The organism is Streptomyces sp. NPDC107765, from assembly GCF_055657085.1.
The window spans coordinates 1-56,438 of sequence record NZ_JBVKBL010000009.1; the positions used below are offsets into that span (position 1 = coordinate 1).

The 56,438-nt window shown below is 71.2% G+C and carries 47 protein-coding genes and 1 pseudogene; 17 read left to right on the top strand and 31 right to left on the bottom strand.

The genetic code is table 11. The annotated features are described in order from the left end of the window. Positions 1–91: 91 nt before the first annotated feature. The gene (eno, locus tag ACZ7MX_RS22125) at positions 92–1,369 is read right to left on the bottom strand and encodes a phosphopyruvate hydratase (RefSeq protein WP_472134566.1); all 1,278 of its coding nucleotides are present in this window, start codon (positions 1,367–1,369) and stop codon (positions 92–94) included. 182 nt (positions 1,370–1,551) lie between these two features. On the opposite strand from eno, the gene ACZ7MX_RS22130 reads away from it, so the two are divergent. Together ACZ7MX_RS22130 and ACZ7MX_RS22135 are read left to right on the top strand one after the other, a co-directional pair. Continuing rightward, the gene (locus tag ACZ7MX_RS22130; protein ID WP_030410160.1) at positions 1,552–1,974 is read left to right on the top strand and encodes a MarR family winged helix-turn-helix transcriptional regulator; all 423 of its coding nucleotides are present in this window, start codon (positions 1,552–1,554) and stop codon (positions 1,972–1,974) included. A gap of 82 nt (positions 1,975–2,056) precedes the next feature. Continuing rightward, positions 2,057–2,368, top strand: a complete 312-nt coding sequence (locus ACZ7MX_RS22135; protein ID WP_472134569.1) for a hypothetical protein — start codon at positions 2,057–2,059, stop codon at positions 2,366–2,368. A 462-nt stretch (positions 2,369–2,830) separates the two neighbouring features. Here the strand turns inward: ACZ7MX_RS22135 and ACZ7MX_RS22140 are convergent, their stop codons facing one another. Further along, complete coding sequence (locus tag ACZ7MX_RS22140) at positions 2,831–4,015, bottom strand: GlxA family transcriptional regulator (protein WP_472134571.1); 1,185 nt, start codon at positions 4,013–4,015, stop codon at positions 2,831–2,833. Positions 4,016–4,181: 166 nt separating this feature from the next. Here ACZ7MX_RS22140 and ACZ7MX_RS22145 point away from each other — a divergent pair, with 166 nt between their 5' ends. Continuing rightward, positions 4,182–4,490, top strand: coding sequence for a hypothetical protein (locus tag ACZ7MX_RS22145; RefSeq protein WP_472134573.1), 309 nt, complete (start codon positions 4,182–4,184; stop codon positions 4,488–4,490). Further along, the gene (locus ACZ7MX_RS22150) at positions 4,487–5,014 is read left to right on the top strand and encodes a hypothetical protein (RefSeq protein ID WP_472134575.1); all 528 of its coding nucleotides are present in this window, start codon (positions 4,487–4,489) and stop codon (positions 5,012–5,014) included. Before ACZ7MX_RS22145 ends, ACZ7MX_RS22150 begins: the two co-directional genes overlap by 4 nt. Positions 5,015–5,118: 104 nt before the next feature. Here the strand turns inward: ACZ7MX_RS22150 and ACZ7MX_RS22155 are convergent, their stop codons facing one another. After that, positions 5,119–5,625, bottom strand: a complete 507-nt coding sequence (locus ACZ7MX_RS22155) for a carboxymuconolactone decarboxylase family protein (RefSeq protein WP_472134577.1) — start codon at positions 5,623–5,625, stop codon at positions 5,119–5,121. A 161-nt stretch (positions 5,626–5,786) separates the two neighbouring features. Beyond that, positions 5,787–6,752 (bottom strand): LysR family transcriptional regulator, encoded by a 966-nt coding sequence (locus ACZ7MX_RS22160; RefSeq protein WP_472134579.1) that lies wholly within the window; start codon positions 6,750–6,752, stop codon positions 5,787–5,789. 83 nt (positions 6,753–6,835) lie between these two features. Between ACZ7MX_RS22160 and ACZ7MX_RS22165 the strand changes: the two genes are divergently transcribed. The 3 genes from ACZ7MX_RS22165 to ACZ7MX_RS22175 all read left to right on the top strand — a co-directional run bounded on the left by ACZ7MX_RS22165 (position 6,836) and on the right by ACZ7MX_RS22175 (position 9,497). Continuing rightward, positions 6,836–8,122, top strand: a complete 1,287-nt coding sequence (locus ACZ7MX_RS22165) for an MFS transporter (protein ID WP_472134581.1) — start codon at positions 6,836–6,838, stop codon at positions 8,120–8,122. 134 nt (positions 8,123–8,256) lie between these two features. Then, positions 8,257–8,964, top strand: coding sequence for a helix-turn-helix transcriptional regulator (locus ACZ7MX_RS22170; protein ID WP_472134583.1), 708 nt, complete (start codon positions 8,257–8,259; stop codon positions 8,962–8,964). Positions 8,965–8,996: 32 nt separating this feature from the next. Then, a complete protein-coding gene (locus ACZ7MX_RS22175; RefSeq protein WP_472134585.1) occupies positions 8,997–9,497 on the top strand; it encodes a DUF3291 domain-containing protein in 501 nt (166 codons plus the stop codon). A 133-nt stretch (positions 9,498–9,630) separates the two neighbouring features. On the opposite strand, the gene ACZ7MX_RS22180 is transcribed toward ACZ7MX_RS22175, so the two are convergent. The 5 genes from ACZ7MX_RS22180 to fxsT form a co-directional block, all read right to left on the bottom strand. Continuing rightward, positions 9,631–10,140, bottom strand: coding sequence for an allene oxide cyclase barrel-like domain-containing protein (locus tag ACZ7MX_RS22180; protein WP_472134587.1), 510 nt, complete (start codon positions 10,138–10,140; stop codon positions 9,631–9,633). Positions 10,141–10,348: 208 nt separating this feature from the next. Then, positions 10,349–11,938 carry an IPT/TIG domain-containing protein gene (locus ACZ7MX_RS22185; protein WP_472134589.1) on the bottom strand — a complete coding sequence of 530 codons (1,590 nt, stop codon included), beginning with the start codon at positions 11,936–11,938 and terminating at the stop codon, positions 10,349–10,351. Positions 11,939–12,441: 503 nt separating this feature from the next. Further along, complete coding sequence (locus ACZ7MX_RS22190; RefSeq protein WP_472134591.1) at positions 12,442–12,660, bottom strand: EF-hand domain-containing protein; 219 nt, start codon at positions 12,658–12,660, stop codon at positions 12,442–12,444. An 82-nt stretch (positions 12,661–12,742) separates the two neighbouring features. Further along, positions 12,743–13,024 carry a hypothetical protein gene (locus ACZ7MX_RS22195; RefSeq protein WP_472134593.1) on the bottom strand — a complete coding sequence of 94 codons (282 nt, stop codon included), beginning with the start codon at positions 13,022–13,024 and terminating at the stop codon, positions 12,743–12,745. 83 nt (positions 13,025–13,107) lie between these two features. After that, a complete protein-coding gene (gene fxsT, locus ACZ7MX_RS22200) occupies positions 13,108–16,029 on the bottom strand; it encodes an FxSxx-COOH system tetratricopeptide repeat protein (RefSeq protein ID WP_472134595.1) in 2,922 nt (973 codons plus the stop codon). A gap of 128 nt (positions 16,030–16,157) precedes the next feature. Between fxsT and ACZ7MX_RS22205 the strand changes: the two genes are divergently transcribed. Further along, positions 16,158–16,367, top strand: a complete 210-nt coding sequence (locus ACZ7MX_RS22205; protein WP_472134597.1) for a hypothetical protein — start codon at positions 16,158–16,160, stop codon at positions 16,365–16,367. A 170-nt stretch (positions 16,368–16,537) separates the two neighbouring features. Here ACZ7MX_RS22205 and infA read toward each other — a convergent pair whose 3' ends face one another. From infA to ACZ7MX_RS22220, 3 genes are all read right to left on the bottom strand, one after another. Continuing rightward, the gene (infA, locus tag ACZ7MX_RS22210) at positions 16,538–16,762 is read right to left on the bottom strand and encodes a translation initiation factor IF-1 (protein WP_472134599.1); all 225 of its coding nucleotides are present in this window, start codon (positions 16,760–16,762) and stop codon (positions 16,538–16,540) included. A gap of 125 nt (positions 16,763–16,887) precedes the next feature. Next, a complete protein-coding gene (locus ACZ7MX_RS22215; protein ID WP_472134601.1) occupies positions 16,888–17,685 on the bottom strand; it encodes a GNAT family N-acetyltransferase in 798 nt (265 codons plus the stop codon). Positions 17,686–17,970: 285 nt separating this feature from the next. After that, entirely contained in the window at positions 17,971–18,573 is a 603-nt protein-coding gene (locus ACZ7MX_RS22220) for a TetR/AcrR family transcriptional regulator (RefSeq protein WP_472134603.1), read from the bottom strand. Between the two features lie 85 nt (positions 18,574–18,658). On the opposite strand from ACZ7MX_RS22220, the gene ACZ7MX_RS22225 reads away from it, so the two are divergent. Together ACZ7MX_RS22225 and ACZ7MX_RS22230 are read left to right on the top strand one after the other, a co-directional pair. After that, the gene (locus ACZ7MX_RS22225) at positions 18,659–19,096 is read left to right on the top strand and encodes a nuclear transport factor 2 family protein (protein ID WP_472134605.1); all 438 of its coding nucleotides are present in this window, start codon (positions 18,659–18,661) and stop codon (positions 19,094–19,096) included. Then, entirely contained in the window at positions 19,093–19,959 is an 867-nt protein-coding gene (locus tag ACZ7MX_RS22230; protein ID WP_472134607.1) for an NmrA family NAD(P)-binding protein, read from the top strand. Before ACZ7MX_RS22225 ends, ACZ7MX_RS22230 begins: the two co-directional genes overlap by 4 nt. 126 nt (positions 19,960–20,085) lie before the next feature. Here the strand turns inward: ACZ7MX_RS22230 and ACZ7MX_RS22235 are convergent, their stop codons facing one another. The 4 genes from ACZ7MX_RS22235 to ACZ7MX_RS22250 form a co-directional block, all read right to left on the bottom strand. Then, the gene (locus tag ACZ7MX_RS22235) at positions 20,086–21,780 is read right to left on the bottom strand and encodes a DUF6895 family protein (protein ID WP_472134609.1); all 1,695 of its coding nucleotides are present in this window, start codon (positions 21,778–21,780) and stop codon (positions 20,086–20,088) included. A gap of 34 nt (positions 21,781–21,814) precedes the next feature. Continuing rightward, on the bottom strand, positions 21,815–22,027 hold the full coding sequence (locus ACZ7MX_RS22240) for a hypothetical protein (RefSeq protein ID WP_472134611.1): 213 nt from the start codon (positions 22,025–22,027) through the stop codon (positions 21,815–21,817). Positions 22,028–22,266: 239 nt separating this feature from the next. Beyond that, positions 22,267–23,802, bottom strand: a complete 1,536-nt coding sequence (locus ACZ7MX_RS22245) for a caspase family protein (RefSeq protein WP_472134613.1) — start codon at positions 23,800–23,802, stop codon at positions 22,267–22,269. Positions 23,803–23,852: 50 nt separating this feature from the next. Then, positions 23,853–24,269: an effector-associated constant component EACC1 gene (locus tag ACZ7MX_RS22250; RefSeq protein ID WP_472134615.1), complete on the bottom strand. Its 417-nt coding sequence runs from the start codon at positions 24,267–24,269 to the stop codon at positions 23,853–23,855. Between the two features lie 460 nt (positions 24,270–24,729). Between ACZ7MX_RS22250 and ACZ7MX_RS22255 the strand changes: the two genes are divergently transcribed. The 3 genes from ACZ7MX_RS22255 to ACZ7MX_RS22265 all read left to right on the top strand — a co-directional run bounded on the left by ACZ7MX_RS22255 (position 24,730) and on the right by ACZ7MX_RS22265 (position 26,944). Further along, the gene (locus ACZ7MX_RS22255; protein ID WP_472134617.1) at positions 24,730–25,326 is read left to right on the top strand and encodes a TetR/AcrR family transcriptional regulator; all 597 of its coding nucleotides are present in this window, start codon (positions 24,730–24,732) and stop codon (positions 25,324–25,326) included. A 75-nt stretch (positions 25,327–25,401) separates the two neighbouring features. Further along, the gene (locus ACZ7MX_RS22260; RefSeq protein ID WP_472134619.1) at positions 25,402–25,950 is read left to right on the top strand and encodes an SRPBCC family protein; all 549 of its coding nucleotides are present in this window, start codon (positions 25,402–25,404) and stop codon (positions 25,948–25,950) included. A gap of 655 nt (positions 25,951–26,605) precedes the next feature. After that, positions 26,606–26,944 (top strand): hypothetical protein, encoded by a 339-nt coding sequence (locus ACZ7MX_RS22265; RefSeq protein WP_472134621.1) that lies wholly within the window; start codon positions 26,606–26,608, stop codon positions 26,942–26,944. A 73-nt stretch (positions 26,945–27,017) separates the two neighbouring features. On the opposite strand, the pseudogene ACZ7MX_RS22270 reads toward ACZ7MX_RS22265, so the two are convergent. The 4 genes and pseudogenes from ACZ7MX_RS22270 to ACZ7MX_RS22285 form a co-directional block, all read right to left on the bottom strand. Beyond that, positions 27,018–27,260, bottom strand: a pseudogene (locus ACZ7MX_RS22270) (SpoIIE family protein phosphatase); the annotation flags it as partial. Positions 27,261–27,330: 70 nt separating this feature from the next. Beyond that, on the bottom strand, positions 27,331–28,464 hold the full coding sequence (locus ACZ7MX_RS22275; protein ID WP_472134623.1) for a S8 family peptidase: 1,134 nt from the start codon (positions 28,462–28,464) through the stop codon (positions 27,331–27,333). Between the two features lie 176 nt (positions 28,465–28,640). After that, positions 28,641–29,387 (bottom strand): hypothetical protein, encoded by a 747-nt coding sequence (locus ACZ7MX_RS22280; protein WP_472134625.1) that lies wholly within the window; start codon positions 29,385–29,387, stop codon positions 28,641–28,643. A 197-nt stretch (positions 29,388–29,584) separates the two neighbouring features. Further along, a complete protein-coding gene (locus ACZ7MX_RS22285) occupies positions 29,585–39,226 on the bottom strand; it encodes an Ig-like domain repeat protein (RefSeq protein WP_472134627.1) in 9,642 nt (3,213 codons plus the stop codon). Positions 39,227–40,126: 900 nt separating this feature from the next. Here ACZ7MX_RS22285 and ACZ7MX_RS22290 point away from each other — a divergent pair. Continuing rightward, positions 40,127–40,288: a hypothetical protein gene (locus tag ACZ7MX_RS22290; RefSeq protein WP_472134629.1), complete on the top strand. Its 162-nt coding sequence runs from the start codon at positions 40,127–40,129 to the stop codon at positions 40,286–40,288. A 149-nt stretch (positions 40,289–40,437) separates the two neighbouring features. Here ACZ7MX_RS22290 and ACZ7MX_RS22295 read toward each other — a convergent pair whose 3' ends face one another. From ACZ7MX_RS22295 to ACZ7MX_RS22315, 5 genes are all read right to left on the bottom strand, one after another. Continuing rightward, positions 40,438–40,746, bottom strand: a complete 309-nt coding sequence (locus ACZ7MX_RS22295) for a hypothetical protein (protein ID WP_472134631.1) — start codon at positions 40,744–40,746, stop codon at positions 40,438–40,440. A 146-nt stretch (positions 40,747–40,892) separates the two neighbouring features. Continuing rightward, entirely contained in the window at positions 40,893–41,021 is a 129-nt protein-coding gene (locus tag ACZ7MX_RS22300) for a hypothetical protein (RefSeq protein ID WP_472134633.1), read from the bottom strand. 138 nt (positions 41,022–41,159) lie between these two features. Beyond that, entirely contained in the window at positions 41,160–42,863 is a 1,704-nt protein-coding gene (locus ACZ7MX_RS22305; RefSeq protein ID WP_472134635.1) for a cholesterol oxidase substrate-binding domain-containing protein, read from the bottom strand. A gap of 227 nt (positions 42,864–43,090) precedes the next feature. Beyond that, complete coding sequence (locus tag ACZ7MX_RS22310) at positions 43,091–43,807, bottom strand: response regulator transcription factor (protein ID WP_472134637.1); 717 nt, start codon at positions 43,805–43,807, stop codon at positions 43,091–43,093. Continuing rightward, positions 43,804–44,730 carry a sensor histidine kinase gene (locus ACZ7MX_RS22315; protein WP_472134639.1) on the bottom strand — a complete coding sequence of 309 codons (927 nt, stop codon included), beginning with the start codon at positions 44,728–44,730 and terminating at the stop codon, positions 43,804–43,806. The genes ACZ7MX_RS22310 and ACZ7MX_RS22315 overlap by 4 nt, the downstream gene beginning before the upstream one ends. A 127-nt stretch (positions 44,731–44,857) precedes the next feature. On the opposite strand from ACZ7MX_RS22315, the gene ACZ7MX_RS22320 reads away from it, so the two are divergent. The 3 genes from ACZ7MX_RS22320 to ACZ7MX_RS22330 all read left to right on the top strand — a co-directional run bounded on the left by ACZ7MX_RS22320 (position 44,858) and on the right by ACZ7MX_RS22330 (position 46,836). After that, complete coding sequence (locus tag ACZ7MX_RS22320) at positions 44,858–44,989, top strand: hypothetical protein (RefSeq protein WP_472134641.1); 132 nt, start codon at positions 44,858–44,860, stop codon at positions 44,987–44,989. A gap of 292 nt (positions 44,990–45,281) precedes the next feature. After that, positions 45,282–45,923 carry a DUF998 domain-containing protein gene (locus tag ACZ7MX_RS22325; RefSeq protein ID WP_472134643.1) on the top strand — a complete coding sequence of 214 codons (642 nt, stop codon included), beginning with the start codon at positions 45,282–45,284 and terminating at the stop codon, positions 45,921–45,923. 268 nt (positions 45,924–46,191) lie between these two features. Next, positions 46,192–46,836 carry a dihydrofolate reductase family protein gene (locus ACZ7MX_RS22330; protein WP_472134645.1) on the top strand — a complete coding sequence of 215 codons (645 nt, stop codon included), beginning with the start codon at positions 46,192–46,194 and terminating at the stop codon, positions 46,834–46,836. 220 nt (positions 46,837–47,056) lie between these two features. Here ACZ7MX_RS22330 and ACZ7MX_RS22335 read toward each other — a convergent pair whose 3' ends face one another. The 6 genes from ACZ7MX_RS22335 to ACZ7MX_RS22360 are packed head-to-tail and all read right to left on the bottom strand — an operon-like array spanning position 47,057 to position 55,946. Beyond that, complete coding sequence (locus tag ACZ7MX_RS22335; RefSeq protein WP_472134647.1) at positions 47,057–48,415, bottom strand: MATE family efflux transporter; 1,359 nt, start codon at positions 48,413–48,415, stop codon at positions 47,057–47,059. Beyond that, positions 48,412–49,194, bottom strand: coding sequence for a thioesterase II family protein (locus ACZ7MX_RS22340; protein ID WP_472134649.1), 783 nt, complete (start codon positions 49,192–49,194; stop codon positions 48,412–48,414). The genes ACZ7MX_RS22335 and ACZ7MX_RS22340 overlap by 4 nt, the downstream gene beginning before the upstream one ends. A gap of 29 nt (positions 49,195–49,223) precedes the next feature. Further along, on the bottom strand, positions 49,224–50,747 hold the full coding sequence (locus tag ACZ7MX_RS22345; RefSeq protein ID WP_472134651.1) for a class I tRNA ligase family protein: 1,524 nt from the start codon (positions 50,745–50,747) through the stop codon (positions 49,224–49,226). Further along, complete coding sequence (locus ACZ7MX_RS22350; RefSeq protein WP_472134653.1) at positions 50,744–51,100, bottom strand: cupin domain-containing protein; 357 nt, start codon at positions 51,098–51,100, stop codon at positions 50,744–50,746. Before ACZ7MX_RS22350 ends, ACZ7MX_RS22345 begins: the two co-directional genes overlap by 4 nt. Next, positions 51,097–52,467, bottom strand: a complete 1,371-nt coding sequence (locus tag ACZ7MX_RS22355) for a lysine N(6)-hydroxylase/L-ornithine N(5)-oxygenase family protein (RefSeq protein ID WP_472134655.1) — start codon at positions 52,465–52,467, stop codon at positions 51,097–51,099. Before ACZ7MX_RS22355 ends, ACZ7MX_RS22350 begins: the two co-directional genes overlap by 4 nt. Then, positions 52,464–55,946 carry an amino acid adenylation domain-containing protein gene (locus tag ACZ7MX_RS22360; RefSeq protein WP_472134657.1) on the bottom strand — a complete coding sequence of 1,161 codons (3,483 nt, stop codon included), beginning with the start codon at positions 55,944–55,946 and terminating at the stop codon, positions 52,464–52,466. The genes ACZ7MX_RS22355 and ACZ7MX_RS22360 overlap by 4 nt, the downstream gene beginning before the upstream one ends. Positions 55,947–56,438: the final 492 nt, after the last annotated feature.

The following is a 56,438-nucleotide window of genomic DNA, read 5'->3' on the forward strand; positions in this document are numbered from 1 at the left end:
CAGCCCGCTGGGCATCGGTCACCGACAACGGCGGAATCTTCGGACCCGGACGACTCATACCCAACCAACGACGAATCTCCGACTCAGGTCACTAGCGGCGCAGCGCTTCCGCACCGGCGTACTGGGCGCTGCCGCCCAACTGCTCCTCGATGCGGATGAGTTGGTTGTACTTGGCGGTGCGGTCGGAACGGGACAGTGATCCGGTCTTGATCTGGCCGCAGCCGGTGGCCACCGCCAGGTCCGCGATCGTCGTGTCCTCCGTCTCTCCCGAGCGGTGCGACATGACGACGGTGTAGCCCGCCCGGTGGGCGGCGTTGACGGTGGCCAGGGCCTCCGTCAGCGTGCCGATCTGATTGACCTTCACCAGCACCGAGTTGGCGACGCCGGAGCCGATGCCTTCGCGCAGGAGGGTCTCGTTCGTGCAGAACACGTCGTCACCGGTGAGCTGGCAGCGCGCACCGACCCGCGAGGTCAGGTCCCGCCACCCCGTCAGGTCGTCCTCGGCCATCGGGTCCTCGATCGACACGATGGGGTAGGCGTCGATCAACTTGACCAGGTAGTCGGCGTGTTCGGCGGGGGTGCGCCGCACTCCTTCCCCGGTGTAGTCGTAGACGCCTTCGCGGAAGAACTCGGACGACGCCGGGTCCATGACCAGGCCGATGTCCGTGCCCGGGCGGTAGCCCGTGCGCTCGACGGCGGTCACCACGAAGTCGAGGGCCTCCTCGGCGGTGCGCAGGGCGGGGGCGAAGCCGCCTTCGTCGCCCACGCCCGTGGAGTGCCCGGCGGTGAGGAGGTCGCGGCGCAGGGTGTGGAAGATCTCGGACCCCATCCGCACGGCTTCGGCGAAGGTTTCCGCGCCGATCGGGGCGATCATGAACTCCTGGAAGTCCAGGGGATTGTCGGCGTGCGCGCCCCCGTTGACGATGTTCATCATCGGTACGGGCATCAGCCGGGCGTCGGAGCCGCCGAGGTAGCGGTAGAGCGGCAGGCGGTGGGCGGCGGCTGCGGCCTTGGCGGTGGCCAGGGAGACCCCGAGGATCGCGTTGGCGCCGAGCCTGGACTTGGTGGGGGTGCCGTCCGTGGCGATGAGGACGGCGTCGAGGCCGGCCTGGTCCTCGGCCTCGCGACCGGTGACGGCGGCTGCGAGCTCCGTGTTGACGTGGCGTACCGCGTGGTCGACGCCCTTGCCGTGCCAGCGGGCCGGGTCGCCGTCGCGGAGTTCGACGGCCTCGCGGGCGCCGGTCGAGGCGCCGGAGGGGACCGCGGCCCGGCCGATGGATCCGTCCGCCAGTTCCACGTCCACTTCGACGGTGGGGTTGCCCCTGCTGTCGAGGACGCGGCGGCCGGTGACGGAGGTGATGGCGGTCATGGGAGTCCTTCCCGTTGTCGCATGCGTGCCGGGTTCGGCTGCGGCGACGGTGGCGCTGGGCCCGGCACAGCAGACTCTACAGCAGTGCTGTGCAGTTGTGCTGTTTAGCTTTGCTGTTCAGTGCTGCTGTTCAGTCCCGCTGCGCAGTTCGGCTGTGCAGCTCTGCTGCGTTAAAATTCGGTATGCCGATTCCGGAATCCGCCGCCGTCGCCGCCGAACTGCGCACCGCGATGGGAAAGCTCACGCGGCGCGTGAAGCTCGAGGACCAGATGCCGCACGGCCAGGTGGCCGTCCTCGGTGCGCTGGACCGCAGCGGCGCGATGACGACCAGCGAACTGGCGGCCGATCAGCGGGTCCGCCCCCAGTCCATGGCCCGAGCCGTTGGACTGCTCATGGAGCAGGGGCTGATCACGCGCCGGGCGCATCCGACCGACGGCCGCAAGAGCCTGGTCGAGCTCTCCTCTGCGGGGCAGGCGCTGCTGGAGGAGGAGCGGGGGCGCAGGGCGGATTGGCTCGCGCGGGCGATCGAGGCGGAATTGACGGGGGAGGAGCGGGAGTTGCTGGCGCGGGGGATTGGGCTGGTGGAGCGGCTCGCGGCGCACTAGGTGTGCTGTCCCGGGGCGTCGGTGACAGGCAACCTGCCTTGAGTGGTCCTTCATTACGAGATGAGGGCCTTCTGACTTCGGTGTGGGTTCGGCTGTCCGCACCGCTCGCCGCCGCGCCCTGCGCATTGCCGCCGTGGCCCTGACCGCGGCCGCCGGCTTCACCCTGACTGCCTGCTCCGGCTCGGACGCCGGCGGCACGAAGGCCGCGAGCCACCCGGACACGGGCACGGCCGCCGCCGAGTCCAGCGGCGCGGGCTCCTCCGCCGGAGGGCAGGGTTCCGAGGCTCAGGCGGGCCCCAGGGCCAAGGCCGACGACAAGGCGGGCACCGCGGCGAGCCAGCAGTCGGGCAAGCAGTCGAGCAGCGCGCGCGCCTCGAACATGAAGGTCGCGTAGAGCGGCTACGTGCGTCGCCCCACGCAGTCACCCCGGAATGTCAGCCGGCGCGTTTTCTCGCTCGCTGAAGGGGCACACGCGATGTCAGTCCCCGGCTGGCCACCCCCGTCCAGCCGGGGACTTCGCTCCTTCGACAGCCCTGCTTGCGGCAACCGGGGAGGGGGTTGGGAACCGGCCGGCGAGCTGAACAGAAGCGTTCGCCGACGGTTCTCCGGGTCCCTCGACGCCTGCGGATCAGGCTGTGGCGATGCGCCGGCTTCCGCCTGGGCGGGGTCGATGAGGACGTGGGCCGGCATGCGTGGGGGGCGGCCAGGGCAAGGGCAAGGCCCCGCGGTGATGGGGAACAGGCTGGAGAAGCTTGCGCAGACCTTCGGAGCGTGGGGGACAGCGTCGAGCAGGCGGGTCATGAACCAATTGCCGGCCTTGACCGGCCCGACGGGCCGCGACTGTTCCCAGACACGGTCAGGGAGGGTTGTCATCAGCCATGACCAGGCGGTGAGGTGGGTCAGCCGCTGCTGGAAGTCCCGCCCGTCGAGGGGCATGCGGCTGCGCCGGCTGCGGAGCGTCTGTTCCAGGAGGCGGGCTTCGAGGGGCCGGGGCGGACGTCCGGGCCCTGCGGCGGAAGGCGGCCCGGTAGGCGCTCGGGCGGTGGCCGGTGTGGCGGGCGAAGAGGGCGGCGAAGGTGCCGGGGTCCTGGTAACCGACGGCCGCGGCGACGGCGGCGACGGTGCGGTCGGTGGTCTCCAGAAGGTGGCGGGCGCGGCGGACCCGGGAGGCCTGCAGATGGGCCAGCGGGCTGCGTCCGGTCTCTTCGGCGAAGCGGCGCAGCAGCGTACGGGTGCTGACCTGGAAGGCGTCCGCGAGCGCGGCGAGGTCGTACCGCTCGGCGAGGTTCTGGTCGAGCCGTCGCATGACCCGCTGGGAGAACTCCCGGCCGGGCTGGGGGAGGAGCCGCGGGTCGACGTACGGGGTCTGGGAGGTCCGCGCGTCGTCGACGAGCGCCAACCGTGCGGTGGTGCGAGCCACTTGGGCGCCGTTGTGCCGGCGGATCAGGTCCAGCGCGAAGTCGTACATGGCGCTGAAGGCGGCCGTGGTCGTCACCCCCGTGTCCGTGACGACCAGGTGCTCGGGCCGTACGTCGGCGTCCGGGCAGCGCCGGGCCAGTTCGTCGGCGTGCAGCCAGGAGGTGGTGGCCCGGCGCCGGTCGAGGAGTCCGGCCTCGGCGAGCAGGAACGCGCCGACGCAGAGGGAGACGACGGCGGTGCCGGCGGCGGCCTGCGCGCGGATCGCCGCGATCTCGGGGGCGAGCCGGGCGAGCCGCGCGTCGAGGTCCGTGTCCGGACGCAGTTCGAAACCGGGCACCACGAGGACGTCGACCGCACGCAAGGGACGGACCTCCAGGGTCGCGCCGCCGGAGGCGATGACCCGGCGGCGGGGCGAGACGACCGTCACCTGGTAGCGGGGCGCGTCCGGTCCGGCGACATGCCCGGCCATCGTCAACAGGTCGGGGACACCGAATACTTCGGACGCGAAGCAGTCCGGGTACGCCAGGACCCCGACCCGCAGCGCACCCGGCCCGACCCGCAAGGCACCCGGTCCGGCGTCCGGACCGCCACCGTCCTCCGCCTGCCGCGCCGCCTCCGCCATCGCTCCCGTACCCCCTTGGTGTCCCCGGCCCCGGGCCCGCCCGGTGTCCCCGTGCCCGGGTCGCCGGCCGCGTACCGCCGGCCTCCCACGCGGGTGGCGAGATTACCCCTGGCCTTGGCGATCCGGCCCCTCACCCGGCGGCCGGCGCCGGGACGAAGCTGGCTCCATGAGCGACGACGACGATCCGATCACCGACTTCGCCCGCCGGAGCGTGTCCGTGGAGGGGGTGGAGAAGACGGTGTACGTGGCCGGGGCCGGGCCCGCCGTCGTGGTGCTGCCCGAGATGCCGGGGATCAGTCCCGACGTCCTGCGGCTCGCGCGCTGGGTGCGGGACGCCGGCTTCACCGTCCATGTGCCCTCGCTGTTCGGGTCGGACGGCGCCTTCCCCACGGTCGAGGGCGGCCGGGAGGTCGTCCGCCGTGCCTGTGTCAGCGCGGAGTTCCGCGCCTTCGCCGGGGTGGCACCAGTCCGGTGACGCTGTGGCTGCGCGGCCTGGCGCGGCAGGCCCACACCGCGTGCGGTGGGCCGGGGGTGGGCGCGATCGGCCTGTGCTTCACCGGCAACTTCGCCCTCACCATGGCCCTGGAGCCGGCGGTGATCGCCCCGGTGGTCAACCACCCGTCGCTGCCGCTCGACGACCCCGGCGGACTCGAACTCGACGCGGCGGACGCGCACGCGGTGCGCGACCGGCTCCACCGTGACGGACTCACCGTCCTCGCCTACCGCTTCGAGGGCGACCGCTGGTGCACGGGGCAGCGCTTCGCCGCCTACCGCGCGCTGCTCGGCGACGCCTTCGACGGGCGCGTCCTCCCGGACAGCGCCGCCAACCCGGCCCCGCCGCCCTTCTTCGCCGACCTGGTCGGCACCCCGCACAGCGTTGTCACCGCCCACTTCGTCGACGAGGCCGGCCATCCCACGGTCCGGGCCCGCGACGAGATCCTCGCCTTCCTCACCGACCGCCTGCACCCGCACGGGCAGCGACCGCTGCCCGCCACCTGACCGGGCCCTGATCCGCCGGCCGCCGCTACCTCGCCGCGGTGTGCGGGTCGGCCCGTTCGGATCCCGCACGGGATCCGAACGGGCCGACCGTTACCCGGGCGGCCTCAATTCCACGGGTCGGTGAACGACCGGCCGGGCACCGGCTTGGCGATGACTGCGACGGCGATGAAGAAATTGACCTGGCCGATCGCGAACATCAGCGTGGCGAGCGCCTTGGCCTCATAGTGTTCCGCTGCCTGGGCATACAGCTCGTCGGAGACCCTCTCGCCGTGCGCGGACGGTTGAAGCACGGCTTCCACGAGTGCCAGCGCGGCACGCTCGGCACCGGTGAAGTACGGCGAGTCCTGCCAGGAAGCCACCGACGTGATGCGCTCCTCCGACTCCCCGGCCTTGCGCAGGAAGCCCGTGTGCAGAACCGTCAGGTAAGTGCTGCCGACGATCTGGCCGGCACGCAGCTGGACCAGACTGATCGTGGAGCGCGGTACCGAACCGTTCCCGGTGACCTTGAACAGCGCCGCCGACACCGCCGCCAGCTCGGGCACGAGCTCCGCAGGGTCCTCAGTCATCCGCGGAACCATCGGGACCTCCGCCGTGATCGAACGCGTTTCCATCGCCGTCTCCTTAGGGCTTTCGTGTTGCTGTCACTGCCCTGACGGATCGCGGCGGAGAAATGTGACCGATGGAAGACAGTCGTTTGTTCCGGCTGGAGATTGACCGTCGGACGGGCCCGGGGCCCCTGGTCCATCCTTCCCCGGAGACCTCCTTGCTTCAGTCAGTGGCGGGTGCGTGCGTCGTCGGCGCCGCGGCGTGGTGCCGTTGCCCAGGACGGACGCCAGGCCGGCTCGGGGACGGGCGTCAGGGTGGCGAAGTGGTTGATGATCGCCTGAAGCCCCGGGTGCGGATTCGTTCTGGGGAACATGAGGGAGAGCGGGTAGGCGAGCGTCGGGTTCACGATCGGGATGCGGCGTAGGTCGTAAGTCGTCGGCCAGATGTACCGGTCGCGCGCGCTGACGAGGGTGGCCACGTCGGCGGAGTCCGCGAGGGCGTCGAGGAGTACCTCGTTACCGAAGTTCGGGCCCGCCGCGTCGATGCGGAGGTCGAATCCGGTGGCGAGCTGGTCGTAGAACTCTCCCCATTCGCTTCGGGGCGCGATACCAGGCACCCAGATCCGGAGCTTGCGCAGTTGGGGTGGTGTCAGGGTGCGTGCGGAGGCGAGCGGATGTCTGGGGCCGACGAGGAGTTCCAGTGGGGAGTCGAAGGCGTGGATCATGCGCACGTCGCGCGGCAGCGTGGCCGGATCGGTGACGGTGCGGAACGAGGCGTCGAGTTCGCCTGCCTGGACGGCGGCGGCCACCTCGTGGGGGTCGTTGACCCTGAGGGTCACCACGTCGAGGTCGGTTTCGGGATGCGACCGCCAATAGTCGTGCAGAAGGACGGCCTGCGCGGTCCGGAAGCCGAGAACGTCGATCCGAAGGGCCCGCGAGCCCGGCGTGACCGCGGTGACGGCGCGATCGACCCCCGCGACGATACTCCGTGCGTGCGACAGGAACGCCTGGCCGTCGAGGGTCAGTTGAACCCCTCGGGCGGTACGGGTGAACAGGCGGACCTCCAGCTCGCGCTCCAGGGCGGCGATCCGCTTCGAGACCGCTTGTTGGGTCACGCCCAGCTCGTCGGCCGCGTGCTGCAACTGTCCGAGCTCGGCCGCCCGGACGAACGATCGCACTGCCTCGGTATCCATGGGTCCAGCCTAGGCCCACCCAACCGATCGTTGTGGCTCGACGGAAGGCGGTTGTTTGATCCTGCGCCCTTGTAGCCGATGTGATGCACGGACCCAAACATCGGTTGTTGCGGAGGAGTGTAGTGCGCGTGACATGGGGGTCCGGTTTCGGCTGGCTGTGGTCGGCGTACGCCGTCAGCACGTACGGCACGTGGATAGCCTTCGGAGCGTTTCCGCTCATCGCGGTCCGAGTGCTGCACTCGCCGGCGTTCGCGGTTTCGCTACTGGAGGCAGCCGGGCTTGCCGTCGCGGCGATCGTTGCGTTCCCGCTCGGGCCGTGGGTCGAGCACCGGGCCAAGCGGCCGGTGATGATCGCGATGGACCTGACTCGGTTCCTCGCGATGGCGAGTGTCCCGATCGCCTACTTCCTCGGCTTGCTGTCCTACGGCCACCTGCTGGTCGTCTCGGTCATCTCCGGCACCGCGGGCATCGCCTTCACCGCCGCATCCGGCGCGTACCTGAAATACCTCGTCCGCAGCGAGCACCTCCTTTCCGCGAACGGGAGATTCGAGGGCACGAGCTGGGTGGCGACCGCGGCCGGCCCGCCCCTCGGCGGCGCGCTCGTCGGGCTGCTCGGCCCGGTCATCACGGTCATGGCCGACGCCCTCAGCTACCTGCTGTCCGCGCTCGCGGTCCTGCGCATCCGCGGCGGCGACGTCGCGGCACCCCGCGACCCGGCCGCCAGGGCGCGCGGAGCCGACCTTCTTGGCGGCTGGCGGTTCATCCTCCACGACCGCGCACTTCGGCGCCTGTTCCTCAACTCCATCCTGGTCAGCGGCCTCATCATGGCCACCGTCCCGCTCCTTGCCGTCCTCCTGCTGGGCGCATACCACTTCCCGGCCTGGCAGTACGGTCTTGCCTTCGGCATCCCGGCACTCGGCGGCTTCGTGGGCGCCCGCCTCTCCGCACGCCTCGTGCAGCGTTACGGCCGGCACCGCGTCATGACCGCCTCCGGCTGGCTGCGGTCGCTCTTCCCGCTCGGTCTCGCGTTCATCCGTCCCGGCATCCCCGGACTCCTCACCGTGATCATCGTCGAGGGTCTGTTGATCACCTGTATGGGCATCTTCAACCCGATCTACGCCACGGAACGCCTGCAACGGACTCCCGCGGATCATGCCGCCCGAGTCCTCAGCACATGGAGTGTCAGCAGCAAACTCGTCCAGGCCGCTCTCATGGTGACCTGGGGCATCCTCGCCACACTCACCAGCCCCCTGGCCGCGATCACCCTCTCCGGCGTCCTCCTGCTCGCCACCCCGCTCCTGCTCCCCCAACGGACACACTTCTCCGCCCTCGAACCCACCGTGTCGGCCGCAGAGATCCCGGCCGCATGACGCACCACAACTCACGCAACCCACTGCAACTCACCTCAACGTCCCGCTCCCCCCCCGCGACGGTCGAGTGCGGCCCGGCGGAGGCTGCGTCCGGCCCTTCTATCTCTTACCTGCGTTGTTCCTAGAATGGTCGGGTGGAGGACATCGACGCGATCGCGGCGTTGCAGGATCCGGTCCGGCGCCGTCTGTACGAGTACGTGGTGGCACAGGGGCGTGAGGTCGGCCGCAACGAGGCCGCCGAGGCGGCCGGGGTGGCGCGCACGCTCGCCGCGCACCACCTGGACAGGCTGACCGAGGCCGGGCTGCTGGAGAGCGGCAGCCGCCGGCTGACGGGCCGCTCGGGGCCGGGAGCGGGCCGTCCCGCCAAGGTGTACACGCGGGCGCGGGCCGAACGGGCGGTGTCCTTGCCCGCCCGCGACTACCGCACGGCCGCCGAACTCCTCGCCGAGGCCGCCGAGCAGGCCGGGCTCGACGCCGGGCTCTGCGCGGCCGCGCGCCGCCGGGGCGAGGCCCTGCGCGGCTCGGCGGCGCCCTGCGGCGGCCTCGAAGAGGCCATGGCGATGCTGGCCGCCCGCGGCTACGAACCGCACCTGGAAAGCACCGCGGGCATCCCGGACGCCGAAGGCGCCAAAGAGGCGACCGGAGAAACCGCGGCGGTGGTGCGTATGCGCAACTGCCCCTTCCACGCCGTCGCGGAACGCTTCCCGCCGCTCGTCTGCGGCATGAATCTCGCGCTGCTGGAGGGGCTGTTCGGCACGGACGGTCCCGTCCGCGCCCGCATGGACGCCCGGCCGGGGGAGTGCTGCGTGGTGGTCGAGAGTTCTAAAAACAATTTTAGTTGACATAGAAAGTGGGCCAGTGCTGGGATGTGGCCATGACTGCATCCGTGCATGCCGCCCACCTCGCCCAGCTCAACGTCGCCACGCTGCTGCACCCCCTCGATGACCCGCGCATCGCGCCGTTCGTCGAGATGCTCGATCCGGTCAACACCGCCGCCGACGGCGCGCCCGGCTTCGTGTGGCGGCTCGTGGAGGAAGGCGCGGCCGACGCCACCGCCCTGCGTCCGGCGGGCGAGGACGTCATCGTCAACCTGACGGTGTGGGAGACCCCGGAGGCGCTGTGGGACTTCACCTACCGCAGCGGGCACCTGGAGGTGATGCGGCGGCGCCGCGAATGGTTCGAACGGCACGTCGAGGCACACCTGGTGCTCTGGTGGGTCCCCGCCGGTCACCTCCCGACCGTCGGCGAGGCTCTGGAACGGCTGGCGGACCTGCGGGCCAACGGGCCGTCCCCGCGCGCGTTCACCTTCGCCTCCTCCTACACCGCCGCCGAGGCCGCCCAGCACCTTCAGCCCGTGCCGCAGGGCCAGCCCTAGGCACTGTCCGGCAGGCCCCGCCGGAGCCATGGCCGGATCGCGGGGAGAGCCCCCGGTGCGCCCAGTGAAGTCCCCAACGCCCGTGGGCGGCCCCGGAGTTGTCCGGAGCCGCCCAGGGGTGCCTGCTGCCCGGTCAGCGGATCAGATGCACGGTGAGGTGCGTCTCCGTGTCACTGACGACGTCGCCGTGGACGGTGCCGTGCGCTGTGCGGTAGCGCCCCGTACCTCCGGTGATGGCGAGGTCGATGTCGCCGGGGCCGGCGGACGTGACGGTGAACCGGCCCTGAATGGTGAGCTGTCCCAAGGGGAGGGCGAGATCGCCCGCGCACTGCAGGTCGAACTCATCGGCGGGGGCGGTGCGGGTCAGCGTGCAGATCTCGCTGTAGGTGCCCACCGTGACGCTGCCGCGCAGGAGATTGCCGCTGATGACGAATTCGTCCCCCTGGCTGGGCCCGGACGACCCGTCCACGTCGATGAAACTGCCCTGCGTTTGCTGCGCGGTCAGCTGGAACACTTCCTCTCTCGGAGGGTAGTGGCCGCTGCTGGTACCGGCCGCGGCCGACGCCGGGTGCGGGCAGAGAAGAAGGGCCGCGAATCCGGTGGCCGCAACCAGGGTGATGCGCTTGAAGCTGAAGTGACGCACGATTTCTCCTGTGGGACTGGAAGGGAAATGCATGTGGCTAGGTGCGTGAAGGTGTCCTGAGGGTTTTTCATGCCGGGACCGGTATCGAGTGGTCGGCATGGCGACGCGGCTCAAGGGCCTGAGGTCGGGCGATCGAGCGCCCGGCCGACCGGGATCTCGCCGTGCCGGACCGGCTGCGGCGTCCGCCCGGACGGCGGGCGCGGGCGGGTCAGATGCCGGGTCCGGAAACGTAGGTGAACGCGCCGGCGGGAGTGCCGCCGGGGGTGGTGAGGGTGACGTCGAAGGTGCCCTCGGTGGCGCTGGGCGGGGACGTGGCGGTCACGGTGGTGTCGGAGATGACCGCGAAGGGCGCCGGATTGCCGTGGAAGGTGACCCGTTCGGTGTGGCTCAGACCGGTGCCCGTGATCGTCACCTCGGTGCCGCCGCTGGTCGGTCCCATGTTGGGGCTGATGCCCGTGACGGTGGACTGGTCGACGTAGCTGTAGGTCAGGCCGTCGGCGCTCCCGCCGCTGGTGCGTACGGTGACGGCGACGCCGCCCGGGGCCGGGGCGCGGGCGGCCCTGACGGTGACCTGGGTGTCGGAGACGCGTTGGATGACGGCTCGGGTGGTGCCGAAGTACACGTCGATCGCTCCGGCGAGGTTGCGGCCGGTGAGGACGATCTCCTGGTCGCTGCCCGAGACGGGACCGGCGTCGGGGCTGATGCCGGTGAGGGTGGGCACCGGCGCGTAGTAGAAGGATCCGAGGGTGCCGGTGCCGCCCGGGGTGGTGACCGTCACGGGGACGGCACCGGAGCCGGCGGGGGCGGTGACGGTCACCGATGTCGCCGTGTTGGCGGTGATGACGGCTCGGGCGGTGCCGAAGCGCACGGCGCTGGCGTTGGCCAGGTGATGACCGGTCAGCGTCACGGTGGTGCCGCCTGACGTGGGCCCCTGGTCGGGGATCACGGTCGTCATCATGACCCCGACGGTCCCGGCATTGGCGTTGCCCACATAGGCGCGTGTCCCGTCGGGGAAGACGGCGATGCCGGTGGGGCCGTCTCCCGCGCTCATGTTCTCGACGACGGTGCGGGTGGCGGTGTCGATCACACTCACCGTGTCGGGTTCGGCATTGCCCACGTACAGATGGGCGCCGTCGGGGCTCAGTGCCGGGAAACGCGGCTGGCCGCTGACGCCGATCGTGTCGGTGACGGTGTTCGTGGCGGTGTCGATCACGCTCACCGAGGAGCTGCCGGCGTTGGTGACGTAGACGCGGGCCCCGTCGGAGCTGACCGTCAGCAGGATGGGGACGTCGCCGGCGATGATCGTGTCGGTGACGGTGTTCGTGGCGGTGTCGATCACGCTGACGGAACCCGAGAAGCTCGCGACATAGGCGCGGCTCCCGTCCGGAGTGATCACGACACCGGTCGCCCCGGCCCCGACCGTGATGGTGCCGGTCACGGTGTTGGTGGCGGTGTCGATCACACTCACCGTGTCAGTGGTCTGCCGCGTCGCATAAACGCGCGTCCCGTCCGGGGTGACCGCCGCCATCGTCACTCCGGCGCCTACGGGGATGTCCGTGACGAGGGTGTCCGAGGCGAGGTCGAACACGCTGACCAGACCGTCGTCGTAGACGGTCACGTAGGCCCGGGTGCCGTCAGGGCTGATCGCCACGTCGGTGGGACCCGCTCCTGTGGCGATGGTGTCGGTGACGGTGTTCGTGGCGGTGTCGATCACACTCACGGTGTTCGAGCCCCGGTTGGCCACGTAGAGGTGGGCCCCGTCCGGGGCGAGGGTAATTCCCTCGGGGGTGTTTCCCACGGGAATAACAGCACCTGCAGCAAACGCGGCATTCAATGTCGAGCCGGGTGTCCGGGCAGGTTCCGGAGGTCGTAAAGCTAAGCCGAACATGACACTCCCCAAAACAGGCGGGACGATCTTTGTCCCGCACATGGAAATGTCTGCTCCGCCGCATGGGCAAACAGCGAGCAGTCAACCGGCCATGAATCTGGCCGGCTAATACACACGCAAACGGAGAGTACCCTTCCTGGGAAAGCGTTTAAAGGTCTCGGGGTAATTCCGATAATCGTTTTAAGGTGCGGGGGCGGGAAACTCGGCCGCGATCCGCGACCCACCGGCGGGCGGGGCCGCCGACCGGCGCCGCACGCCCTGGGGGTGACTTCCCGCTCCGCGTTTCGAAGAGAACTTGCCTGCCAGGCCGTTGCGTTCGGGACCGTCCCCTGTTGAGGATGGATTACCACGCACGGGACTCGGTGGGGTGACGGACCGGGTCCGGCAGGTTGTGTGTGCCGGACCCGGCGGTGTCAGCCATTCATGGCCGCCCAGAACTCCTCGAAGGACATCTGGCGATCGCCGTTGGTGTCGAGCGAGTCGATCAGTTCCTGCGCCTGCGACTCGGTGATCTCCGTGCCCTCCAACTCCGCGACGACCTTGCGGTATTCCTCGGCGGTGACCTGGCCGTCCCCGTCGACGTCATAGCGCTCGAAGACCTTGCGCGCCGCCGTCTCCACGATGTCTGCCATGTGCTCCGCCCTCCTGTGATCTTTACTGACGGGCCCAGACTATCCGCCCGCCCGGAGCCCGGGTCGGCGGGTTCTCGGCTTGTCAGGATTCAGGAACGCTGCTCAGCCGGAGACGGGTGATGTCGCCGGAGTGCTCCACCGTGACTGTCGCGACGAAGCCGTCTGCGGTACGAAGGGTGAAGACCGGATCGCTGTCCAACAGCAGTTGGAGAGCATCGCGTGCGTCATGCTCAAGCGGCGGCGAGACGACGGCGTTCCAGCCGTCGCCGTCGGATGCGGCAGCGACCCGGACAGGGATCTGTGCCAGGCAGGTGGAGCGATTGGCCCACCAAGCGAGCTGGGCCAAGCCCTCGTAACGGTCCATCCCATGAGGATATGCACCCCGGTTGTGCTCTGTGGCTCTGTGCGGGACACGGGGCCGCAACCTGGCCTGTGGTCAGTGCTGTCTCAGGGCGTTGGTTCGTCGTTGGTCGCGGCGTCGAGCCTGCGGCGGATGTGCTCAGTCGTGGGGTGCGTGGGGCCGAGGGCCGGCTCGGCGAGCTCCAGGGCCTGCCGCTGCAGGGCCAGCCCTTCTTGACGTTGGTGCAGGGAGAGCAGGGTCTGGGCGAGGTTGTGCAGACGTACTGCCAGCTCTGCGTGGTTTTCGCCCAGCGCCTTCGTGGTGAGGGCCACCGCTCGTCGAGCGTGCGGAAGCGCCTCTTCGAACCTGCCGAGTCGGTGCAGTGAGTACACGAGGTTGCTGGCGTAATTGGCGCAGGTGGGGTGATCCGGGTCGAGGGCTTTTTCGGCTGCTCTCAGTGCTTGCATCTTCAGGCGGTACGCGTCTTCGTGTCGGCCGAGTTCGTCGTAGGTCGTGGCCAGGTTGTTGGCGAAGACGGGGAAGTCGGGGTGCTCGGGTTTCAGGGTGGCCGTGGCGATGTCCATCGCCCGCTGTCCGTGTTCCAGAGCTTTCTGAAGCTGCCCGGTACGCCGGAGGCTCTGGGAGAGGTTGCTCAGCCGCAGCGCGGTGTCAGGGTGGTCCTCGCCCAGCACGTCACGGGTGATGTCCAGCGCTTGCCTGTCCAGGGCCAGCGCCTGTTCGTATTCGCCCTTGGCCGTGCGCAGGAGGGACAGATTGCCCAGACGGACGGCGGTGCTGAGGTGGTGGGGCCCGTATGCCTCCTGCGTGATGCGCAAGGCGTTCTCTGCGTGGCCCAGGGCGTCGTCGTAGCGTCCGATCGCCCTGAGGGTCGTGGCGAGGTTGCTCATCCGTAGTGCGGTGTCGGGGTGGTCGTCGCCGAAGGTGGTTTGGGTGATCTCCAGGGCCCGTCGTTCGAGTTCGAGGGCCTGTTGGTAGTGCGCGAGGGCGGTGTGGACGGTGGCGAGGTTGCCGAGGCGGATGGCGGTGTCGGGGTGGTCGTCGCCGAGGGCGGTCTGTGTGATCTCCAGGGCCCGTTGTCCGAGTTCGAGGGCTTGTGGGTAGTGCCCGAGAGCGGTGTGGACGGCGGCGAGATTGTCCAGGCGGGAGGCGGTCTCGAAGTGGTCCTCGCCCAACGCGTCGCGAACGATCTCCAAGGCCGTCTCGGAGGGGGCGAGAGCCTCTTGGTGGCGGCCCAGATGAGTCAGCGCGTGCCCCAGATTGCCGAGTGCGGCCGCCGTGCTCAGGTGCCGCTCTCCGTGGATCTCCTGGTGGATCCGCAACGTCGTCCGGAGCATGCGCTCGGCCTCGGCATACTTTCCGGCCTCGCTCAGAGTCACCGCGAGGTTGTTCATGTGGGTCAGGGTGTCGGGGTGCCTGGGGCCGTGGAGACGCTGGGAGAGTTCCAGGGCACGGTGGCGCAGATCCAGCGCGAGGGTGAGGCGGCTCCCGCGGGAGTGGAGGTACGTTCCCGTTCGTCCCATCAAGTTGGCGAGTTCGGGAAGCGGCTCGAGACCCTCCCGGTGGGCGACGACGGCTTCCACATGAGGCAGAATCCGCTCCCAGAGCGGCCAGCCGGTGACGTCGTCCGTGGCCGCCTCGGCGGGCGCCGCGTCGTCCAGCAGAGCGACCGCAAGCGCGCTGGCGTCACGTGTCCCCGCCAGGTCAGGAGAAGGCGGGCTGCCGCCCGCTTCGGCGCGCAGGACCGCCTGGAGCAGCCGGTGCACGGTCACCTCGTCGGCGGTCAGGGTGACCAGGCTGTAGGCGGCGAGCGTGCCCAGAGCCAGCGCCACACGCAGCCGTGAGGGCAGGGCACCGTCGAGCACCGTGCGGGGCAGCGGGTTGGGTGCGCAGTACGCGAGAACGCGGAGGAGCAGCACCGCGTCGGGGTGGCTGAGCCGGAGCGTGAGGAGTGTCACCGACCACAGACGGGCGATGGTCTTCTCCTGCTCGTCGTCCACGGGCAGCTGCTGGGCCAGCATTCCCACCAGGTCCTGGCGCAGCAGGGCGAGGTAGGCGCCGGGCTCCATCGCGGTCTGCGCCATGAAGGCACCGGCCTGCCTGAGTGCCAGCGGAAGGTAACCCAGGTCCGCGGCCAACTCGGTCAGCGCAGCGACCGCCTCCTTGTCGTTGCGGCCGGTGAGCTCCTTGAGCAGGGCCACCGCATGCTCGCCGTCAAAAGGACCGAGGTCCAGGAATTCGCTGCCCCGCTGCCAGGCCAGGGTGTGCCGGGTGGTGATCAGCACCTGACCGGTCGTCAGTCTGCCGAGCCACGGGCTGAGATGAGCGCTGTCCGCGACGTTGTCGAAGACCAGCACCCAGCCCGTCCGGGCCTCCAACCAGTGCGCCGCCCACGCGGCCGCCTCGGAGACCGGCAACGTCTTCACGAGCTCCCGGTCCAGCTCACCGGCCAGCCCGGCCAGGCCGGCCTCGATCGCGTCGGGGCCGATCGCGTCGATCCACCACACGGGGTTCTGGCCGGCCGCCCTCTTCGCCCAGGCGTGGTGGAGGGCCAGCGTGGTCTTGCCGGCCCCGCCCATGCCGCGCACGGTCACCGGCGGCAGTCCCGTGCCGGTACAGGGAAACGCTTTCAGGCGGTCCATCTCCGTCACGCGCCCGATGAACGGCTCCGATTTGCGCGCACGTAAGTTGCTGACGAGGACGGTGAGATCGGGTTTCCGTGGAGTGGCGGCTCTGGCGGAGGCCGCGCTCGAGCACAGCTCGTGCAGTTCTCCCTCGATGTACTCACCACTGAAGCCCAGCGCCTTCGCGATGGCCGCGACCGTGTGCCAGGACGGCGGCGGGTGGCCGTCGTTGAGCGCGTTGCTGACCGTCGTCCTGCCCAGCCCTGCGTTCCTGGCCAGGGTGCTGGTGGAGCCCTTGAAGCGGGCACCCATGCGTGCCTTCAGGATCTGTCGCAGGCGGCCCAGCGCCTGCGCACCGTCGTCGGCCGCCGCCTCGACATCCGTCATTCCCCGTCGCCCCCCCCGAGCCACCGTACGGATCTGTTCATCTTCGTACGGCTGCACCCTGCTGCACACGCGATTGGGCAAAGTCGCCGCATCGACCCCCGGTACAAGCAGTCGAAAAGGAGCCTGCCGTGCCCATTTCCGTCGTGGTGGCGGTCACTGTCCTCGCCGTCTCCGTTGCCGTGATCATCGCCGTGCTCGCAGCGGTGACCGCCGGCTTCCTCGCCCGCAGGGAGGGCGTATCCCCGGCAGCGGCCGTCAGCCGGGCGGGGATGGCCTTTGCGGCCACCCTGTCGCTGCTGGCGCTCTTGACGACCACCGTCAGCGACCTCCTCGGATGACCGCCGTGACGGGCCGCGCAGCGCCAGGTCCGTTCACCCCCGCGCCGCCGCGAGTCCCGCGCGTCCGATGGTCTCCTCCTTCGCGGACGCGCTTGCGGACGGCCCGGCCGGACGGTGTCGGCCGTCCAGCGCGGGCGCGTCGCTACGGGTTGATCCGGCCGGCCTTTTCGCTAGGCGCGGTAGCGGTAGCGGATCCGGCCGCGGGTGAGGTCATAGGGGCTGAGTTCCACGAGCACCCGGTCGTAGGGGAGTATCTTGATGTAGTTCTTGCGGATCTTTCCGCTGATGTGCGCGAGCACCGTGTGCCCGTTCTGGAGCTCCACCTTGAAGGTGGCATTGCGCAGACACTCGATGACGGTGCCTTCGACTTCTACGCCCCCTGCTGTTTTCGTCATGGTCTCTCACTTCTCTCGTTCTGTGGCGGTGTATTCAGCGGGAAACAAGTGCGGTGCGGTCGGGCGCGCTGCCATCGGGTCCGCTTCGGGCTCGGCTGGGCCGCTCGCCGCGATATGACGGAGCGTCAGCGGCGGACGAGCTCCAGGGTGCTGGCCGCGCGCCGGGAACCAGTGCTTTCGAACAGGGCGGTGGCCGCCGCGTTGGACTCATCCACCTCGGCCCATGCCGAAGCGGTCCCGGTGCGGTGCATCGCACCCAGCGTGTGGGCCAGCAACGCCCGGGCGATGCCGCGACGGTGGCTGTCGGCGCGGACGGCGATCAGGCCGATCCGTGGCTGCCGGGGCAGCGGCGCCACCCGGACCAGTCCCACGTACTGGTCACAGTGCCGCGCCACCGCGTACTTCGACGGGTCGACCACGGTCGTCCCCACCGGACGGGGCAGCACCTCGGCCGGCATCGTCTGCCAACCGACGGTGGCCTCGACCTCCTCGCGGATGATGCGGTCCAGGGCGCGCAGCGGGCCCTCCTCCGCCTGGCCGGCGGGCACGATCGTGACGTCTGAGGGGGGCTGTACCGAGCCGAGCCCGGTGACCTCCGGGGCGGTGGGCACGCGGTAGCCCCACTCGCGACGTGCGGCGACGAAGCCGGCCCGCTCCCAGGCGGACCGCGAGTCGTGATCGGCCTCGTCGACGACGGAGTACAGCGGTGTCGGCAGGTCCGCCAGCATTGCCTCGGCGATGCGGTCGAAGACCGCGCCGTGCCACGCGTCGATGCTGAGGAAGAGCCGGCCGTCGGGTCGGCGCGAAGCGTCGCCGCGGCCGACCTCCCGGTCGTCCTCCACGGCCAGCCACTGCAGGTCCGAAGCCCGCGTGACCACGACCGCGCGGTGGCCCGTGCCCGAAGTGGAATGCGCAAAGTTCATAGGTGTTGCCTCTCAGGAGTGCCTTGTCTGAGGCGCTCCCGGCGACACCTACGTCAATCGCCCACCGTGACGGCAAGGGGGAGCACCCACAGGGATACAGCCTTCATGGGTCTCACCTCCTCGCGATCTTTCACGGCTGCCCAGACGGTACCAGCGGGGCTCGGTGGGCCCAACCCATTTAGCGCGCACCCCATTTACCGGGGCACGGTCGGCCGCCCCGGACAAGGGTGCAACGCACTGCTCGCAGACCGACCGTGACTACGGCCACGAGGGGATCCCGGCTGATCAGTCGTCGCGGTCGGTGGCCGGGTGGGAGGCCACAACTCTGGCGGCGAAGCGTGCCAGTTGGTGCCGCAGCCGCTCGCGCGGCGTGCCCTCCTGGTCGGCCAGGCGCTCCACGAGGTCGGCACGGGTGGCGGCGAGCAGGGCGTGAGCGGTGAACGCGGCGTCGTTCAGGCCCGGGATCTGCTCCAGCGTGGAGCGGAGCAGGCCGTGCCACCGCTCGTAGTGCTCCGCCTGGTAGAGGCTGTTGCTCCCGCTTTCCTCCAGGGCCAGCGCGAGGCGCCGGTTGTCGAGCTTGAAGCACAGGATGGCGTCGAGCAGGGCGGGTACGCGTTCCTGCGGCGGGGTGGCGGGCCCGAGGGGTGGCGGGCCCGCATCCGCAGCCTCCCTGAGCGGTTCGAGTCGGGCCTCGTACAGCGCGCGGAGCAGGCCGGCGCGGTCGCCGAAGGCGCGGAAGAGCGTTCCCTTGCCGACCCCGGCCGCCGCCGCGATGTCGGCCATGGTGAGGTCCTCAGGGCGCTCGGCGCCGGCGAAGAGGACATCGGCGGCTTCGAGGACGGCTTTTCGGTTACGGGCGGCGTCCTTGCGGGGTTTGCGCTCGGCCACGTGGCTCCTCCATTGAAAAGCGGACCCGGAGTCCGTATCGTCGAACCGGACCCAGGGTCCGTATTCCATGAGACGGAGGATACCCGTGCCCCTACCCGCTTCGATTTCGCCCGCGGAGCTGTTCCGCCACAGCCTGCGACTCCTGCTCGACAAGGACATCCCCGGCTGGGTCGGCCTGTGGGCCGAGGACGGCGTGATGGAGTTTCCGTTCGCGCCCGCCGGCTGGCCCACGCGCCTGGAGGGGAGGGCGGCCATCGCCGGCTACATGGGCCCCTACCCCGACCGGATCGACCTGTACGACTTCCCCGAAGCCGACCTGCGGATCCACGAAACCGCTGATCCGCGGACCCTCGTGGTCGAGATGCGCGGTGTCGGCCGGCTGGTGGAGACCGACGGCCCCTTCGACATGACGTACATCGCCGTCGTCACCGTCGAGGGCGGACGCATCACCTCCTACCGCGACTACTGGAACCCCCTCGCCGTCCTCGAACCCGGCATCGACTTCGCCGGGAGCAGCCGATGAGCGCCACAGGCACCACTCAACTCACCGGTACCACGCTGGTCATCGGTGCCACCGGCACCACCGGCAGCCGCACCGCCGCCGCGCTGACGTCCGCCGGTCACGCGGTCAAGGCGGCCAGCCGCGGGGCCACACCGGTGCCCGGCGCCGAACCGGTCGTCTTCGATTGGTACGACGCCGACACCCATGACGCCGCCCTCGACGGCGTCGAGCGCGTCTATGTGATCCCGCCCGTGGGCGAGCCTGACCCCGCGGCCGTCGTCCTGCCCTTCCTGCGTCGGGCCCGCACCGCCGGCGTACAGCGCGCGGTGCTCCTGAGCGCCTCCTCCATCCCGAAAGGCGGGCCGGCCGTGGGCCTGGTGCACCAGGCACTGCCGGGCATCTTCGACGAGTGGGCGGTGCTGCGGCCGTCCTGGTTCATGCAGAACTTCACCGGCAGCCACCTGCACGCCCTCAGCATCCGGACCGACGGCACCCTCTGGACTGCCACCGGAAGCGGCCGGGTCGGCTTCGTCGACGCCGACGACATAGCCGCCGTCGCCGTCCGCGCCCTGACCGACGAGCACAGCCCCAACAACGATCTCGTCCTCACCGGGCCCGAGGCGCTGAGCTACGACGACATCGCCACGGTCGTCACCGAGGTCACCGGCCGGCCAGTCGTCCACCGTCCGCTGTCCTACGAGGAGATGCGCGACCGGCTCGCCGAGCTGATGCCCGAGGAGTTCGCCGTGCTGCTGGCCGGCATGGACCGGGCGATCGCCGAGGGCACGGAGGACCGGGTCACCGACTCCGTCCGGCGCATCACCGGGCGGCCCGCGCGCAGCTTTCGCGACGTCGCGGAGAGGGAGCTGCGATCAAGCAGTTGATGTGCCACGACGCCGGCGGTTCTGGTCCGAGACGCGGCGTGACCTCGACCGCCGCCGGGTGCTGCGGCCGCAGAAGTCCCCCGACGTCAGTGGCGTGCTCGCGGAGCGCCGCCCGGGTTTCCCCAGTCAGGGGCGGCGGCTCTGGGGTCCGGCGACGGCCGTACCGCAGGCTGTGTGCACGGTGGCCAGGGCGGTGACCACGCTCTGGGTCCACGACAGCATCGTGCGTTCGCGGAGCGCCGGATCGTCGCAGGCCGGCCGGCCGAAGGCACCGCATGAGCCCTGCTGGGCGAGAAGAAAGGCGAGCGCGTCGCGGGTGACGCGGTGCTGCGCCCGCCCGGCACGGGCCGAGTCCCGGACGATGCCGGCGATGTGCCCCAGGTGGTAGTTCTTGCAGGCAACGAGCAATTCAGCGGCGGACGTTTCCGGCACGGAAGGCGGCCCGTCGGCTCCGGCGTCGATCAGCGCGGCCGCACGCTGAGGAGCGATCAGCCCCAGTCCGGCGAGGCGTTGGACGTTGTGCGCCGCCTGTGGCGGAACCTTGTCGAGGAGTGCGACGGCGGCGGCGGTGGACTTGAAGAACCTGTCGAGTGACGGGCAGGTGAGGCCGTGCGCCCGCAGGCCGAACGCGAATTCACCCACGACCTCCATCCCGTGTCCCTGCCACACGTCCGTTTCCGCGTCCGCGAGACGTTCGGAGAAATCGAGGAGCAGGGGACGAGCGAGCTCGGGTTCGCCAAGAGCCTCGGCCGCATGCGCGACAGCCGCTGCGGCCGGCAGACATCCGGCCGGGTCGTTGCGCCGACCGGTGTCCGCCAGCCACACCACCGCCCGCCGCAGCGGCTGCTCCACGCTGAGGCGGGGCTGCGGTGCGGACGGTCGCTGCCGGCGGATCACCTTGGGGCTGCGGTCCAGGAGCGCGGCCAGGGCCGCGACGATGGTGGTGTGGTAGCCGGTGGCCCAGTGCCGGTACGCGTCGTCACCGTCGGCGAGTCCGGGGTGGACCACGCCGGGTGGTCCGTTGACCCGCCCGTCGGCCTCTTGTGCCGTCGCGAGGAACTCCCATGCCCGGCGGGCTTCCTCGGAGTCTCTCACCCCGAGGCACAACAGACAGCACAGAAGTTCTCCCACCAGGTCGGCATTCCCCTGGTCAAGGGTGAGAACGAGGAGTGCTTCGAGCAGTTCCACCGCCTCGCCCGGAACGAAGTCCCGGGGCCAACGCGGCTCGCGCAGACCGAAATCCGTGGCATAGAAGATCGTGTGGGTGATGGCGTAGATGTCGCGGTCGGCGAGTTTGACGACATTCGGCTTGTTGCAGAGCAAGGTGAACGGCAGAACCTCGTCCACGGCCGGCAGCGAGTGCCGGACACCGCACAACTCCAGGGTGTGCAGCAGATCGAGCTGCCGGTACGGGATACGCTCGAAGACCGTCGCGTACCCTCCGGCAGCGGCCTGAGTGAGGAGTTCCCGGAACTCCGGATCGTCGCGTCCGCAGAGCCGCAATGCCGCATAGGTCCCGGCGTACAGCAGAAGGGCAGCTTCGTCCCGGGCGATCAGTTCCCGATAGGAGGGACGAGCCGCGATCTCCTCGACCTGATCCAGCAGGGCCGTGTAATGGCCGTCCAAGGGTTCCGGGTCGAGGCGTGCCCGAAGCCCCACAAGGAACGCGGTCTCGATAAGGGCTTTACGGGCGAAGAGAACCCGGCCGGTGGCGGCTTCGGCCGGATTGATGAGGCCCCGGCGCGCAGCGAGCCAGGCGATTGCCCGGGTCTCCACCGCGCGCCTTTGTGACGAGCCGTCACCGGGTTGCGTCGTGTCCATCGGATGCCTCCCGGCGGTCGGCGCGGTCAATGGCTCAGTTGCCCGCAGCGCCGTCGTCGCACTCCGCGGCCTGGTTGGCGACCACAAGGACATACCGCTCCCAGGCGAGCACGTAGCCGGCCACGTCGTCGAGTTGGCTGACCTGGTCGACGACTTGCTCCAGCGGAATGCGGAGGTCGACAAGTCCGCTCGTCCGCAGGAAATCTAACGCTTTTCGGGCATCGACCGGAGGGGGAGGACAGGACATGGGTTACTCCTTCGGAGTGGTGCGGATGGATAAGACGAGTGTCGCGTTTGCGTGCTGGACTTGTCACGACTTTCGCCTGTCCCGGAAAAGGGACGATTCGATAGGCCCAGGTAAGTCACGTGTAACCCACGGAGAAATCACCCGGTTGGCTCAATGTTTCCGAAGGGTGCTTGGTTTCAGGTGGTGCGGTCGGGAAAGGACGAGCAATTCGCGACGGCAGAGCCGTGAGCGGGGCATCCTCAGCCCGTTTCCTTTTCCCACAACGTGGCGGTCAGCTCCAGCGTGGGATTGCCCACCCCGCTGCCGGGGAAGCCCTGGCCGTACCTCTCGCCGGCCCTGGTGATGGTCAGCTTGGCCACCCGGTCGTCCGTGGTGATCAGGCACCAGATCGTCCCGGCGGTGAGGTCCTTGGAGGAGACGGGCAGCGGGACGGCGCGTTCGTTGGCCGCGGCCCGGCAGGCAGTCGCCGTGGAGGTGCCGGGGTCGGCCTGGCCCAGCCGGGCCACCGTGGACGCGTCGTTGAGCTTGATGCCGCCGGCAGTGCCGCCGCCCTGGCCGAGACAACCGCCGTAGACCAGATCGACGTTGGCGTTCGCACTGCTGTAGGTGTCTCCCTGCGCCACCGTGGCGTTGTCCAGATCGAGGAGCTGATCGCCGCCGAAGCCGCACGACGGGCCCGGGACCACCAGGTGCTTGTTGCGGTACACCGCCTTCGGCTCGGACGGTGGGCGGTGGGACGGCTGGGTGCTGGGCGACGCCGCGATCGGCGTCTTCTCACCCTGGGGGGACGGCGCCGTGCCGTGCTGGGCGGTCGGAGTGCCCTGCGGCCCCGCCTTGCCCCCGCCCTCGCGGTCCTCGTCCCCGAAGGCGCCCGGCAGCCACTTGACCAGCGACACCGCCAGGAGCACCGTCGCCGCACCGGCCAGGGCGGCTGCGACCACCGCGCCGCGGCGCCGGGGGCGTACGGGAGCGGGAGTTGGCGGGCCGAGGTGGAACACCCCCGCCTCCGGGTGGTGCCGCGGGGGAGGGGGCGGGGGCGGCGCCGACGGCCGGGGAGGGGCCTCGGGCCGCGGTGGCCCCGCCGCCCGCTCCGACCATCCCCGTACCAGCGCCAGCGCACCCGCGTTCCCCGCCGCCCGCCGCTGCGGCCGCGGCAGCCCCCGGCCGTGCAGTTCGCGGTCGACATGGGCGTGGACCTCGTCGAGGGTCAGCGGCGCCGGGCGGGCCAGGGCGGTCAGCAGGGAGCCGGTGAACGCGGTGTGGGCGGCGCCCTGGGGGGCGTGGGCCGGTGTCGTCTTCGTGGAAGCGGTCAGCAGATACGTACCGGCCATCTCCAGCTGCCCGAGGGCCAGTCCGGCCGGCGAGGACATCGCGGAGATCGCCCGCCCGGAGAAGCAGCAGTCCAGCAGGAGCACCCGGTAGGCGGCACGCGCCTCGCTCACATTGCGTTTGACCAGCTCGATCGGCACGGCGGAGAAGCCGGCCTGGTCGATGTCGGTGTGCCGCAGGCCCAGGTGCAGCAGCCCGTCGTCGTCCAGCACCCCGTGCCCGGCGTAGTAGACCAGCAGGAGGTCGTCCGCCTCGCGTACCGCCCACCTCAGCGCCGCGCCGACAGTGGCCTGGTCCGCGGGGTCGGACACCACGCGGCAGTGTTCGGGGGCCAGCAGACCGTGCGCGGGGTGCGTCAGCGCGGCCTGGAGCGCCCGGAGGTTCGCCTCCACGGCGGGCATGTCGGGCAGTTCGGCGCTGCTGAAGCGGCTGGTTCCGATGAGCACGGCCCGGCTGGTGGGACCGTGCGGAAGTCTCGGACCGGCCGTCTGCCCGCTCATTCTCCCCGCCCCGCGGGGTGCGCGCCGGCCCCCTGCCCGCCAGGGGGCGCTTCGGGCCGTTCGGCGAGCGAACGGAACACCTCCTGCGCCTCGCGGATCACCGCCCGTTCGTCGGTGGCGCGTTTGACGTCGAGGGTGACCTTACGGCCGTCGCCCGCCTCCAATGTGACGGCGACGTCGCTGCGACGGCTGGTGAGCCAGGCACACAGCGGGGCGACCAGCCCCACGATGCCGCCCGAGCCCAGGATGACGGTCAGCGCGTCCGCGCCGCCGCCCATGTGGCCGGGCGGCGGCGGAGTGTGCCGCCGGTGCACCCGGCCGCGCAGCTCGTCGTCGGCCGACAGCCATTGGTGCAGCGCCCGTAAGCCCGCTTCGGCGTCCGGCGCATCGACGGTCAGTGTCAGTTCCCCCATGGCGGCATCTCCCCACAGCCCCATCCGTCTCCCGCAGAGCGGTGGCCACGGCAGGTGGCCGCTGCCATCCTGGCACGATCAGGGGGCGCCGATGCCCCGTTTCCCCGTCCCGGCCGACGCTCGCAGACCGGCCCCTCTCCCCGTACCGGACCTCCGCCTCGCCGCCCGTCACCGGCACGGTGAACCCGCACCCCAGAACCTTGCCCGGGCCGCGCGGCCCGGCGGTCTCCAGCGGTCCGCGAGGGCCCCGACGGGCAGCGGTCCGTGGCCGGAGGTGGCGGTCTCCCCGGGCTGCGGCGGCGCGTACCGGAGCCAGGGCGGTCCTCGGCCTCCAGTCGGACGAACCAGGCGTCGCCGGGCCTCCGACACGGCGATCCGCTGCCGTTGTTGCGGAGTGCTCGCCTCGGTCCGGTCCAGGGCGCCGGTCAGTCGCGATCACCTGTGTGGTAGCACTGCGTGCATGAAGGGCAAGTCCACCGAACGCGCTGGTTATCACCATGGCGACCTCCCCGCCGCGCTCACCGCGGCGGCCATCGAGCTCCTGGACGAGCGCGGGACGGAGCAGGTGACCGTACGGGAAGTCGCGCGCCGGGCAGGGGTGTCGCCAGGAGCGCCGTTTCGGCATTTCGCGGACCGTCAGGCGCTGCTGACCGCGGTCGCCGACCGCATCCTCGCCGACTTCGGGGAGTGGCAGCGCGGCACGGTCGCAGACGCCGAGGGTTCCAAGATGCGTGCGTTCGGCCTGGGCTTCGTCCGTTACGCGATCCGCTACCCGCGCCGCTTCGAACTGCTCAAAACCAGGGTGTTCAGCGCCAGTCGGCCCGCCGAACTGCAACAGCGTCTGTCTGACATCGAGCGGGCCTTCGCCGACATCATCGTCGCCGACCAGGAAGCCGGTGTACTGCGTCCCGGCGATCCCGCACTGGTGGGTCTCGCGGGTCAGGCGATCGTCTACGGCCTGTCCCAGATGATCGTGGACGGGTATCTGCCGCCGAATCGGGCGGAGCAGCTGGCCGTGCAGGTTCTGGACACCTTGGGCTTCGGCATCGCCAACTGAGCGGGTTCCGCAGGGCCTTGACCGCCCCTCCGCGCGCTGATGTAATCAGTGATTACATCAGTCGAGGAGGCTGCGATGCCCGTGCCGCGCCTGTCGCGCATTCCGCGATTCCCGGACCCCGCCGCCACGGGCACGGTGGCCGTCAGGGCGACCCCGGCTGATGCGTATCGCGTCGTCAGTGATCCGCCCGTCATGATCCGTCTCGCCGAAGAGGCCCACCGTGCCCACTGGTTGGGCGGAGCCACTGCACCGGCGGTGGGCGCCCGCTTCCGCGGCCACAACCGCAACGGCCTGCGTCGCTGGGCCACCACCTGCCGTATCACGGATGCCGATCCGGGCCGGCGCTTCGCCTACGAGGTGACGGCGCCGCTCGGAGTCCCCATCTCCCGCTGGCAGTACGACATCGCCCCCACAGCAACGGGCTGCACCGTCACCGAGACCACCTGGATGCGGGTCCCGCTGTGGTTCCTTCCCCTCGCCGTCTTGATCACCGGGGTCTTCGACCGCATCGGCGCCAACCACACCCACATCGGCACCACACTGCAGCGCCTCAAGCACCATCTGGAGTCACCCCGCACCGGCGTGGCGGACACCTCGCGGCGCAGTGATCGGCAGGTGGGCTGACCCAGGAGGCGACTCCCGCCCCGGCCGGGTGGATTTTGGCAGGTCGAACGGCCGAGGCGGGTGCCAAAGGACACACACCAGGAAGGAAGACACGACATGCACGCAGTACGTGACTTGCTCGCTCCTGACGCGTTCAGGGGTGTCGTCGCAACGGTCTTGGACAACAACCCAGGCATGGACGAGCCTACGGCCAGGCGCGTCGTGGAAGAAGCCGTCAAGTTCGTCGTGGCCGCCGCGAAGTTCCCGGCGACCTCCATCCGGCCCTCGCGCATGGTCGACGAGGGGTGGCACGCCCTCATTCTGCACACGGCGCTGTACGCCAAGCTGTGCGCCCGGCTCGGGCACTTCGTACACCACCACCCCGACGCGCCGGACACCGCCGATCACGACCCGGGTGCACACCTGCGGACCGTGGCCCTGATCGAGGAGGCAGGGTTCAGCGCGGACACGGAACTGTGGACGGTGCCGCCGAGCGCACTGGTGGCGACGGGGGCGAGGTGCAGGGCGGCCCCATCCCGGTGGCGGCTGTTCCAGTCCGTCCTGTGGCTCGTCGTGCGGCTCTTCCTGTGGCGGGGGAGGGGGCGACTAGCAGGGCAGCGAACTCGCAGTTGTTTCACACAACGGATTCCGCGCGGGCGGAAGGACGGGGGCACGAGTGAATCGCAAACGGAGCGTGGTGGTGTCGGTCGTAGCGGCCGGGTTGGCCACGGTTGTGCTGGCAGGGTGCGGCGTCGATGGAAAGATCGGGAACTACGACAAGGTCTCCGTCTGGCCGGACGCCGATCCCCGGGGCCAGAGCCCGATCGCCGATCTGACCACGCTCACACCGGTAACGGTCGAGTGCTACACGCCAGGCAAAGCGGATGCGACCGGATTCGGCTACGGCGCGACGTACAAGATCTCCTACGACGGCGGATCCGGCTACATCGACGCAAGCACTTCCATCATGAGCGACAAAGGCGCGGTGTCCCCCGACCGGGTACCCGAGTGCTGACGGTGTCGCCTTCTCGGCGTGGGCTCGTTCCAGGCCCGCCGTCGAGCACCGCGAGGCTCGGTGCCACACCGCTTCACCGGTGCTGCGGGCGCCATTCGAAGAGCAGGATGGTCGCGTCGTCCCGCAGTTGATTGTGCTGGTAATCGAGGATGGCGTGGATGAGCAGCCGCAGTACCTCGACCGGGAGCTGACCGGCGGCGGAGGAGCGGATGATGAAGTCGGTGAACCGGTCGAGGCCGAACTCCGCACCGCCGGCGTCGCGAGCCTCCACGACACCGTCGGTGTAGAGCAGGACGCAGTCGCCCGGTTCCAGTGTCCACCTGCGTCCGCCATTCCGGTGAGACACGGCGCTCGGGGGACCGTGCGACCGGGGCAGTCGGGGCAGCTCAGAGGCCGCCGGTGTTGAGCAGCCGGTTGGGAGTGTCGGAGGGGACGCCGCGCACGACACCGCGGGTGGCCGTGTGGTCGAGCCAGACGTGGACCTCGTTGGCCGTGGCGTGGGGGTGTGCCGACAGGTACAGCGCGATCACGCCGGTCGCGTGCGGCGCGGCCCAGGACGTCGCGCCGTCGTTGTCCGTGGTCGTACCGCCGCCGGCGAGGGCGGCGGTCACCTTCTGGCCGGGGGCGTACAGGTCCACGCACCGTCCATAACCGGAACCGTACGAGCCACCGTCGCTCCACGCGCGGTCGTTCGAGGTGGAGGCCGCCACGACGATCGTGCCGGGGACGCCGGCCGGGGAGTGCTTGCAGGCATCGTCATGGAAGTTGCCGGCCGACACCACCGTAGGGATCCCGGCATCGACCATCGTCTTCACAGCGGACTCCAGGGTCGCCGACCGGTGGTCGAGGTTGAGTGACATGTTCACCACCGCGGGCTTCTGCGCGTGCGCGGTGACCCACTTGACCGACTTCACCAAGGCGGCCTCGGCCGCCGCCGGGGAGCCGCCGCCCTCGCTCTCGCACTGGATGCCCTGGACCCGTACGAGCTCCGCCTTGGGCGCCACCCCGTACCTCGCCCCGCCGATGATGCCCGCGACGAACGTGCCGTGGCCCATCCCCGCCTCGCTGAAGCAGTCACCGGAGTCCTTCGGGCCCACGAAGTCGGCGCCGAGGCGGGCCCGTCCGCCGAACTCCTTGTGGGCGATGTCCATCCCGGTGTCGATCACATAGACGTGCACGCCCTTGCCCGTGGCGGTGGTGGTGAACTTCCCGTTCAGCGGCCGCGACCGCTGGTCCAGGATGTCCAGGTTCCACGGCACGTGCCGGGTGAGGGGCGGCGCCGTGGTCCGCGTGATCCCGGACGACTTCCCCAGGGTGCCGGGAGACACCGGCACCGAGCTGGACGACGTCCCGTCCCCGCGGGACGACGCCCCGTCCCCGGAGGGCGCCGGGGACTCCGCCTTCCCGTGCGCGGGGAGCGTCCCGCCGCTCCCTCCGGCCGCCGCACCGGCCTGCCCGCCGCAGGCCGAGGCCCCGAGCACCGTCGCCATGGCCACCGCCATGAGACCGGCCTTCGTCACGTTCCGCGTCACAATGTCCCCCACATTCCTGCTTCGTCCACAGTCAGCGCACAAGACGACCACAGGGGGCGGGCGGTTCCGGCGGGGCGTGCGGGTGGGTCGGGCCCCGACTTCGGTCTGCACTCACCGTGCCGGCTCTCCGCTCACCGTGCTCCACGGCGCAGCCTGGCGGGCACTTACAGGTGGGCGCTGATCACACCGCCGTTGCTGAGCACGATGTATACGCCGTTGGCGTCGAGCCCGGTGTCGTGCTGGTTCGTCTCCAGCGTGCCGTACACCGCGCCGTCGTGCCCCAGGATCTGGGCGCGGTACCGGAGTTCGCCGATCTTCGTGACCTTGGCCGTCCAACCGCCCGCGAGCTTGAACGTGCCTGGTCCCTGGTGTCCGCCGCCCATCCAGGAGTGGACCCGGCCGTCCAGCGTGAGCACGATGAACATGTCGTTGGCGTCGAGCCCGGCGTCGTGCTCCTTCGCCTCCAGGGTGGCCAGGACCGCACCACCGTGGACGATCTTGGCACGGTAGTGCTGGGCTCCGAGCCGGTAGATCTCGGCCTTGCTGCCGTCCGGGAGGGGCTGGGTACGGACCGGGGATGCCCCCTTGGCCGCGCCGCCGTGCGCGCTGCCCGACTGCTTGCCCGCAGCGCCCGCTGGGGCGTGGTGGGTTTTGGCGCCGGTACCCGCCTGGGTGCCGGCCTCGGTACCGGGGCCCGCCTGGGCATCGGCGGCCTGCGCTGCGGTGGCGGAGCCCGTGCCGCTGGACTCGGCAGCGGTCTTGCCCATGGCCGCCCGGCCCGCGGGCTTCGGGCCGTCGGCGGCGGGGTCGGAGCAGGCGGTCAGGGTGAGGGCTGCGGCTGCGGTCAGGGCCGCGGCGGCAATGCGCAGGGTGCGGCGACGAGCGGTGCGGACAGTGGTGGTGGAGCTCATTTCGGTCCCCCCGGACAGTCGGTGTCGTGGATTCCTCGGTACGTCACCCACTCTGACCGGCGCCACTATCGCCAGACTGTCGCTCCGCTGACATCCGGCTAACGCCGACCGGAGCGCCGGCGGCCAGGACGTCCAAGCGCGCAGGGTGAAGGCAGCGAACCGTGGCGGGGACGCTGGCCGACGGCCTTTCCAGGGCGTCAGTTGGTGGCCGTCTGGAGGGTGGATCCGCTGGACGGGGCGAAGCTGACGTCGCCGTTGTAGGTGCCGGTGACCTGGTGTGTCCCCTTCGGCAGGGGGTTGAACTGCGCGCTGGCCCGGCCGTTGACCAGGGTGACGATCTGCGGGGTGCGCCCGGTGATGGCGAGGGCGACGGTGCCGGTGGGGGTGCCCGCGCCGGGGACCACCGCGGTGACCGTCGCGGTGACGGTCACCGGCTCGCCCGTCGTCGAGGGGTTCGGCGTGGAGACCACGACCGTGGAGGTGGTGGCCCGGTTGACGGTCTGGGGGTCGGTGCCGGTCGACGCGGCGAAGCTGGCGTCCCCGCCGTAGGCGGCCGAGACGGTGAACGGGCTGCCCGTGGTGCCGCTGTAGGTGTGGGTGATCGTGGCGATCCCGCCGGACACCGGTGCGGTGGCGGAGCCGGTGCCGTCGCCGAAGGTGAAGGTGACGGTGCCGGTGGGGGTGCCGGACGTGGCGGACACCGTCGCCCTGATGGTGACCGGCTGGCCGGACACGGAGGGGTCGGGGGTCGAGGTCACCGTGGTGGTGGTCGGCGCCTTGCTGAGGGTCTGGGTGTCGGTGCCGGTGGAGGTCGTGAAGTTGGGGTCGCCGTTGTAGGTGGCGGTGACGGTGAACGGGCTGCCGGTGCGGGTGGTCCAGGTGTGGGCGACGGTGGCGATGCCGCCGGACACCGGTGCGGTGGCGGAGCCGGTGCCGTCGCCAAAGGTGAAGGTGACGGTGCCGGTGGGGGTGCCGGCCCCGGGGGCGACCGGCGCCACCGTGGCGGTGAGGGTGACGCTCTGCCCGGCGGTCGACGGGTCGGGGGCGGAGGTCACGGTGGTCGTGGTCGCCGCCTTGTTGACCGCCTGGGCGTCGGTGCCGCTCGACGTCGCGTAGTTGGGGTCACCGTTGTAGGTGGCGGTGACGGTGAACGGGCTGCCGGAGGCCCCGGCGTAGGTGTGGGTGAGGCTGGCGACGCCGCCGGAGAGGGTGGCGGTGGCCGGGCCCGTGCCGTCGTCGAAGGAGAAGGTCACCGTGCCGGTGGGGGTGCCCGCCCCGGGGGCCTGCGCGTCGACCGTGGCCGTCAGCGTGACGCTCTGTCCGGTGACGGAGGGGTCGGGGACGGAGGTCACGGTGGTCGTGGTCGCCGCCTTGTCGACCGTCTGGGCGTCGGTGCCGGTGGAAGTCGTGAAGTTGGCGTCGCCGTTGTAGGCGGCGGTGACGGTGAACGGGCTGCCGGTGCGGGTGGTCCAGGTGTGGGTGACGGTGGCGACGCCGCCGGAGAGGGTGGCGGTGGCCGGGCCCGTGCCGTCGCCGAAGGAGAAGGTCACCGTGCCGGTCGGGGTGCCCGCCCCCGGGGCGACCGGCGCCACCGTCGCGGTGAGGGTGACGGATTGGCCCACCACACCGGGGTCGGGCGCGGAGACCAGTGACGTCGTGGTGGCGGCCCTGCCGACGGTCTGGGTGTCGGCGCCGTGGGACGTCGTGTAGTTGGTGTCGCCGTTGTAGGTGCCGGTGAGGGTGTGGGGGCTCCCGGAGGTGCCGGTGTAGGTGTGGGTAAGGGTCGCGACGCCGCCGGAGAGGGGGGCCGTGGCGGGGCTCGTCCCGTCGCCGAAGTCGAAGGTGACCGTGCCGGTCGGGGTGCCGGTGCCGGGGGCGATCGGGGTCACCGTGGCGGTGAGGGTGGTGGGTTGGCCGACGACGGTGGGGTCGGGGGAGGAGACCACGGCGGTGGTGGTGGCGGCCTTGCTGACGGTCTGGGTGTCGGTGCCGGTCGACGTCGTGTAGTTGGTGTCGCCGCTGTAGGTGCCGGTGAACGCGTAGGGGCTCCCGGACGTGGCGGTGTAGGTGTGCGTGGTGGTGGCCAGGCCGTTGCTGAGGGGTGCGGTCACCGTGGGGCTGCCGTCGCCGAAGTCGAAGGTGACCGTGCCGGTCGGGGTGCCGGTGCTGGGGGCGATCGGGGTCACCGTGGCGGTGAGGGTGGTGGGTTGGCCGACGACGGTGGGGTCGGGGGAGGAGACCACGGCGGTGGTGGTGGCGGCCTTGCCGACGTTCTGGGTGTCGGTGCCGGCCGACACGGTGAAGCTGGTGTCCCCGTTGTAGCTCGCCGTCACGGTGTACGGCCCGCCCTCGCTGGAGTAGGTGTGGCCGATCCGGGCCACCCCGCCGGACAGCACCGCCGACGCGGCCGGGGTGCCGTCGCCGAAGTCGAAGGTCACGGTGCCGGTCGGCACGCCGGCCCCCGGACCGACCGGCGCCACCGTCGCGGTGAGGGTCACCGGTTGACCGGTCACCGAGGGGTCCGGGGTGGTGACCAGCGTGGTGGTGGTCGCCGCCGGCAGCACGGTCTGGGTGTCGGCGCCCGAGGAGGCGCTGAAGTTGGCGTCGCCGTTGTACCGGGCGGTGATCCCGTACGGGCTGCCGGTGGCCCGGGTGTAGGTGTGAGCGACGGTCACCACGCCGCCGGCCAGCGGTGCCGTGACGGCCGCCGTGCCGTCGCCGAAGTCGAAGGTCACGGTGCCGGTGGGCACCCCGCCGCCGTTCGGCGTGGGGGCCACGGTGGCGGTGAAGGTCACCGGCTGGCCGGTCACCGTGGGGTCGGGCGAGGAGGTCACCGTCGTCGAGGTGGTGGCGGCGCTGGCCGTCACGGTGTGCGGCGCGGTGGCGGCGGCGGTGGTGAAGTTGGGGTCCCCGCTGTAGGAGGCGGTGACCTGGTACGGGCTGCCCGACGTGGTGGCGTAGGCGTGGTCGGTCGTCGCGATCCCGCCCTGGACCGGGGCGGTGACCGGCGCGGTGCCGTCGCCGAAGTCGAAGGTGACGGTCCCGGTGGGGGTGCCCGCGCCCGGAGGAACCGCGGAGATCCGCGCGGTGAAGGTGACGGGCTGGCCCGCGGTGGACGGGGCCGGGGAGGAGAACAGCGTCATCGCCGCGGTCACCGGGGCCACGGTCTGGGTGTCGGTGCCGGTGGACGCGTCGAAGTCGCCGTCGTCGGTGTCGTGGTAGGTGGCGGTCAGCGCGTAGGGGCTGCCGGCGGTGGTGGTCCAGGTGTGCGGGGTGGTCGCGGTGCCGCCGGTCAGCGGCACGGTGACCGAGGGGGCGCCGTCGCCGAAGGTGAAGGTGACGGTGCCGGTGGGGGTGCCCGCGCCCGGGGCGACCGGTGCCACGGTGGCGGTGAGGTCGACGGACCGGCCGGGCACCGAGGGGTCGGGGGAGGAGGTCAGGGTGGTGGCGGTGGCCGCCGGGGTGACGGTCTGGGTGCCGGTGCCGCTCGACGCGGTGAACCCGGCGTCCCCGCCGTAGGTGGCGGTGACGGGGTAGGGGCTGCCGGCGGTGGTGGTCCAGGTGTGCGGGACGGTGGCGGTGCCGCCGGTCAGCGGCACCGCCACCGGCGCGCTGCCGTCGCCGAAGGCGAACGTCACGGTCCCGGTCGGCGTCCCGGCGCCCGGTGCCACCGCCGTGACGGTGGCGGTCACCGTCACCGGCTGCCCGGACACCGACGGGTCGGGCGAGGAGTCGACCACCGTCGTCGTCAACGCCGGTTGAACGGTGTGAATTTCGACCCCCGCCGAGGCGGTGAAGTCGTCGTCGCCGCTGTAGTGGGCGGTGACCGTGTACGGGCCGGCCGCCCCCGTGAAGGTGTGCGTGGCCGTCGCCAGACCCTGGGACAGGGACGCGACGACCGGTGCGGTGCCGTCGCCGAAGTCGAAGGTGACCGTCCCGGTCGGTACCCCGGCGCCCGGCGCATCCGGCCTCACCCGGGCGAAGAACGACACCTGACCGCCGGTCACCGACGGCTCCGGGAGGTCGGTGACGGTGGTGGTGCTCGCGCCCGGGCCGACGGTCAGGGAGCTGGTGCCGCCGGACGCGGTGAAGTCGGCGTCGCCGTTGTAGGTGGCGGTCAGGGTGTAGGGGCTGCCGGCGGTGCTGGTCCAGGCGTGGCTGGTGGTCGCCGTGCCGTTCGTCAGGGGGGCGGTGACCGAGGGGGAGCCGTCGCCGAAGTCGAAGGTGACGGTGCCGGTCGGGGTGCCGCCGCCGGGGGCGACCGCGGCGACCGTCGCGGTGACGGCGACCGGCTGGCCGGGCACCGCCGGGTTCGGGGCGGAGGCGATCGAGGTGGTGCTCGCGGCCGGGGTCACGGTGTGCCCGGCGGTCGCCGTGGTGGGCCCGAAGTCGGCGTCCCCGCCGTAGGTCGCGGTGACGACGTACGGGCTGCCGGCGGCACCGGCCCAGGTGTGGGTGACGGTCGCGGCCTCGCCGACGAGCGGCACCGCGACCGGTGCGGTGCCGTCGCCGAAGTCCACGGTGACGGTGCCGGTCGGGGTGCCGTCGCCCGGCGCGGTCGGGGTGACCGTCGCGGTCACGGTGACCGGCTGGCCGGAGACCGAGGGGTCCGGCCCTTCGGTGATCACCATCCCGGACGCCGCCCGGCCGACGGCGTGGCCGGTGGTGCCGGCGGAGGCGGTGAAGTCGGGGGCGCCGCCGTAGGTCGCGGTGACGGTGTAGGGGCTGCCGGCGGTGTCGGCGAAGGCGTGCTGGGCGGTGGCCACCCCGGCCACCACGGGCACCGCGACCGGTGTGGTGCCGTCGCCGAAGTCGAACGTCAGGGTACCGGTCGGGGTGCCGGCGCCCGGCGCCGCGGGTGCGACCGTCGCGGTGAAGGTGACCGGCTGGCCGGCGACCGACGGCTCCGGCCCGTCGGCGACCGTGGTAGTGGTGGCGGCCGGCAGGACCGTCCGGGTGGTGCCGGCCACCGCGGTGGTGAAGTCGCCGCTGCCGTTGTAGACGGCGCTGATCGCGTAGGGACTGCCGAGGCTGCTGGTCCAGGCGTGGGTGAACAGCGCGGAGCCGCCGGTCAGCGCCGCCGTGGCGGGGGGCGTGCCGTCGCCGAAGTCGACGGTGACGGTGCCGGTCGGCACACCCGCCCCCGGCGGCACCGCCGCGGCCGTCACCGCGACGGTCACCGGCTCGCCCACCACCGACGGGCCCGCACCGGCGGAGACCGTGAGGGTGGCCGCGGTCTGCAGCACGGCCTGTGTGAGGGTGACCGTGGAGGGCTGGAAGTCGCCGGTGCCGTTGTAGGTGGCCGTGACGGTGTAGGGGCTTCCTCCGGTGGTGGTGTACGCGTGCACCACGGTCGCCAGTCCGGCCACCGTGGCGGTGGTCTCGGTCGGGGAGCCGTCGCCGAAGTCGAAGGTGACCGTGCCGGTCGGCTCCCCCGTCGTCGCGGCGACCGTGGAGACCGCCGCGGTCAGGGTGACCGGCTGGCCCACCGACGACGGGTGGGGCGAGGCGACCACCGTGGTGGCGGTGGCCGCGGCGTTCACCGTCTGGGTGTCGGTGCCGGAGGATCCGGTGAAGTTCGCGTCGCCGTAATAGGTGGCGGTGACGGTGTAGGGACTGCCGGCGGTGCTGGTGTACGGGTGGACGGCGACCGCGGTGCCGTCGGCGAGCGGTGCCCGGACCGCCGGCGAGCCGTCGCCGAAGTCGAAGGTGACGTACCCGGCGGGGGTGCCGGCGCCGGCCGCGGCGGACCCGACGGTCGCCGTGAAGGTGACCGGTTCGCCGGTCGTCGAGGGGTCCGGCGCGGACACCAGCGTCGTCGAATCGGCCCGGTCGACGGTCTGGGTGTCCAGCCCGGACGACCCTGCGAAGTCGGCGTCGCCACTGTAGACCGCGGTCACCGAGTAGGAGCCGGCGGCGGCGTAGGCGTGGGTGGCCGTCGCCGTACCGCCGGCCAGCGGGACCGCGACCGTCGGGGAGCCGTCGCCGAACTCGAAGGTGACGGTTCCGGTCGGGGTTCCCGAGGCGGGCGGGATCACCGCGACCGCCGCGGTGAAGGTCACCGGCCCGCCGACGAGCGACGGGTCGGGTGACGAGCTGACCGTCGTGGAGGTGGTCGAGACGGTCATCGCCACGCTCTGCACGGCCGTGCCCACCGAGGCCGCGAAGTCCCCGTCCCCGGCGTAGGAGGCGGTGACGGTGTAGGGGCTGCCCTCGGTGCTGGTCCAGGCGTGGGTCGCGATGGCGAGATTGCCGGAGACCGGTGCGGTGACGGTCGGGGAGCCGTCCCCGAAGTCGAAGGTGACCGACCCCGTGGGGGCACCGGCGCCCGGCGGCACCGGCGTCACCCGCGCGATCAGCGTCACGGTCTGGCCCACCGCCGAGGGCGAGGCCGACGAGGTCACCGTGGTGGTGGTCGCGGCCGGTGCCACGGTGTGCACCAGGGTGTCGTCCGACGGGGCGAAGTCGCCGTCGCCGCTGTAGTGGGCGGCGATGGTGTAGGGGCTGTTGGCGGCGCTGGTGTAGACGTGGGTGACGGTGGCCGAGCCGTCGACCAGCCGGGCGGTGAGGACCGGACTGCCGTCGCCGAAGTCCAAGGTGGCCTCGCCGGTCGGAATGCCGGCACCGGGTGCGACCGGGGAGACGGTGACCGTCACCGCTTCACCGGTCACCGACGGGTCAGGTGTGGCCGTGACGGTGGTGACGGTGGCCGACTGCTCCACGCTGTGCAGCGAACTCCCGCGGGAGTCGGTGAAGTTGGCGTCGCCGCTGTAGCTGACGGTCACCGCGTACGGGCTCTGCGAGGCGTTGGTGTAGGCGTGGGTGGTGCTGGCGCTGCCGCCGGTCAGGGGCAGCGTGACCGGTGCGCTGCCGTCGCCGAAGTCGAAGGTGACGGTGCCGGTCGGGGTGACCGAGGACGCCGGAGCGCCCTGCACGGTGGCGTCGAAGGTGACGGTCTGTCCGGTCACCGAGCGGAACGGTGTCGCGCGGAATGTCGTCGTCGAGACGGCCTTGGCGACCACCTGACTGTCCGCCCCCGCCGAAGGGTTGAAGTTGTCGTCGCCGCTGTACGTCGCTGCGACCGTGTACGGGCTGGCCGACACCTCGGGGTTGGTGTGGCTCACCGTCGCCGTGCCGCCCGCGACCGGCGCGGTCACCGGCGGGCTGTCGTCGCTGAACTCGAAGGTCACGGTGCCCGTGGGCGAACCGGCGGCCGGTGCCTCGGGGGTGATTCTGGCGACGAAGGTCGTCGACTGGCCCACCGAGGAGGGGTCGGGCACCGACGTCAGGGCCGTGGTGGTGTCGGCCGGCTCGACGGTCTGGGCGTCGGTGCCGCTGGACGCGGTGAAGTCGGCACCGCCCTGGTAGGTGGCGGTGACCTGGTAGGGGGTCTCCGCGGCGGCGGCGTAGATATGGGTGGTCTGCGCGGTGCCGCCGGTGAGGGCCTCGGTGAGGGTGGGGGTGCCGTCGCCGAAGTCGAAGGTGATCGTCCCGGTGGGGGTGCCCGCGCCGGGCACAACGGTGGTGACTGCCGCGCTGAACGTCACCTCCTGGCCCACCGCGGAGGGGTCGGGCGCGGAGACCACGGCGGTGGTGGTGCCGGCCGGCTGCACCACCAGGATGACGGTCTGCGCGGACGGGGTGACGTCGGCGTCGCCGTTGTACGTGACGGTGACGGTGTACGGGCTCTGCGCGGCACCGGTATAGGTGTGCGCGGTGGCGGCGGCTCCGTCGGCGAGGGGGGCGGTGACGGTGGGGGTGTCGTCGCCGAAGTCGAAGGTGACCGTCCCGGTGGGGGTGGCCGCGCCGGGCGGGGTGGCGGTGACCGTCGCCCCGATGGTCACCGGCTCGCCCACCGTCGCGGGATCGGGCGTCACGATGACGGCCGTCGTCGAGGAGGCCGGGCCCACGGTCTGGGTGGCCGTCCCCGTCGACGCGGCGATGTCGCCGTCGCCGCTGTAGGTGACGGTGACGGTGTACGGGGTGGCGGACGCGTCGGCGTAGGCGTGGTCGACGGACGCCGTCCCGCCCGTCAGCGGGGTGGTGACGCCGGGGGTGCCGTCGCCGAAGTCGAAGGTGACGGTGCCGGTGGGGGTGCCCGCACCGGGCGGGACGGCGGTGACCGTCGCGGTGGCGGTGACCGGCTGGCCGGCCACGGTCGGGTTCGGGGCGACGGTCACGCCCACGGCGGAGGCGGCCTGTTGCACGGTCTGGGTGTCGGTGCCCGTCGAGGCGGTGAAGTCGGCGTCCCCGCTGTAGGCGGCGGTGATCGCGTAGGGCGTCTCGGTGGCGTCGGTGTAGGTGTGGCCGACCGTGGCGGCGCCGCCGACCAGCGGGGCGGTGACGGTGGGGGTGCCGTCGCCGAAGTCGAAGGTCGCCGTCCCGGTCGGCGCCCCGGCCCCCGGCGGTACGGGGGTCACCCGCGCGACGAGGGTGACGGACTGCCCGGCGAGCGACGGATCGGGGGCGGACCGCACGGAGGTGGTGGTCGACGCCGCCCCGACCAGCTGGCTTTCGGTGCCGGTGGACGCGGTGAAGAAGACGTCGCCGCCGTAGGAGGCGGTGACCTGGTAGGGGGTCTCGGCGGCGTCGGTGTAGACGTGGCTGACCTTCGCGGTGCCGTCGGTGAGGGCCGCCGGCACGGGTGCCGAGCCGTCGCCGAAGTCGAAGGTGACGGTGCCCGACGGGGTGCCGGTGGTGGGCGGAACCCCCGTCACCACCGCGGTGAAGGCGACCGCTTGCCCCACCACGGAGGGAGCCGGCGCGGAGCTGACGGTGGTGCGGGTGGATGCCTGGTAGCCGAAGCCGCCGGACACGGTCACACTGCCGCCCGGCGTGGTGATGACGAGGTCGGCCGGGCCCGGCGTGCCCGGCGGCGTCACCACCAGGAGCAGGGTGTCGGAGAACGCCCGGAAGGACACCGCGGGCACCCCGTCGACAGTGACCGCGGTGACCCGGCTGAGGCCGGTGCCGCTCACCACCAGGGTGGTGCCGCCCTCGATCGGCCCGGTGCTCGGGCTGACGCCGGACACCGAGGGCGCCGCGACATAGGTGTAGAGCAGCCGGTTGCTCACCCCGCCGAGGGTGGTCACGGAGACCGGGACGGTGCCGGGGCCCGCGACGGGCGGAGCGGTCACCAGCAGCTGGCTGTCGGAGACCGCGGTGGGGAAGGCCACCGCGTCCCCGAAGCGCACCAGCAGCGCGGTGCGCAGGTTGACGCCCATCAGCTCCACCACATTGCCTCCGCCGACCGGGCCGGTGGTGGGGATCAGCCGCGCAATGCTGGGCCTGTACAGGTAGAAGAAGTACCCGATGCGGGCGCTGCCGCCGGGAGTGGTGACGGTGACCGGGACCGCGCCGGTGCCCGGGGGAGTCACCGCCACGATGGTCCGGTCGTCGAGCACGGCGAAGCTCGCGGCCCGCCGGGTGCCGAAGTACACCGCGGTGGTGCCGGTGAAGCGGCGCCCGACGAGGGTCACCAACGTGCCGCCGCTGTACGGGCCCTGGTCGGGGAAGACCCCGGACAGGCTCTGCAGGCCGGGCGCCGCGGCCCGGCCGGTGAGGTCGGTCCGCCGCAGCGACGCCAAAGCGGCGACCGGCCGGTTCAGCAGCCCGGGCAGGCCGTGCAGCAGGGTGCCGCTGTCGAGCGCCCGCGGCAGGTCGGCGCGGTCCGCGGAGGTGCGCAGCACCAACTGGTCGGCCGCGCCGCGCACGGCGAGCGGCACCGGTGTGTTCAGGGTGGGCAGGGCCTTGCGGGAGGCCGGGTCGATGACGGCGAGGCAGTTCCCGTCCCGGTCGGTGATCAGAAAAGCCCCGTTCGGGCGCTCCGGCGTCAGCATGCGACCGTCCTCGCCCGGGTGGTCACTCCGGCGACCGCATCGACGCCTCCCACGGGGCGTCCCTGCATGGGAGGCGCGGCGGTCAGCACCGGGAGCCGGCAGCCTCTGACGACCACGGCCACGACCGTGTGGCACAGGCCGGTGAGGGACACGGCACGAACATGACGGACTGCATGCATGACGGCTCCAGGCCAGCGCGCGGGCCTGTCGCACCGTTCGACGCACGCGGGGCGCCGAACGGCCCTGACCTGCATGCCTCAACGGAGGAGCGCGCTCGGGACACCTCGTCAGCACCAGGCACCGAAAACGGCAGGACGCCTTCCACTCCCCCGGAAAGGATGGGCGGCCCGCCGGAATCGGACGATGTCAGAAAGCCATTCCGACGACAACGGCGGCAACACTCCGCGTTCGATATCACTCGAAAGGACCAGCGCACTCCGGGCGACGCCGCACTCCGGCGCGCGACCGAGGGCACGGCCACGCGGGCCCACACCGGACACCGGCGGCCAGAGGTGCGCACACTGCGCGCACCGAATGGCAGGAGTCGAGCGGCCTGCCCCGACCCGTCCCGCTATGTGCATGAACATGGCCAGACCCGCTGACGACGAGACCCGCTGCAAGGACCGGTACGGATTCCGCGGCTCGACGGGCCGACCACAGCGAGTGGTGAACTCGAGGTTGCTGTCGTGCCTGCCCTTGTAAGGTCGTGGTGGGTCAATGCCGTGGCGCGTCCGCACGGGCCGTGAAGCATGGGAGGGGCAGATGGGCTTGTCGTTGCTTTTGCTGTTGGTGGGCTTGGCCATATTGGCCGCGTTGGTCGCCGTCGTCGTGGCGGTGAGCAAGCGGGAAAGAAACGCGCAGCCGCAGGTCGCTCCCGGGAGTTGGGGTACGGGTCCGGGCATGCCGAACCAGGCACCGTATCCGCCCGCCCAGCAGCCCGGCCAGTGGTACCCGCCGGCGCAGCAGCCGGGCGCGCAGGCGTATCCGCCGGCCACCCCTCCCGGGCAGCCACCGCAGCAGCCCGGCCCGTACGGTGCCCCACCGCAGCACCCCGGACCGTAGGGCGCCCCACCGCCACAACAGCCGCCCTATCAGGGGCAGTGACCCCCGAAGATCGCCGATGACCAGCCGCGGAGTCTCCGCGGCCGGTCGACGCGTTTCAGGGGCGTGCGTGAAGTAGTTCGCCGCTGAGCCCCTTGCGGGGCAGCGCACTACTCCACCGCATAGAGCAGCCTGTACTCAGCGCCATGCGCCGTGAAGTGCAGACTGCGCTCACCAGGCGTATCCGTGATCCAGTGCTTCCCGAGCTTGTCATCCGCATCCGGGCCGTCGTCCTCCCCGAGGGAGACAGCGATCCTTCCCGTGAAGTCGCAGTCGTACTTGACGGTGTACATCCGGTCTCCCAGCACCGTTCCGTTCCACACGGTGCCGCGGTCCTGGAGCACAAGCCTCGGCTCATCGAAGCCGCTCCAGCCCTCAGTCGTGACGCACTTGAGCTTCTCCAGATACAGCTTGGCCATACCGTCCCCTGTGAAGGATCCTTCCCGACACTTCACATCCTGCTGAACCTCAATAAACGATCACTAAACGCATGCGGCGATGTGCGGTCCGGGCGGAACGTTGGGGCCTGCACCGTGGAGGTGTCGACGGTGGTGTTCTCCGGCCGTCAGGCGGCCGGGGCGCCCGTGCCGTCGGTGAGCTCTCCGGCAGAGGTGAAGAACGCCCTGAATTCCGGCGGCAGCTTCCCGGAGGTGATCACTGTGCTGACACTGGCCGGAACCGACGGCAGTTCCATGCTTCTCCCTCAACGCGGTCGATGTCCGGCCGTGAGATGGCGTTCGGACGAGCCGGGGCGGCGACTGGAAGGCCCCGGCTCGGACGTGGGGAGGCGCTCACGCTCTTGCACGCATACGCGCAGTGTGGCGGCCGTGGATCAAGGCAGCAGCGTGTCGAGGAAGGTGTTGGAGAAGACCCGGGCCGGGTCGTAGGAGTTCAGTGTGTTCTGGGCGGTGCGCCAGTCGCTGAACGCGGCCGGGACCGTGGTGCCCAGCGTGGAAGGGTCCGTCCAGGGGCCGCTGTCCGTGTAGGCCCAGCCCTTGGACCATTCGGGACGTACGGTCGCGTACGAGCCGGTGTAGGTCTGCCAGATCCATTGCTCCATTTCGCGGAAGAAGGGGGCCGCGCCGGGAGTGCCGGGGTAGGTGGCGAAGTCGAGCCACACCACGGTGTCCCATTCAGGGTGGTCGGGACGGGCGAGGGCCGGCGAGAGGAGGGGGCCGTCGTGCGGGTCGGTGCCGGTGATGCGGAGCTCGATCGGGCCGTTGACGGGGTAGGAGCCGCGACTCTGGTGCGCTGCCAGCACGCTCTTGTAGTGACCGTAGAAGTCGTTCACCACTCGCTGCACATTCGCCCGGGAGGTCAGTACCGCCCAGCCGGCTTCGACGATGCGCAGTGTCGTGGGTTCGACGTACAGCAGACTGTTCTTCGACCAGCCCCAGACGTCCCACGTGCCGGTGACGATCAGCCCGGAGCCGACGATGGACATGGCGAGCTTGGTGAAGTCGGGTGTCTTGTCGCCCCCGCCGGCGGCGATCTCGCCGAGCAACTTCGACATGTCCTCGGTGACGCGGTTGGCGAAGGAGTAGGGGTAGGGCGCGTCGAGCTGTTTGGCCAGCCAGGGCTTGGTCGGTGCCACACTCCACACCTTCAGCCACGGCACATCGGTGAACGGGAACCAGATCGCCTCGACGCGTCCGGTGCCGTCCAGATAGGAGCTGATCGTCCGGCCGCCGGTGCCGGGGGGACCGAAGACGGTGGCGATGTTGACGTCGTACCAGTTACGGCAGCGCAGGCGCGTGTTGGCCGCGGCGGTCATGGTGACTTCGGTGAGGAAGGCGCGGCCCAGGTGGACGAGGAAGGCACGGATGTCGGGGTCGGAGCGAGTGAAGGTCCTGAGCGCGTAGCGGTTTTCCGCCGCGTTCCACACCACGGCTGTGAGTGAGGTGACCAGAGAGCTCAGGGTGCCGAAGCCGGAGCCGGCGGGCGGGCGTTCGCCGGCGGTGGGCAGGCCGGTGCCGTGGCCACCGATGGCGAGGACCCCGCCGATGGTGAGGTCGCCGGGTGCAGTGGTCGCGGCGAGGCCGAGTCCCGAGTCCTCCAGGCGGGCGAGGATGGTGTCGAGGGTCGCCCCGGCCTGCGCGGTGACGCTCCCGGGGTTGCCGCCGCGGACGCTGACCGCGGTGAGGTGGGAGGTGGTGTCGACGATGACGGTGCGGGAGGTGTCGGCGCCGGCGGGTACCACCAGCGGCGACCAGGTGTGGCCCTTGCCCCGGGCGCGGAGACGGTAACCGTGCTCGTGGGCCCAGTTGGCCAGGGTCACCACGTCGTCGGGGGTACGGGCCGAAGCGGTCCAGACGTCCTCGACGACGATCTCCAACGACCAGTTGCGGAAGGCCTGTTGGGAGAGGGGGATGCCGGCGGGGAAGCCGGGCGGTGGGGTGAGGGTGGCCGCGGCGCTGCCCGCGGGGATGCGATGCGCGGGCTGTAGACCTGCTGCCGCGGCGAGCCCTGCAGCGGCGGTCGCGGTCAGGAGCGTGCGGCGGGTGAGGGAAGTTCTTCGAGCGCTGTCATCGGACATGGCTGTCCCTCCGGCACGCGGCGCGCCGCCCCGCTGCACCGCGCACGGGATCGTAGGAGTGAGACCGTACGAGCGCCCCGGTGCGGTGGGGGTGCGGGGAGTGTAAGGTGACGGGCCGTCAGACGCAATGGCCGTGCGCAGGAAGCCGGTGCTACGCGACACGGTCGCGCCCTGCCGCCATCACGATGCGGGCCGGCAGCCACTTGACGGCCAACGCCTGACTCAGGTCACCAGTTGCCGGCGCCGGGGCCGATCAGGCCCCCTTCGTAGGCCAGAACGACGGCCTGAGTACGGTTGCTTGCGCCCAGCTTGGCCAGCACATTGCCCACATGGGTTTTGACGGTCTCCAGGCTCACCCGCAGCTGCGCGGCGGCTTCCTGGTTGGAATGGCCCTTCGCCATGAGTCGCAGAATCTCGGTCTCGCGGCTGGTGAGGGCGGCTGTCCGGGCGCGGGATGTCTTGTCGAGAACGGGCCTGTCAGCAGCGAGGCGGCGAACTGCTTCCGGAAACAGTACGGAATCGCCGGTGGCCACCAACCGGATGGCGTGCGCGATCTGCTGGGCAGGCGCCCGCTTTCGGATGAAACCACTGGCGCCGACCCGCAGGGCGTCATAGACGTGTTCGTCGTTCTCGAATGTGGTGATCACGATGACCTTCGGTGGGTCGGGCAGTGCGGACCGCAGCCGCCGGGTCGCCTCGATACCGTCCACACACGGCATCCGTATGTCCATCAGCACGACGTCGGGGCGTAGCCGTTCGACCATGGGAAGCACATCGGCGCCGTCCGCGGCCTCGCCGACGACGTCCAGGTCGGATTTGGCGGCCAGCAGGGCCCGCAGCCCGGTACGTGTGAGCTCGTCGTCATCGACGACGAGAACAGTGATGGGCGGGTCGGGGGCCAGGGTGGGGCCTGGTGCCTGAGTGGGGCCGATGCTCACGTTCACAGTGCCGAACGTAGCGGAATCCGAGCAGCCAGCCGCCAGCTTGTCCCGTGCTTGTCTGTGGGCCCCGCGGACACCTCACCACGCAGCAGCCGCACCCGCTCGGCGATTCCGGTCAGCCCGTGCCCCTGCTTGCGACCCGGGCGGAACGGCACGGTGCCGTCGAGCGGGTTGATGAGCTCCACCTCCAGCCAGCCGTCACGTACGGCGACCCGCAGACTCATCTCTGCCGTCTCGCTGTGCCGCAAGGAGTTGGTCAGGCCCTCTTGAACGATGCGGTACGCCTCCCGCGACACGGTGGCCGGTACGTCCGCGAGGTTTCCGGCGGTCTCCACGCGCAGCACAGCGCCGGCTTGCCGGACCCGCTCGGTCAAGGGGCCGAGGTCGGCGAGGGTGCGCTGCGGTGTGGTGGACGTCTGCCCTGCCCGCAGGACACCGAGCACATGGTCGAGGTCGTCCATCGCGGCCCGGGAGGTCTCCTCGATGCTGCTGAGGGCGCGTCGGGCCGCCTGCGGATCGCTTTCCATCAGTTCCGCGGCGACCGCAGCCTGGATGGTGGATGCCGTGAGGGTATGCCCGATCGAGTCGTGCAATTCCTGAGCCAGTCTGTTGCGTTGGGCCAGAAGATCCCGCTGCGCTTCCACAGCGGCCAGCAGGTCGGCAGGCCGCGGACCGAGGAGGAGCGGGGCGAGCAGACGCATGACTGCCGCGCCACCCACGGCGACGTATCCGGCGAGCGCCAGGCATCCGGCGAAGGCGACCGCCACCCACAGACCCTGCCACCCGGGCTCCACGTGGAGGGTCCACGCGCCGGTCGTCACCGGACCACCACCGCTCAGCCAGACCGAGAGGAACACCAGGGCCACGAAGACCGAGAGGCAGGTCACGGCGGTCACCGCCACACCGACCGCCAGATGTGCGGTCAAGTACACCGTGGTGCGGAGCCGGTCCACCCAGGGAGAGGCCGGCGATTGCGGCGGGGCGGAAAGAGCAGTGTCCAACAGCCGGTTGGCCAGCCGAACGCATCCCCGGCGCGCCGCACGAGGAGCGCCCATGGCCACCAGCGCCGCGCACAGCGCGCAGCTGAATCCCACGACACGTAGCGCAGCCGGCCACTTCGGCGACGCCGAGACGAGCGCCAGGGCCATCGGCGGCAGGCTCATGACCGCCCCGATCCAGGCGTAAATCCCACTCCGGCAGGCCGCTCTGCCGAAGGGCGAACGCATCATCGTGATCACGGCCTGCACCGTACCCTCGGGCGCCTCGGCGTGCCTCCCCCGAAAGAGCCAGTACCCGGGCCTCCGAATTCCCCCGTCGCAGCGATGCGCAGGAACACCCTCGACTGAGAACGTTGACGGCAACAAGTGACCGATTCGGCGCCTGAAAGGCCGTGATGAAAACGAGATCCGCGTCGCACTCCGCATACCGCACCTCCGCGACAGCAAGGATTGGTGCGGCCGCATGGATCGTAGCCACCGTGCAGTTCTTCGTCGTCCAACTTGTCGTGGAGACCGGCTGGCGCACTCCCTACAGCTGGGCGGAGAACAACATCAGCGATCTCGGCAATGTCGGCTGCCGGATCTGGGACGACTCCCGGCCTCGATATGTGTGCTCGCCGCTGCACGCCGCTATGAACGTCAGCTTCGCCGTCCACGGTGTCCTGCTGCTCGCCGGCGTGCTGCTGGCCGGAGCCTGCTGGGGCCGCGGTGGGATAGCGACAAGTTCCCGAATTCTGCTCGCCATTGGGGCTGGCGGGTGGGTTCTGGTCGGCTTTGTTCCGGCAGACGTCGAAGAGAATCTGCATGTAGGGGGCGCACTTCTCATCATGGGGTTGGGAAATCTCGGGCTTCTCCTCACCGGATTTTCGTCCCGAGACTCACTCTTCGGCGGACTGCGGAGCGTAACCCTCTCGATAGCTGTCGCCGCGGTGCTCGCGGCATGGATGTTCTTCGGTCAGCACGACCCCGGAATCGGACTGGGCGGCCTGGAACGTATCGCGGCCTGGGCCCTGGACGCGTGGAGCCTCGTCATGGCTCTCGCCATACTCCGTGCCCGCCGGTCGGACAACGCGGGCGAACCAGCGAGTCTGCGAAGCGACCATGCGCGGAGCGATGGGTGACGACGCGTCCCTCGGGGCGCCCACCCAGAGGTACGGGGAGGGCCGGCCGCCTTACGCCCGCCTTCACGACGATTCACTCCCGGCCCACGGGTTGCCTCGTCCAGGCCCCGGTATGCCCACGCCACCTGTACCCTCGGCGCGCTACCTTTCCCGGCACCAGCAGGCGTTCTGACGGGGTCAGCCAGTCTCTGACCGGTCACGGACGCAGCGATGAGTTTTCCCGGTCCGGCACGTCTCACCACCGTTGTCGCCAGCACAGGAGGAACACGTGGCCCAGCTACTGAGAGTTCAGAATTTCAACGTCTCGAGTGACGGAATCGGTGCCGGTGAGGACCAGACCCTCGAGAGGCCATTCGGTCATGTCGAGCCCGAGAGGCTGTTTGCCTGGGCCGGCGCCACGGCGAGTTGGCCCATGCGCACCGACCCCGGGGGGAGCCGGGGCCTGGACGACTACTTCACGCGGGACTACGCCCGCAACATCGGTGCAGAGATCATGGGCCGCAACAAGTTCGGGCCTCAGCGCGGGCCCTGGCGCAACCATGAGTGGCAGGGCTGGTGGGGCGACGAGCCCCCGTTCCGCACCCCGGTATTCGTCCTGACCCACCACAAGCGTCCTTCGCTCACTCTTTCCGACACCACGTTCCACTTCGTCGACGGGGATCCGGCCACGGTCCTCGATCAGGCCCGGAAGGCGGCGCAAGGCAAGGACGTCCGGCTCGGCGGCGGGGTGAGCACCATCCGGCAGTTTCTCGACGCCGATCTCGTCGACACCCTGCACGTGGCGGTCTCGCCGGTGAAGCTCGGGTCCGGAGTACGACTCTGGGAGTCCCCGGATGAACTGCTCGACCGTTTCCACCTGGAGGTCGTTCCCAGCCCGAGCGGGGTGACGCACCACCTGTTCTGGCGAAAGTGACCGAAGCGGCCCCCCATAAGACACGTTGACGATTTTTCGGCGACTGGCACGCCCTGACGTGCGCTTTCGGCCAGCGAGGGGAGCGGTCGACCGCTCCGCAGCACGGAAGGTCGCCCCGTCACCGACCAAGCCATCCCCACATGTGCGTGCCACAGTGATCGCTTCGGCATCTCGCCTGGGGGGCCGTCCGACCCTTCGGACGAGGTAGGGCGGCAGTTCCTCAGCTTCGTACCGCCCCCGTCACCAGCCAGGCCTCGCCGTGGGCGCGCCAGGCGAGTGTGGCGAGGCGGGCGAGCATCCATACGCCGATCGCGAGCCACAGGGCCACGAGTCCGCCGCCCGCCAGGTGGACCGCGCCGGCGGCCGGGAGGAAGACGAGGGTGGTCAGGACGCCGGCCACGGCGAGGAAGCGCATGTCGCCGGCGCCGATCAGTACCCCGTCGAGGACGAACACGGGTCCTGCCACGACTTGGAGGACGGCCACCACGACGAGCGCGCTCAGCAGGAGGGACCGCACGTGCGGCGCCATGCCGAACAGTGCGGGCAGCCAGGGGCGGACGGCCAGGAGCAGGAGGCCGACGCCGGTGCCGGCGACGAGACCCCACTGGGTCATGCGCCAGGTCGCCGCACGGGCCGCGGGCGCGTCGCCGGCGCCCAGGCAGCGGCCGGTGATCGCCTGTCCGGCGATGGCGATGGCGTCGAGGGCCAGTGCGAGGAACCACCACACCTGGAAAGCCACCTGGTAGGCGGCGATCTCGTCGTCGCCCATCGCCGTGGCGACGACCGTACCGGCGACCAGGACGACGCGCAGGGTGAGCGTGCGGACGACGAGGTTCACCCCGGCCGTCGCGGCGGCGCGGAGCCCCGCCAGGTCGGGGCGCAGCGGGGCCCCGTGGCGGTGCGCGGCGCGCAGCACCGTGGCCACGTAGACGGCGCCGCCGGCGGTCTGGGCGATCACGGTGCCCCATGCGGAGCCGGCGATGCCCCAGTGGAGGCCGTAGACGAAGGCTGCGTTGAGCGCGGCGTTGCCCACGAAGGTGGCCACGGAGACGGCCAGGGGCGTGCGGGTGTCCTGCAGCCCGCGCAGTACGCCGGTGCTGGCCAGGGCCACGAGCATGCCGGGTACCCCGAAGAGGCTGATGCGCAGGTATGTCTCGGCGTGCGGGGTGACGGCCGCGGAGGCGCCGAAGGCGTCGACGATGGCGGGGGCCAGTGGCCAGCCGGCGAGGATGACCAGCAGGCCGATGCCGACGGCCAGCCAGATGCCGTCGAGTCCTTGGCGGATGGCCTGGTCGAGCCGGCCGGCGCCGACCAGTCGGGCCACGGCGGCGGTGGTGCCGTAGGCGAGGAAGATGCAGATGTTCACCAGGGTGCCGATCGCCTGCCCGGCGACACCGAGGCCGCCGAGGGGAGCGGTGCCCAGGTGCCCGACGATGGCGGAGTCGGTGAGCAGGAAGAGGGGTTCGGCCACGAGCGCGCCGAACGCGGGCAGGGCAAGGCGCCAGATTTCCCGGTCGTGGGCGCGCGCGGAGATCCTCGGGGAGGCAGGGGCGGGGGTTGGGTCGGGCGGTGGGGTCATCCGTGCTCCGGGGTGTGGGGCCGGTCGGGGGCCGTGTCGGGGCGGTGGTCCAGTTCCTCCGCGATCGTGCGCAGGAGGTCGGCGCGGGCCGATCGGTGCGAGAACGGGAAGAAGTGGCCGCCGGGTACGCGGTGGGCGGTGAAGCGGCCGCGGGTGCAAGCCCCCCAGGCCTGGACCGAGGCCCAGGCCACCACGGTGTCGTCCGCGCCGGCGAAGGCCGTGACCGGGCAGTTGAGGAGGCTTCCGGGGCGGTGCCGGTAGGTGTCGGTGAGGGCGAAGTCGGCCCGTACGGCGGGCAGGAGGAGTTGCAGCAGTTCGTCGCTGTCGAGGACGGGGGCCGGGGTGCCGCCCAGGGCGCGTAGTCGGGCCTTGAGTTCTGCGTCGGTGGGCTCGCGCCCCGGTGGTGATCCCGTCCGCCCGGCCGCGGCGCGGGCGGCTATGGGGAAGAGGTGGCTCACGGGCGTGCCTTCGCGTTCCAGGCGGAGGGCGAGCTCGAAGGCGAGGACGGCGCCGAAGCTGTGGCCGAGCAGGGCCAGGGGTCGTGCGGTGTGGGGCCGGACGGCGTCGGTGAGGTCGGCCAGGAGGGTGTCGAGGTCGGTGTGGGGTTGCTCGTCGGTGCGCAGGCCGTGGCCGGGTGGTTCGTAGGCGAAGGGTTCGATGGTGGCGGGCAGGTCCTCCTCCCAGCCGGTGAACAGGCCGGCCGAGGCGCCGGCGCCGGGCAGGCACACCAGTGCCGTGGCCCCGGCGTGCCTGCCGCCCGGTGGCGAAGGTGAAGGCAAACGGGAAAGTGCGGGGGAGGGGAGGATCGTCACCACGAGGCGGGCACCGCCCCGCGCCCAGGGTCCTGCCCGGTGGTGCCGTAGCGCTCCCGCAGCTCGCCGGCGAGGCCGGGGAGCAGGGGCGCGGCCCATGTGGCGAGGGTCCGCAGGCCGTGCAGGGCCAGGGCGGGGTCGGGGGTGGCGCGGCCGGCGAGCAGGGCGAGCAGGTGGGCGGTGGTCTCGGCGGCCTGGCGGAGGCTGAAGGTCTCCAGGGTGTAGGCGCGCAGCATGCGGTCGCGGTAGCGGCCGAGGACCTCGGTGGTGGTGGGGTCGGGTGGGGCGGGCCGGTCGTAGGCGGTCAGGGCGGTGTGCAGTGCGGCGAGGGGGCGTTGCAGCCGGGTGTCGAGGGTGGTGAGGAAGTCCTTCTCCGAGAAGTCGGCGGGCTGGTGTTCGGGGTTGGACAGGGCGAGGTGGAAGCGGACGGCATCGGCGCCGTGCTTGGTGACGAGGTCGCGGGCCCAGATGAGGTGGCCCCGGCTGGTGGAGAACTTGGCGCCCTCCAGGTGGAGGAACTCGTTGGTGAGGATCGCGGCCGGTTCGGTCAGGCCGCCGTGGGCGAAGCGCAGGCCGAGGTGGGCGAAGGCGAAGTAGAAGGTGTTGTCGTAGCCGAGGAACTGCACCAGTTCGTCACCGGCGTCGCGGGCCCCAAGGTCCGGTGTTGCCTGGTCGGGGTCGAGGCCGGCGCGGGCGGTGGCGGCCATGTGGGTCAGGCCGGGCAGCATTTCGGCCCAGACGTTGAGGACCTGGCCGGGGAAGCCGTCGACCGGGACGGGGATGCCCCAGTCGGCGGGGTAGCTCACGGGGAAGTCGGGCAGCGGCCGGGCCAGCATCTCCGCGACGAAACGCAACACGTGCGGCCGCATGGTTGCCTGGTGCCGGGTGTAGTAGGCCTCGAACCGGTCCCGGTAGTCCTCCAGGGGCAGGACGAGGATGTCGGTCCGGCGGGGTTCGGTGGCGGCCTGCTCGGCGGCGCCGCTGGGCGCCTGGTACAGCAGGGTGGCCGGCTCGTTGGGATGGCCGCAGGTTTCGCAGATCGCACCGCAGGTCTCGGCGAGGCACTCGGGGCAGTGCCCCGCGGCGAACCCTTCGAGGAGGTGGTGCCCACTTGACGGGTCGTAGGGGAAGGTCCAGGTGCGCCGGGCGAGGCGGCCGGCACGGTGGAGTTGGGCGAAGAAGTCCCCGACATGGGTGCGGTAGGTCCGGTCAGGGGTGGTGAAGGAGTCGACGGCGATGTCGGCGAGGCGGAGGGTTTCCCGGATGTCGCGGTTGCAGCGTGCGGCAAGTTCGGTGGGTTCCACGCCCAGCCGCCGCGCGGTGGTGACCACGTAGCTCTGGTGGTCGTCGCCGCCGGTGACGTACAGGGCGGTGTGGCCCAGCATGCGCTGGGCCCGGCAGAAGACGTCGGCGGCGAGGTAGGGGCCCGAGAGGTGGCCGAGGTGCAGGTCGCCGTTGGTGGTCGGGGGCGTGGCGGTGACGAGGAAGGAGCGGGGACGCTCCGTGCGCCCGGCGGTCATCGGGCGGCCCCGAAGGGGCCCATGGACCACACGGACACCATCTCCAGTTCCTCCTCGGCGGAGGTGTTCTCGAAGTGGTGGCGCCTGTTGGAGTCGACGACGAAGGCGTCGCCGGGGCCGATGGCCGTGCTCTCACCGTCGAGGTGGAGCAGGCCGGTGCCGCGCACGACGTAGAAGTGCTCGTGATCGGCGTGGGAATGGGGCGTGGTGGTGGCCGCGGGGGCGACGGTGCACACGCCCATCCCGGCCTCGGACGGGCCCGTCGAGCCCCAGGGCAGGATCCGGCGGAAGTCGCAGCCGTATTCCTGTGTCGTCGTGGCGTCGGCCCGTCGCTGAATGGGGGTGCTGCTCACGCGTCGGCTCCTTCGAGGGCGTCGGGGAGGGGAAGCCGTCCGGGGCCGGCCGGATCGGGGCCGGGACCGAAGACGGAGTCGAGGATGCGGGCGGACCGGTGGGCGAGGACGGACAGCAGGGTGCTGCTCAGGCCGTGGGAGTGCTCGGCGGCGCCGTGCAGGAAGATGCGGGGCCGGCAGTCGGCGGTCGTTTCCACGGAGTAGTCACGCCGGATGCGCAGGGTGCCGTCGGGGGCGCGCAGGAGCAGGGGTTCGAGGCCGGTCAGCAGGTCACCGGCCTCGCGGAAGTCGTAGCCGGTGGCCAGGACGACGGCGTCGAACCGGCTGGTGAGGGCCTGCCCGCCGGAGGGGGCGCGCAGGGTGACGAGGGCGGTCGGGCCGTCGGCCCGGCAGGCCGCCAGTTCGGTGAACCGGCACAGGCGCAGCCGGTCCTCGCCGCGGACGCGCTGGTCGTAGAGGAGCTCGGCGATGGCGAGGATGTCCTCGTCGTCGACGGCCGCGTAGTTGGTGGTGCGCAGCTCGGCCAGGATGGTGTGGCGGCGGGTGGCGTCGGCGGCGTGGAAGAGGTCGACGGACGCCGGGTCGAAGATCTCGTTGGCCAGCGGGCTGCTGTTGGCGGGGACGAGGGCGAACCCGCGGTGGGCCAGGGTGATGTCGGCGTAGGGGAATTCGCGGGCCAGGTAGCGGAAGACCTCGGCGGCGCTCTGGCCGGCCCCGACGACGAGGAAGCGGTGCGGCAGGTCGCGGCCGCGCTGGTGGAAGCGGTCGATGCTGGGCAGGAAGGTGCTGCTGTGGAAGGTGACACCGCTGTCGAGGGCGTCGCGCTCGACTCCGGCCGGAACGACGGGCCGGCCGCCGGGTGCCAGGGAGACATGGTCGGCGGCGATGGTGTGCTTGTCCCCGGTGAGGTCGCGGTAGTCGACCTCCAGGTGGGTGACGCCCCCGTCGGTACCGGTGACCGGCCGGACCCGTTCCACGAGGTAGCCGTAGGAGACGTGGTGGGAGAGCCGGTCCGCGGCCCAGCCGAAGTAGTCGGCGTATTCGCGTCGGGTGGGGTGCAGGGTGCCGAGGTTGAGGAACTGTTCGAGCCGTCCCTTGCCCACCAGGTAGTTGGTGAAGGAGAACGGGCTGGTGGGGTCCTGGGGACTGACGAGGTCCTTCAGGAAGGCGATCTGCATCCGGGTGCCGTCCAGGAGCATGTCGGGATGCCAGCTGAAGGCGGGCCGGGCTTCCAGGCAGTGCAGGCGGGCCCGTACGGACGAGGCGCGGGTGGAGTCGCACACGGCGGCGAGCGACAGGTGGGACGGGCCGAAGCCCACGCCGAGCAGCCCGTAGTGCGGGTACCGCCGCAAGGGGGTGCCGGTCACGCGGATCGGCCCTCCTCGTCGGTGCGGAAGGAGGCGAGGTGATGGACGGTGCCCTTGCGGGTGAACAGGTCACGCAGCGCGAAGGAGAATCCTTGCGCGCGGGCGAGCGAGGCGACCTTGAGCGCCGCCAGGGAGCTGCCGCCCAGTTCCAGGAACGGGGTGTGCACGTCCACCGCGTCACTGCCGGTGCGCAGCACGGTGGCCCAGATGTCGGCCAGGGCCACCTCATTCGGGGTGCCGGGTGGCGCGGTGGGCCCGCCGGGAAGGGGCCGTGGGGTCGTGGCTGTGGGTGCCGACTCGTGCGCGGGGCGGGGCGGCAGGCAGCCGGCGACGCGGTCGAGGAGTTTGCCCAGGGGTTCGCCACCGCCGTCGGCGATGGCCTCCAGGACGTCGCGGAAGGCGCCCATGACGCGGTCGACGGTCTCGCGGTCGAAGTGGGCGAGGTCGTACTCGGCCTGGAAGGTCAGCTCGTCCTCGGCCATCACCCCGATGGTGAAGGGGTAGTTGGTCCAGCCGAGGTTGCGCTCGTGCCGGACGGTGATGCCGTCGCGGCCGGCCCACCCGATGCCGTGGGGGATGTTCTCGAAGATCAGCAGCGATTCGAAGAGGGGGCGGCCGCTGGGGACGTCGGGATGTTCCTGGATCAGGGGCAGGGGGTAGTGCTCGTGGGCCCGGGCGGTGACCTGGGTGCGCTGGACATCGTGGAGCCACCCGGCTACGGGCCGCGCGGGGTCCAGGGTGAGCCGCATCGGCAGGATGTTGACGAAGATGCCGGCCATGTCCTCGATGTGGGACAGGCCGACGGGCCGGTGGGTGATGGTCATCCCGAAGCACACGTCGTGCTGTGCGCTGAGCCCGGAGATCACCGTCGCCCAGGCGCCCTGGATGAGCGAGTTGAGGGTGAGCCGGTGGGCCCGTGCGTAGGCCGTCAGCCTGCCGGTCAGGTCGGTCCCGACGGGGTAGGCCGCGCCCGCGTGCATCTCCTGGGGACTGGCGGACAGGCCGGGCCGGGCCGTGCGGCCGATCGTGGTCGGCCCCTCGAAGCCCGCGAGGTGCCCGGTCCAGTAGTCCCGTGAGGCACGGCCGTCCTGGGCGCGGACGAAGGCGACGTAGTCGCTGAAGGGGCGGGTGGCCGGCAGGTGGGGCGGGGTGCCGCGGCGGCGGGCGTGGTAGATCTCCAGGGAGTCGCGCAGGAGCAGGAAGAGCGACCAGACATCCAGGATGAGGTGGTGGTAGCTCATGACGAGCCGGTGCCGGTCGGGGCCGGTGCGGATGACGGCCAGCCGGAACAGCGGGGCCTGTTCGTAGGCGAAGCCGCGGCGCCGGTCCTCGGCGAGGTGGGCGTCCAGCAGGCCGGGTTGCCGCCCCTCAGGCATGCTCGACCAGTCAAGAACGGTCCACTCCAACGCGGCCTGCCGCTGGACGACCTGCAAGGGTTCCGCCAAACCGTTCGCCGCGATCCACGACCGCAGGATCTCGTGCCGGTCGACGACCTCCTGCCAGGCCCGGTGGTAGGCGTCGAGATCGAGTTCGCCTTCGAGGGTGTAGAGGAACTGCTCGACGTAGACACCGGAGTCGGGGTCGAGCAACGAGTGGAAGAGCATGCCCTTCTGCATCTCGGTGACCGGGTGCACCGTGGCGATGCCATCGGGCTCGGCGGCGATCCGCCGTACGACCTGGAGGTCCTCGTCGGCCACGGTGAAGGGCGCGGCGACGAATGCGCCGTCGAGGTCCCCGCGGTCATGGCGCCGTTCCTCGACGACGGCCGCGGTCTCCGCGATCGTTGGTGTGGCGAAGAACTGGGTGGAACTCAGCCCCAGTCCCTTCGTATTGGCCTTCGCGCTGATGAGGAAGCCTTGGATGGAGTCGCCGCCGAGCGCGAGGAAGTCGTCGTGGATGCCGACCCGCGGCAGGCCCAGCACCTCCTCCCACAGCCCGCACAGGTACTGCTCCAGCGCGTTGCGCGGCGGGTGGTACTCCTCCGACAGCTCCAGCCGGACCCCGTCCCGGTCGGCCAGCGCCCGGCGGTCCACCTTGCCGTTGTGCGTGAGCGGGATGGCGTCGACGACCGTGAACGCGGCAGGGATCATGTAGTCGGGCAGCAGTCCCACGAGGCGGGCGCGGATGTCGGCCGCGGTCGGTGGTGTGCCGTCGCACGTGAGGTAGGCGATCAGGCGCTGGTGGCCGCCCGCGCCCCGGCGACCCACGGCGACGGCCGCGCTGACCCCGGGGACCTCGCGTAATCGGGCCTCCACTTCGCCCAGTTCCACCCGGTAGCCGGCGATCTTGACCTGGTCGTCCAGACGGCCGAGCAGTTCCAGGCGGCCGTCGGCCGCCAGCCGGCCCAGGTCGCCGGTGCGGAACAGCCGGCCGTGCGGGCTGTCGGTGAACTTCGCCTGCGTCAGCTCGGGCAGGCGGTCGTACCCCTCGGCCATGCCGGCGCCCGTGAGGCAGAGTTCCCCGGTCTCGCCGTCGGGGACCGGGCGCAGCTCCTCGTCCAGGATCAGCGGCGTGAGCTCGGCCGGCCTCCCGACCGGCACGAAACCGTCGTACGTGGCGCCGGGCCGGCATTCCCAGTAGCCGGCGTACAACGCTTCCGTCAGGCCGTAGACGTTGAACAGCCGGGCCGGCAGACCGACGGAGAAGAACGCCTCCGGCAGCGATCCGGGCATCGCGTCACTGCTGCAGAAGACGTACTTCAGCGAGGAGAGGGATGCGAAGCGGGGGTTGTCCAGCATGCCGGAGAGCAGCGCCGGCACCACCATCAGCGTCGTCACCCGGCCCGCGTCGAGCCATTCGACGAGCCGGTCCGGATCCTTGTGCTCACCCGGCGGCACGACCACGGCGGTGCCGCCGGAGAGCATCGGCCAGAAGACCTCCCGCACCAGGTTGGTGATGCTGAGTGTGGTCCGCAGCAGGTGCCGGTCACCGCGCTCCAGGGGGAACGTCCGCTGCAGCCACTGTTGTCCGCTGAGCAGGGCGCGGTGGGTGAGCATGACGCCCTTGGGAGTGCCCGTGGAGCCGGAGGTGTAGAAGATGAACGCGAGGGCGTCGTCGGCCAGGCGTACGGGTGCGGCGAGCGGTGCCGCGCCCTCGTGCAGCAGGTCCTCGACGGCGACGGCACGCACACCGGACGGCCAGGACGCATCGATCAGGGCGCGTTCGGTGAGCACGACGCGGGCCCGGGAGAACTCCAGGATCGTCCGGCGCCGCTCGGCCGGATCCTCCGGGTCGACGGGCACACAGACCGCGCCGGCGCGCAGCAGGCCGAACAGGGCCGGCCACAACTGCAGGGACCGCGTCAGATGCAGGCCCACGCGGTCACCGGGCCGCACGCCCAGCGACACCAATCCGGCCGCGACCCGGTCGGCACCGGTCTCGGCCTGTCCGAAGGCCAGGGTGTCGTCGCCGAGGAGAGCGGCGATCCCTTCCCCGTCCGTCCGTGCCTGGTTGGTCAGCAGATCGTGCAGAAAGGGCATGGAGAAACCACCGATCTCCGCCAGTCGCGGAAAGGTCTGAGTGGGACTGCGGTGCACACGTGTGGGACTGCGCTGCATACGTAAGGAAGCGTGGGAAGGGCGTCATGGTCCTGTGCCACAGGCATGTTTAATTGACCCGCAAGGAACGCGGAAGGGCAGGAATCGGACGTCTGCCAGCCCACCGGCCCCAGACAGCATCCGACCCGCGACGGGGTGGACTCCACGCGCGGGAACACCCTTGAACCCCATGGCCAGCGCGGCGGTGCAGGAGCCGGGGCCGCCGTCGACCTCCACCACCGTCCGCAGCCCGACGGTGGGGAACGCCGACGACTCCATGGGGAACGTGGTGCGCAAGGGGACCCAGAGCACAGCAGGCACGTCCCAGAACGCCGCCAACTCGCCCTGGCCATCGGTGAGTTCCTTGCCGGCCCGGGGCGACCTCACGCCGTGGACCTGGGCAAACGTGGTGAACGCCGCCTGGGCGCGGCCGCG

What these genes read in the sequence shown, in the direction of transcription:
- ACZ7MX_RS22215 (WP_472134601.1), bottom strand. Translation starts at nt 17,685, where the DNA reads ATGAACTTTGCGCATTCCACTTCGGGCACGGGCCACCGCGCGGTCGTG.
- ACZ7MX_RS22260 (WP_472134619.1), top strand. Translation starts at nt 25,402, where the DNA reads ATGCCCGTGCCGCGCCTGTCGCGCATTCCGCGATTCCCGGACCCCGCC.
- infA (WP_472134599.1), bottom strand. Translation starts at nt 16,762, where the DNA reads ATGACGAAAACAGCAGGGGGCGTAGAAGTCGAAGGCACCGTCATCGAG.
- ACZ7MX_RS22240 (WP_472134611.1), bottom strand. Translation starts at nt 22,027, where the DNA reads ATGTCCTGTCCTCCCCCTCCGGTCGATGCCCGAAAAGCGTTAGATTTC.
- ACZ7MX_RS22160 (WP_472134579.1), bottom strand. Translation starts at nt 6,752, where the DNA reads ATGGATACCGAGGCAGTGCGATCGTTCGTCCGGGCGGCCGAGCTCGGA.
- ACZ7MX_RS22155 (WP_472134577.1), bottom strand. Translation starts at nt 5,625, where the DNA reads ATGGAAACGCGTTCGATCACGGCGGAGGTCCCGATGGTTCCGCGGATG.
- ACZ7MX_RS22145 (WP_472134573.1), top strand. Translation starts at nt 4,182, where the DNA reads ATGAGCGACGACGACGATCCGATCACCGACTTCGCCCGCCGGAGCGTG.
- ACZ7MX_RS22360 (WP_472134657.1), bottom strand. Translation starts at nt 55,946, where the DNA reads ATGCCCTTTCTGCACGATCTGCTGACCAACCAGGCACGGACGGACGGG.
- ACZ7MX_RS22130 (WP_030410160.1), top strand. Translation starts at nt 1,552, where the DNA reads ATGCCGATTCCGGAATCCGCCGCCGTCGCCGCCGAACTGCGCACCGCG.
- ACZ7MX_RS22345 (WP_472134651.1), bottom strand. Translation starts at nt 50,747, where the DNA reads ATGACCGCCGGGCGCACGGAGCGTCCCCGCTCCTTCCTCGTCACCGCC.
- ACZ7MX_RS22175 (WP_472134585.1), top strand. Translation starts at nt 8,997, where the DNA reads ATGACTGCATCCGTGCATGCCGCCCACCTCGCCCAGCTCAACGTCGCC.
- ACZ7MX_RS22285 (WP_472134627.1), bottom strand. Translation starts at nt 39,226, where the DNA reads ATGCTGACGCCGGAGCGCCCGAACGGGGCTTTTCTGATCACCGACCGG.
- fxsT (WP_472134595.1), bottom strand. Translation starts at nt 16,029, where the DNA reads ATGACGGATGTCGAGGCGGCGGCCGACGACGGTGCGCAGGCGCTGGGC.
- ACZ7MX_RS22305 (WP_472134635.1), bottom strand. Translation starts at nt 42,863, where the DNA reads ATGTCCGATGACAGCGCTCGAAGAACTTCCCTCACCCGCCGCACGCTC.
- ACZ7MX_RS22250 (WP_472134615.1), bottom strand. Translation starts at nt 24,269, where the DNA reads ATGGGGGAACTGACACTGACCGTCGATGCGCCGGACGCCGAAGCGGGC.
- ACZ7MX_RS22255 (WP_472134617.1), top strand. Translation starts at nt 24,730, where the DNA reads ATGAAGGGCAAGTCCACCGAACGCGCTGGTTATCACCATGGCGACCTC.
- ACZ7MX_RS22280 (WP_472134625.1), bottom strand. Translation starts at nt 29,387, where the DNA reads ATGAGCTCCACCACCACTGTCCGCACCGCTCGTCGCCGCACCCTGCGC.
- ACZ7MX_RS22300 (WP_472134633.1), bottom strand. Translation starts at nt 41,021, where the DNA reads ATGGAACTGCCGTCGGTTCCGGCCAGTGTCAGCACAGTGATCACCTCC.
- ACZ7MX_RS22295 (WP_472134631.1), bottom strand. Translation starts at nt 40,746, where the DNA reads ATGGCCAAGCTGTATCTGGAGAAGCTCAAGTGCGTCACGACTGAGGGC.
- ACZ7MX_RS22195 (WP_472134593.1), bottom strand. Translation starts at nt 13,024, where the DNA reads ATGGACCGTTACGAGGGCTTGGCCCAGCTCGCTTGGTGGGCCAATCGC.
- ACZ7MX_RS22230 (WP_472134607.1), top strand. Translation starts at nt 19,093, where the DNA reads ATGAGCGCCACAGGCACCACTCAACTCACCGGTACCACGCTGGTCATC.
- ACZ7MX_RS22190 (WP_472134591.1), bottom strand. Translation starts at nt 12,660, where the DNA reads ATGGCAGACATCGTGGAGACGGCGGCGCGCAAGGTCTTCGAGCGCTAT.
- ACZ7MX_RS22235 (WP_472134609.1), bottom strand. Translation starts at nt 21,780, where the DNA reads ATGGACACGACGCAACCCGGTGACGGCTCGTCACAAAGGCGCGCGGTG.
- eno (WP_472134566.1), bottom strand. Translation starts at nt 1,369, where the DNA reads ATGACCGCCATCACCTCCGTCACCGGCCGCCGCGTCCTCGACAGCAGG.
- ACZ7MX_RS22165 (WP_472134581.1), top strand. Translation starts at nt 6,836, where the DNA reads ATGCACGGACCCAAACATCGGTTGTTGCGGAGGAGTGTAGTGCGCGTG.
- ACZ7MX_RS22140 (WP_472134571.1), bottom strand. Translation starts at nt 4,015, where the DNA reads ATGGCGGAGGCGGCGCGGCAGGCGGAGGACGGTGGCGGTCCGGACGCC.
- ACZ7MX_RS22290 (WP_472134629.1), top strand. Translation starts at nt 40,127, where the DNA reads ATGCCGAACCAGGCACCGTATCCGCCCGCCCAGCAGCCCGGCCAGTGG.
- ACZ7MX_RS22335 (WP_472134647.1), bottom strand. Translation starts at nt 48,415, where the DNA reads ATGACCCCACCGCCCGACCCAACCCCCGCCCCTGCCTCCCCGAGGATC.
- ACZ7MX_RS22320 (WP_472134641.1), top strand. Translation starts at nt 44,858, where the DNA reads ATGGCCACCAGCGCCGCGCACAGCGCGCAGCTGAATCCCACGACACGT.